Source organism: Corynebacterium callunae, assembly GCF_046592015.1.
Lineage (GTDB): Bacteria > Actinomycetota > Actinomycetes > Mycobacteriales > Mycobacteriaceae > Corynebacterium > Corynebacterium callunae_A.
Genome location: NZ_JAWVOB010000004.1, coordinates 173014 through 230684 on the forward strand (window position 1 = coordinate 173014; position 57671 = coordinate 230684).

General features: G+C 53.9%; 47 protein-coding genes and 2 pseudogenes (2 of these 49 only partly in view). 27 read left to right on the forward strand and 22 right to left on the reverse strand.

The window, feature by feature from the left end; all coding sequences use genetic code 11:
* Positions 1 to 293 carry the final stretch of an ABC transporter substrate-binding protein gene (locus SFC07_RS06475; RefSeq protein ID WP_411207408.1) on the forward strand. Its footprint begins 1333 nt before the window's first position, so only the last 293 of its 1626 coding nucleotides appear in the window; the start codon falls outside the window, past its left edge; the stop codon is at positions 291 to 293.
* Positions 290 to 1636: pseudogene (locus tag SFC07_RS06480) on the forward strand (LLM class flavin-dependent oxidoreductase). The gene SFC07_RS06475 and the pseudogene SFC07_RS06480 overlap by 4 nt, the downstream one beginning before the upstream one ends.
* Positions 1637 to 1898: 262 nt before the next feature.
* Here SFC07_RS06480 and SFC07_RS06485 read toward each other — a convergent pair.
* Entirely contained in the window at positions 1899 to 6299 is a 4401-nt protein-coding gene (locus SFC07_RS06485) for a metallophosphoesterase (RefSeq protein WP_411207409.1), read from the reverse strand.
* Between the two features lie 268 nt (positions 6300 to 6567).
* Positions 6568 to 7158: a TetR/AcrR family transcriptional regulator gene (locus SFC07_RS06490; RefSeq protein ID WP_411207410.1), complete on the reverse strand. Its 591-nt coding sequence runs from the start codon at positions 7156 to 7158 to the stop codon at positions 6568 to 6570.
* A gap of 109 nt (positions 7159 to 7267) precedes the next feature.
* On the opposite strand from SFC07_RS06490, the gene SFC07_RS06495 reads away from it, so the two are divergent.
* Positions 7268 to 8248, forward strand: coding sequence for an ABC transporter permease (locus SFC07_RS06495; protein ID WP_411207411.1), 981 nt, complete (start codon positions 7268 to 7270; stop codon positions 8246 to 8248).
* Between the two features lie 276 nt (positions 8249 to 8524).
* Here the strand turns inward: SFC07_RS06495 and SFC07_RS06500 are convergent, their stop codons facing one another.
* Positions 8525 to 9730 carry a globin domain-containing protein gene (locus SFC07_RS06500; RefSeq protein ID WP_411207412.1) on the reverse strand — a complete coding sequence of 402 codons (1206 nt, stop codon included), beginning with the start codon at positions 9728 to 9730 and terminating at the stop codon, positions 8525 to 8527.
* Between the two features lie 47 nt (positions 9731 to 9777).
* Positions 9778 to 10308, reverse strand: coding sequence for an RrF2 family transcriptional regulator (locus SFC07_RS06505; RefSeq protein WP_411207413.1), 531 nt, complete (start codon positions 10306 to 10308; stop codon positions 9778 to 9780).
* Between the two features lie 960 nt (positions 10309 to 11268).
* On the opposite strand from SFC07_RS06505, the gene SFC07_RS06510 reads away from it, so the two are divergent.
* Positions 11269 to 12795 carry a peptide MFS transporter gene (locus SFC07_RS06510; protein ID WP_411207414.1) on the forward strand — a complete coding sequence of 509 codons (1527 nt, stop codon included), beginning with the start codon at positions 11269 to 11271 and terminating at the stop codon, positions 12793 to 12795.
* Positions 12796 to 12855: 60 nt separating this feature from the next.
* Here the strand turns inward: SFC07_RS06510 and SFC07_RS06515 are convergent, their stop codons facing one another.
* On the reverse strand, positions 12856 to 13608 hold the full coding sequence (locus SFC07_RS06515; protein ID WP_411207415.1) for an SDR family oxidoreductase: 753 nt from the start codon (positions 13606 to 13608) through the stop codon (positions 12856 to 12858).
* 442 nt (positions 13609 to 14050) lie between these two features.
* Here SFC07_RS06515 and SFC07_RS06520 point away from each other — a divergent pair, with 442 nt between their 5' ends.
* Positions 14051 to 14221, forward strand: a complete 171-nt coding sequence (locus tag SFC07_RS06520) for a hypothetical protein (protein ID WP_411207416.1) — start codon at positions 14051 to 14053, stop codon at positions 14219 to 14221.
* Positions 14222 to 14325: 104 nt separating this feature from the next.
* Here the strand turns inward: SFC07_RS06520 and SFC07_RS06525 are convergent, their stop codons facing one another.
* Both SFC07_RS06525 and SFC07_RS06530 read right to left on the reverse strand, forming a co-directional pair.
* The gene (locus tag SFC07_RS06525) at positions 14326 to 15096 is read right to left on the reverse strand and encodes a DUF1684 domain-containing protein (RefSeq protein ID WP_411207417.1); all 771 of its coding nucleotides are present in this window, start codon (positions 15094 to 15096) and stop codon (positions 14326 to 14328) included.
* A gap of 143 nt (positions 15097 to 15239) precedes the next feature.
* Positions 15240 to 16214 carry a bile acid:sodium symporter family protein gene (locus SFC07_RS06530; RefSeq protein WP_411207418.1) on the reverse strand — a complete coding sequence of 325 codons (975 nt, stop codon included), beginning with the start codon at positions 16212 to 16214 and terminating at the stop codon, positions 15240 to 15242.
* Positions 16215 to 16686: 472 nt separating this feature from the next.
* Here SFC07_RS06530 and SFC07_RS06535 point away from each other — a divergent pair, with 472 nt between their 5' ends.
* A complete protein-coding gene (locus tag SFC07_RS06535; protein WP_411207419.1) occupies positions 16687 to 17772 on the forward strand; it encodes an NADH:flavin oxidoreductase/NADH oxidase in 1086 nt (361 codons plus the stop codon).
* Positions 17773 to 17821: 49 nt separating this feature from the next.
* On the opposite strand, the gene SFC07_RS06540 is transcribed toward SFC07_RS06535, so the two are convergent.
* Genes SFC07_RS06540 through SFC07_RS06550 form a run of 3 tightly spaced genes read right to left on the reverse strand, consistent with a single transcriptional unit; the run spans position 17822 to position 20695 of the window.
* A complete protein-coding gene (locus tag SFC07_RS06540) occupies positions 17822 to 18205 on the reverse strand; it encodes a Rieske (2Fe-2S) protein (RefSeq protein WP_411207420.1) in 384 nt (127 codons plus the stop codon).
* 37 nt (positions 18206 to 18242) lie between these two features.
* Positions 18243 to 19814, reverse strand: a complete 1572-nt coding sequence (locus SFC07_RS06545) for an ABC transporter permease (RefSeq protein ID WP_411207421.1) — start codon at positions 19812 to 19814, stop codon at positions 18243 to 18245.
* Positions 19815 to 19819: 5 nt separating this feature from the next.
* On the reverse strand, positions 19820 to 20695 hold the full coding sequence (locus SFC07_RS06550) for an ABC transporter ATP-binding protein (RefSeq protein ID WP_411207422.1): 876 nt from the start codon (positions 20693 to 20695) through the stop codon (positions 19820 to 19822).
* Positions 20696 to 20925: 230 nt separating this feature from the next.
* On the opposite strand from SFC07_RS06550, the gene SFC07_RS06555 reads away from it, so the two are divergent.
* Together SFC07_RS06555 and SFC07_RS06560 are read left to right on the forward strand one after the other, a co-directional pair.
* Positions 20926 to 21735, forward strand: coding sequence for a PTS sugar transporter subunit IIA (locus tag SFC07_RS06555; RefSeq protein ID WP_411207423.1), 810 nt, complete (start codon positions 20926 to 20928; stop codon positions 21733 to 21735).
* A gap of 30 nt (positions 21736 to 21765) precedes the next feature.
* Positions 21766 to 23316 (forward strand): PTS ascorbate transporter subunit IIC, encoded by a 1551-nt coding sequence (locus SFC07_RS06560; RefSeq protein ID WP_411207424.1) that lies wholly within the window; start codon positions 21766 to 21768, stop codon positions 23314 to 23316.
* A gap of 156 nt (positions 23317 to 23472) precedes the next feature.
* Here the strand turns inward: SFC07_RS06560 and trpA are convergent, their stop codons facing one another.
* Genes trpA through SFC07_RS06590 form a run of 6 tightly spaced genes read right to left on the reverse strand, consistent with a single transcriptional unit; the run spans position 23473 to position 30273 of the window.
* Complete coding sequence (gene trpA, locus SFC07_RS06565; RefSeq protein ID WP_411207425.1) at positions 23473 to 24315, reverse strand: tryptophan synthase subunit alpha; 843 nt, start codon at positions 24313 to 24315, stop codon at positions 23473 to 23475.
* A 2-nt stretch (positions 24316 to 24317) separates the two neighbouring features.
* Positions 24318 to 25589, reverse strand: a complete 1272-nt coding sequence (trpB, locus tag SFC07_RS06570) for a tryptophan synthase subunit beta (protein WP_411207426.1) — start codon at positions 25587 to 25589, stop codon at positions 24318 to 24320.
* A gap of 12 nt (positions 25590 to 25601) precedes the next feature.
* Positions 25602 to 27026 carry a bifunctional indole-3-glycerol-phosphate synthase TrpC/phosphoribosylanthranilate isomerase TrpF gene (trpCF, locus tag SFC07_RS06575; protein ID WP_411207427.1) on the reverse strand — a complete coding sequence of 475 codons (1425 nt, stop codon included), beginning with the start codon at positions 27024 to 27026 and terminating at the stop codon, positions 25602 to 25604.
* Positions 27027 to 27028: 2 nt separating this feature from the next.
* A complete protein-coding gene (trpD, locus tag SFC07_RS06580) occupies positions 27029 to 28069 on the reverse strand; it encodes an anthranilate phosphoribosyltransferase (protein WP_411207428.1) in 1041 nt (346 codons plus the stop codon).
* A 21-nt stretch (positions 28070 to 28090) separates the two neighbouring features.
* Complete coding sequence (locus SFC07_RS06585) at positions 28091 to 28720, reverse strand: anthranilate synthase component II (RefSeq protein ID WP_411207429.1); 630 nt, start codon at positions 28718 to 28720, stop codon at positions 28091 to 28093.
* Positions 28717 to 30273: an anthranilate synthase component 1 gene (locus SFC07_RS06590; RefSeq protein WP_411207430.1), complete on the reverse strand. Its 1557-nt coding sequence runs from the start codon at positions 30271 to 30273 to the stop codon at positions 28717 to 28719. Before SFC07_RS06590 ends, SFC07_RS06585 begins: the two co-directional genes overlap by 4 nt.
* 520 nt (positions 30274 to 30793) lie before the next feature.
* Here SFC07_RS06590 and SFC07_RS06595 point away from each other — a divergent pair.
* Genes SFC07_RS06595 through SFC07_RS06610 form a run of 4 tightly spaced genes read left to right on the forward strand, consistent with a single transcriptional unit; the run spans position 30794 to position 33909 of the window.
* The gene (locus SFC07_RS06595) at positions 30794 to 31603 is read left to right on the forward strand and encodes an ABC transporter ATP-binding protein (RefSeq protein ID WP_411207431.1); all 810 of its coding nucleotides are present in this window, start codon (positions 30794 to 30796) and stop codon (positions 31601 to 31603) included.
* Complete coding sequence (locus SFC07_RS06600) at positions 31600 to 32295, forward strand: ABC transporter permease (protein WP_411207432.1); 696 nt, start codon at positions 31600 to 31602, stop codon at positions 32293 to 32295. Before SFC07_RS06595 ends, SFC07_RS06600 begins: the two co-directional genes overlap by 4 nt.
* Positions 32292 to 32984, forward strand: coding sequence for an ABC transporter permease (locus tag SFC07_RS06605; protein ID WP_411207433.1), 693 nt, complete (start codon positions 32292 to 32294; stop codon positions 32982 to 32984). Before SFC07_RS06600 ends, SFC07_RS06605 begins: the two co-directional genes overlap by 4 nt.
* A gap of 4 nt (positions 32985 to 32988) precedes the next feature.
* On the forward strand, positions 32989 to 33909 hold the full coding sequence (locus SFC07_RS06610) for an ABC transporter substrate-binding protein (RefSeq protein WP_411207434.1): 921 nt from the start codon (positions 32989 to 32991) through the stop codon (positions 33907 to 33909).
* 152 nt (positions 33910 to 34061) lie between these two features.
* On the opposite strand, the gene SFC07_RS06615 is transcribed toward SFC07_RS06610, so the two are convergent.
* Positions 34062 to 34619 carry an SdpI family protein gene (locus SFC07_RS06615; protein ID WP_411207435.1) on the reverse strand — a complete coding sequence of 186 codons (558 nt, stop codon included), beginning with the start codon at positions 34617 to 34619 and terminating at the stop codon, positions 34062 to 34064.
* A gap of 260 nt (positions 34620 to 34879) precedes the next feature.
* On the opposite strand from SFC07_RS06615, the gene SFC07_RS06620 reads away from it, so the two are divergent.
* Both SFC07_RS06620 and SFC07_RS06625 read left to right on the forward strand, forming a co-directional pair.
* On the forward strand, positions 34880 to 36136 hold the full coding sequence (locus SFC07_RS06620; RefSeq protein ID WP_411207436.1) for a dicarboxylate/amino acid:cation symporter: 1257 nt from the start codon (positions 34880 to 34882) through the stop codon (positions 36134 to 36136).
* A 387-nt stretch (positions 36137 to 36523) separates the two neighbouring features.
* Positions 36524 to 37635, forward strand: a pseudogene (locus SFC07_RS06625) (NAD(P)-dependent alcohol dehydrogenase).
* An 86-nt stretch (positions 37636 to 37721) separates the two neighbouring features.
* Here SFC07_RS06625 and SFC07_RS06630 read toward each other — a convergent pair.
* Entirely contained in the window at positions 37722 to 39056 is a 1335-nt protein-coding gene (locus tag SFC07_RS06630; protein WP_411207437.1) for an FAD-dependent monooxygenase, read from the reverse strand.
* 181 nt (positions 39057 to 39237) lie between these two features.
* Entirely contained in the window at positions 39238 to 40584 is a 1347-nt protein-coding gene (locus SFC07_RS06635) for an MFS transporter (RefSeq protein ID WP_411207438.1), read from the reverse strand.
* A 64-nt stretch (positions 40585 to 40648) separates the two neighbouring features.
* Here SFC07_RS06635 and SFC07_RS06640 point away from each other — a divergent pair, with 64 nt between their 5' ends.
* The 6 genes from SFC07_RS06640 to leuS all read left to right on the forward strand — a co-directional run bounded on the left by SFC07_RS06640 (position 40649) and on the right by leuS (position 47920).
* Positions 40649 to 41422 carry an IclR family transcriptional regulator gene (locus SFC07_RS06640; protein WP_411207439.1) on the forward strand — a complete coding sequence of 258 codons (774 nt, stop codon included), beginning with the start codon at positions 40649 to 40651 and terminating at the stop codon, positions 41420 to 41422.
* A gap of 250 nt (positions 41423 to 41672) precedes the next feature.
* Positions 41673 to 42800 (forward strand): cupin domain-containing protein, encoded by a 1128-nt coding sequence (locus tag SFC07_RS06645; protein WP_411207440.1) that lies wholly within the window; start codon positions 41673 to 41675, stop codon positions 42798 to 42800.
* A gap of 6 nt (positions 42801 to 42806) precedes the next feature.
* Positions 42807 to 43646 (forward strand): fumarylacetoacetate hydrolase family protein, encoded by an 840-nt coding sequence (locus SFC07_RS06650; RefSeq protein ID WP_411207441.1) that lies wholly within the window; start codon positions 42807 to 42809, stop codon positions 43644 to 43646.
* A complete protein-coding gene (locus SFC07_RS06655; RefSeq protein WP_411207442.1) occupies positions 43647 to 44381 on the forward strand; it encodes a maleylpyruvate isomerase family mycothiol-dependent enzyme in 735 nt (244 codons plus the stop codon).
* Between the two features lie 301 nt (positions 44382 to 44682).
* The gene (locus SFC07_RS06660) at positions 44683 to 45000 is read left to right on the forward strand and encodes a HigA family addiction module antitoxin (protein ID WP_411207484.1); all 318 of its coding nucleotides are present in this window, start codon (positions 44683 to 44685) and stop codon (positions 44998 to 45000) included.
* Positions 45001 to 45061: 61 nt separating this feature from the next.
* Positions 45062 to 47920 carry a leucine--tRNA ligase gene (leuS, locus tag SFC07_RS06665; RefSeq protein ID WP_411207443.1) on the forward strand — a complete coding sequence of 953 codons (2859 nt, stop codon included), beginning with the start codon at positions 45062 to 45064 and terminating at the stop codon, positions 47918 to 47920.
* Between the two features lie 66 nt (positions 47921 to 47986).
* Here leuS and SFC07_RS06670 read toward each other — a convergent pair whose 3' ends face one another.
* Complete coding sequence (locus tag SFC07_RS06670) at positions 47987 to 48598, reverse strand: malonic semialdehyde reductase (RefSeq protein WP_411207444.1); 612 nt, start codon at positions 48596 to 48598, stop codon at positions 47987 to 47989.
* Between the two features lie 180 nt (positions 48599 to 48778).
* Here SFC07_RS06670 and SFC07_RS06675 point away from each other — a divergent pair, with 180 nt between their 5' ends.
* From SFC07_RS06675 to SFC07_RS06700, 6 genes are all read left to right on the forward strand, one after another.
* Complete coding sequence (locus SFC07_RS06675; protein WP_411207445.1) at positions 48779 to 49090, forward strand: hypothetical protein; 312 nt, start codon at positions 48779 to 48781, stop codon at positions 49088 to 49090.
* Between the two features lie 79 nt (positions 49091 to 49169).
* Positions 49170 to 50402, forward strand: coding sequence for an NAD(P)/FAD-dependent oxidoreductase (locus SFC07_RS06680; protein ID WP_411207446.1), 1233 nt, complete (start codon positions 49170 to 49172; stop codon positions 50400 to 50402).
* 181 nt (positions 50403 to 50583) lie between these two features.
* On the forward strand, positions 50584 to 51183 hold the full coding sequence (locus SFC07_RS06685; RefSeq protein ID WP_411207447.1) for a VanZ family protein: 600 nt from the start codon (positions 50584 to 50586) through the stop codon (positions 51181 to 51183).
* Positions 51184 to 51263: 80 nt separating this feature from the next.
* Positions 51264 to 51782 carry a VanZ family protein gene (locus SFC07_RS06690; protein WP_411207485.1) on the forward strand — a complete coding sequence of 173 codons (519 nt, stop codon included), beginning with the start codon at positions 51264 to 51266 and terminating at the stop codon, positions 51780 to 51782.
* Between the two features lie 10 nt (positions 51783 to 51792).
* A complete protein-coding gene (locus SFC07_RS06695; RefSeq protein WP_411207448.1) occupies positions 51793 to 52482 on the forward strand; it encodes a VanZ family protein in 690 nt (229 codons plus the stop codon).
* 56 nt (positions 52483 to 52538) lie between these two features.
* Complete coding sequence (locus SFC07_RS06700) at positions 52539 to 54032, forward strand: FGGY family carbohydrate kinase (protein WP_411207449.1); 1494 nt, start codon at positions 52539 to 52541, stop codon at positions 54030 to 54032.
* On the opposite strand, the gene SFC07_RS06705 is transcribed toward SFC07_RS06700, so the two are convergent.
* Both SFC07_RS06705 and SFC07_RS06710 read right to left on the reverse strand, forming a co-directional pair.
* Entirely contained in the window at positions 54025 to 55212 is a 1188-nt protein-coding gene (locus SFC07_RS06705) for an MFS transporter (protein WP_411207450.1), read from the reverse strand. The genes SFC07_RS06700 and SFC07_RS06705 overlap by 8 nt on opposite strands.
* Before the next feature lie 446 nt (positions 55213 to 55658).
* Positions 55659 to 56627 (reverse strand): ABC transporter substrate-binding protein, encoded by a 969-nt coding sequence (locus SFC07_RS06710; protein ID WP_411207451.1) that lies wholly within the window; start codon positions 56625 to 56627, stop codon positions 55659 to 55661.
* 118 nt (positions 56628 to 56745) lie between these two features.
* Between SFC07_RS06710 and SFC07_RS06715 the strand changes: the two genes are divergently transcribed.
* Positions 56746 to 57671: the 5' portion of a zinc-binding alcohol dehydrogenase family protein gene (locus SFC07_RS06715; RefSeq protein ID WP_411207452.1), read on the forward strand. The gene runs 76 nt beyond the window's last position; 926 of the gene's 1002 nt are visible here — the first part of the coding sequence; it begins with the start codon at positions 56746 to 56748; its stop codon lies beyond the right edge, outside the window.

Here is a 57671-nt window from a genome sequence, read left to right on the forward strand (position 1 = left end):
AGGTGGATGCAGACGTGCTTCGCTCCACGTTTGGTGACGTAGGATCTACCACCAATTTCCCAATCGCAGATCCCGAATTGCAAGCAGAACTCGGCGCACAGCAATCCATTGGTGATCCTGCAGCACGTAGCGCAGCATTGGAAAAGATTCAGCACGATATTGTTGCTCGCTATGAATTTGTTCCGGTTCATGAGCTGACCACCGTCATCGGCGTGGCTGATGACATTGAAGGTGTTAGCCTCGGTGCGGATTCCCGTTTGAGCCTGCTGGTTGATGCGAAGGAAACAAAATGAGCCAAAACTCCCGGCAGGTTCATTTAGCTACTATTTTCCCCGCCGTTAATCACACCACTATCTGGTCACTTCCAGATGCTAAGAGCCGAATTGATTTTTCCACCTTTGAACAAGTTGCGCGCACTGCTGAACGTGGTCTTTTTGATTTCTTCTTCCTTGGTGAGGGTTTGCGCCTAAGTGAGCTCAAGGGTGAAATCTTTGACCTTGATATAGTTGGCCGCCCCAATACTCTTTCGGCGTTGGCTGCCCTGGCTGGTGTGACCAAAAATCTTGGCTTGGCCGGTACCTTGAGCTCCACCTATAACGAGCCTTTTGAATTGGCCCGCGCACTTGGCACTTTGGACCATCTTTCCCAGGGTCGCGCAGCCTGGAATGTGGTGACCACTAATGATGCCTTTACCGGTGAGAATTTTAGGCGCGGTGGTTTCCTGGAGTACGTCGATCGTTACAACCGTGCGGTGGACTTTACTCAGGTGACCCGCGAGCTTTGGGATACGCAGCCACGAGAAGTGGTGGAGCACGCTTCCAAGTTCTTTGATATCAGCACCACCTTCCCCAATGGCAATCTTCCACAGGAGCATCCAGTCGTATTGCAGGCTGGTGATTCTGATGCTGGTCGCGAGTTTGCCGTTGGTTCTGCAGACGTGATTTTCGCACTGCATTCGGGATTTGAAAAGCGCAAGGATTTTTATAAAGATGTGAAGTCACGTCTTGGCCGTTATGGCCGTGGTGAAGATGATCTGAAGATCTTTACAGGTGCGACCGTGGTGCTTGGTTCTTCCGAGGCGGATGCTCAAGAGCGAGCATGGGAAATCCGCCGCAAACAGATTACTGGTCCACGAGCGATTGTTTTCTTGGAGCAGGTATGGGGCCGTGACCTTACTTCTTATGATCCAGATGGCCCACTTCCAGCAATTGAGCCCGAAGTGGGAGCAACCTCTATTTCTCAAGGGAAGAGGGGCGGGCCTAAGGATAATCAGAAAATTGCAAGACTATGGAGGCAACGTGCGGAGGCATAAAACCTCTCTATCCGAGAGCTGGTCATAGCTTTAAAGACCCACGTCGACTTTGTGGGCACTCCCGGGCAAGTGGCTGATCAAATTAATAACCACGTCCAGGAACGCGCGACTGATGGCCTTATTTTGGCAGTTCCTAGTGGCTTGGATGATTTTGTTGATCTTGTTGTCCCGGAGCTGCAAGACCGCGGCGTTTACCGTGACTCCTACCCTGGTACCACCCTGCGCGAAAACCTCGGCCTGCCAGCACACCGCTCTGCTGTCGAGTGGCAAGACTTCCGTAACGCTAATGCCACTTCTTCTCAGAGCGTAGGGCAGAACTCATGAGTTCCGACTAGTGGCGCATCGTCATACCCCAGCCGTCGTGATCATCTCTAGTTGGGTGCCGCGAACAACCAGTTTGTGGATGGGGTTCGCAAGCCACTGGACTTTTGCTCTGTGTGGATATGGGCGCAGATATTAAGGGGTTGTAGAGAGGGAATAATTTGCTGAGGAAGGAATCTATTTTGAAATGTTTCACGTGAAACATCGAAAAAACTCCCGTGGCTGAGGTCTAAAAACCTCAGTCACGGGAGTTTTGCTTTACTACTTAACGCTTAAGTGCATTCATTACGTAGTCCCAGATACCTGGAACAAAAGCGATTGCGGCACCTGCCAGGGCAGCTGCGCCAGCAAAGAATCCACCGAGTGTGGCCCAGAACCCGGAATTATTACCGGAAGAGCTGCCACTTGCGCCATCATTTCCAAGTGCTTCTTCACCTGCAATGAATGATTGCACGGCCGATACCTCGACACCGCCATAAGGGTCCTCGGTACGCACATACCAACTGTGGCGACCTTCTGCGACATCTTTCCAAACCACGGAAGCAATGTCTCCGGAAGGCACATCAGAGGCAGAACCAATCTCATTGATAGTTAGGAAATCTGCACTAAAGGAATCGCTCTTAAGAGTGCGGCCCTCTGGCTTAATACCCAATTGCTCATAGGAGACATCAAAGTCCTGGTACATATTTGGGTTGTCCACAGGTCCCATGAGAGAGGCTTCATCGGAGTTATAGTCCTGCAGTGATGGTGAGTAGGTGCGCACCATCATCTTCTGCCCCTCGTTATCAAAGTGCATGAGTCGGAGGTAGCCAAGGCCACCTTCAGGGAGTCCCTGGTAATCAAAAAGCATGGAGGTGACAGTACGCTCTGCTACCCCATCGCCATCATCATCAAAGGAATCGGTGCGCTGATAAGCATCGTGGTAGTGGCCGGACATGATCATGCGAACATTGGGGTTGGTGGCAGCAACCTCGTCCAAAATGCGCTGTGGAATTGGGCCCAGGCCGCCGGTCGTCAGCATGAACTCATGAAGGTTGATGATGGCAACGCGCTCTGGATACTTAGCCAGCACTTCATTCATCCACGCAATGGCGTCGTCGTCAGGGGCCCAGCCCATGGCAACGTTAATGAAGTCAACCCCTCCAGCGGAGAAGAGGTCATAATGGCCACGGTTATCCTGGTAGGACTCGCCGTACCAAGGATTATCGGCATAACGCTGTTCACCAAAGTATCGGCTGAACTCAGTGAAGTCATTTTCTAGGTGTCCAACATCGTGGTTGCCGGCCAAGACGGAATAAGGCATTCCGGCCTCATCTAGGCGACGGTACTGGGGATCAGCGGCTTCCCACTGAGCCGGCTGGTCGAAGTCATCTACAACATCGCCAGTGTGGAAGAGGAACTGAATGTTCTTGTTTTCCCGCTGCGCCAAGACGTAATCATGAATGTTCTTTTGGTGCTCGTGGAACTCTTCGTTGTAATACTGGGTATCAGATTCCCAGGCCAGGGTGAAGTCATATTCAGAGCGCGGAACATCGTCCGGATTTGCTTCCTCGACGGCAGAGTCGCGGGTGCTCAAGTCAGCACCAGCGAATCCTTCAGAGTGCTGCACCAACAAAGTAATGGTGCCATCAACTGCAAAATCCGCAGCGTTTACAGTGCCCTGCAAGGTGAAATCTTCCATGGTGTCACCGGTCCGATGACGATCCAATTCCACCCATGCGCCGTCCTTCAAGGCATACAAAATAATTTGCGCCTTGCTGTCAGCAGAACCCGCCCAATTCACGCGCAGCTGGGTATCATCAGCGAGCCCGTCGCTCGCATCAACCTCAAAAAGCTGATACGGCAGCGCATTGTCGGTGGCAACCTCGGCCCCCAGGCCATCGGTGCCCGCAAGCTTTTCGACGTCTTCCCGCGTCAGCTTCACGGCTTCGGAGCGGTCCGTCGTTGCAGCATCATTAACGGTTCCTGAGGACATCCGAACTCGTCCGCTATCTAGGGAAGGAGTATCGGCTTCCAAGAAGGTCATATCCACGGCATCGCCATTAGGGTCGGTAGCTCGGGCATTAAGAGTGACATCGCCAGCGTTAACTACCTGATTATTGGTAGGTCCAAAGTCGCCACTGATGGGGATTTCTTCTGGAGTGGTGAAATTGATAGTTTTTTCACTGCGGTTTCCCACCTCATCCTCGGCACGTACAACCAAGGTGTGGGGTCCCTTTTCGAGGGCGAGGGAGCCAGTAGTGAAAGGAAGTTCTACACGTTCGCCGTCGAGAAGCGTTTCAATACTCTTCAAACCAGCGCCAGCATCGGTGGCGGTGGCGTTAATGTCCACCGTGCCACGTAGTTCTTGACCCTCTGCAACTCCAGTGACATCAAGAATTGGGCCCGTATTGTCTACACGTACCGTGCGCTCTACAAACTGGCCGTCAGTTCGGGCCACCCGCACGCTGTGTTCGCCATCAGAAACCTTGGTGGTGTCCCAAGCATGAGAGACACCGGTAAAAGCATCAGCCGGAATCTGGAAGGTGGCATCAACATAGTCATGTTTACCCGTGCTGTCACCCATGCTGATCCACGATTCAGAATCATCGATTCCAGTTGGGGTGAGGGTACGACCATCAGGAAGAACCAAACGCAAGTTCCGGATCTGGAAGTCATCGTTGTTCTCATTGAGATCAATGGCAGGGGCGGCCTTGGTGCCGGCGTAAACGCTTACAGTGAGGGTGCCATCAGCATTGATGTGATACAGCGGGACGGCAGTGGAGATGGTCTCGGTGTTGGCGTAGGTGCCCTTATCAAAAATGAGGAGTTCTTCCCCACCGGCGAGGATGCCATTGCGGAAGAACACGTCGGTCTGGGTGACTTCCATCGCAAACGTTGGGGCCGCTGACAAGCTGGAGGTGGCAGCCACAGGGGCGGCGTCGATAAGCATCTCGACCTTTTCGCCGAAGTTATCTGAGGCGCCGATGATATCGGTGGTGCCATTAACCCACTGATTGTCCTCCAGATTGAGGAGCACGGGATCGGTGTTTGCGCCTTCGACGCCAACCTTTACAGGATCGGTGTTGGTGGTGTTAGTGCCATCAGAGACGCTCAGGCTGTATTCGAACCAGGATTTTCCGGTGATATCAGCTGCCGGAAGTTCCCATTTGTACTGCCCTTCAGACACGGTGAGGTTGATATCGCGTGCTGCTTGATCTGCGCTGGACTTCAGGTGCAAGGTGACAGTTCGTACCTGGGTGTCATCGGTGGCTGCAAAGGAAAAGACAAAAGGCTCCGCAGGGTTGACGCTCTTGAGGGTGTTGTCAGTGACTGTGGGAGCGCTGGTATCTGCCACGGCAGGCTGCAAAGGCTGAGGAATCTGGGTTTTATCGGTAGTGCCAGGAGTCGGCGCTCCGTTACCGAGAAGTTTTTGCTTGCTCAGATCGCTTGGGTCAACTGCATATTGCAAACCTTTATTGGCAGCTACATCTGAGGCGCCAGCCATGTTGTAATAGCCACGGTTGACGATCTCCCCGGTATTGGTTTGGATCTGCATGCCACGTGCGGAACCATTGGCCATGCCACCGGATTTAACCTCAACAATGTCCTTGTCTGCAACCAAATTGGTGCCGTATTCGGCATTAAAATCAGCGACGGTCAAAGCGTCATTTGGACCACTTTTGATCCAGAAGATTAAGGATTTACCAGGCTCAATAATTGTATTGCCGGGGGTGGCAGCCCATACCGCTGCATTGGTGTTGGTGAACTCATCCTGTGGGTAAAGATAGTTCAGGGTGTAGTCGGAGAAATCGATAGGTGCAGCGGTGGTGTTGCTGATCTCCACGTATTCAAAACCGTCTGCAGTTTCGATATTGGTGGAGTTCACCATGAGCTCTGTGAGTACCAAAGGAGCTGCGGTAGTTGGAGAGGTCTGGCCGTTAAAGACTGGGTCTGCAGGAGCTGAGGGGGTTTCTGGTTCCGCTACTCCCCCTGGTAGCAGCTGATCATTGCTAACGACGCCAGGAGTGGGAGCAACCTGAGTACGAACTGGTACAGCTGCCTGTTCATTAGCTCGTGGCAGGGCGAAATCAATGCCCTTTTGCACAGCTGCGCTTCCCGTTGGGTAATGCGACCAGCTAGATACCTCACCGTTATAGAGGACACGGATGCCACGATCGCCACCATTCGCCAGGCCAGCTTGACCGGTGGCGCGGAAGATTCGTGTATTGGAATCCATACCATAAAAATCACGGAAGTCTTGCTCGCTGAGTGCTGCAGTATTAACCGTGCTGGTGCTGTATTCGATCCAGACTACGATGGTCTCTCCGCCGGCGACGGTGACATCACTGCCGAGGGAAAGCGCCTTATCCTGAGCCGTATCGGTTGAATCAGAATAAGAATAAGCAAAGCTATATGCCCCTGCCCCGATAGTGACAGGTTGGGTGCTGGTGTTGTGCACCTCAAAGAATTCATAGTTGTCATAGCTGGTGGTATCCGGCAGAATTTCCGTCACCACAAGGTCTTGTGGAGCAGAAGTCAGTGCTGACAATTCTGAAAGTGCGGAGTTGAGTTGCTCTACTGTGGCGTCTTGGGCGTAGACGACGTGGGTGCTGGCAACTGCAAAAGCAGTAGTGGTGGCCGTGGCTGCAATTGCCAGACGAAGGCCATTTCTACGTAGGTTCAAGGTGTTTCCTTCAGCTATGTGGAGTTATTGTGCGTTGGTGTTGCATCAGGGTTGCGGGGCAGACAAGCCAAAAGCTCACCGCACCGATGGTGGTGTGGTGAGCATGAAAGGTTTATTTGCACAAATTGTTAAGGATGTGCTGTCTGACTGCTAAGGGTTAGATTAGGATCATCCCATTAACTTCACATGAACTGTGTGATAACTGAAAGTGCACATTGGGTTTCCTTAGATATCACTTGGTTGCTGGAGCTTAGTCATGCTTGGATGGCTACTGGGATGCCTGCTTGGTGGCCTGTGCGCGCACGCCGTCGAGGTAGGTGTCTACGGTCCACCTGTGAAGGCCTGGAACAAGTATCTCCGCTAGGGGTGATAGTGGTCTGCTGGCTGCTGCTAGCCCGAGATAAAACTGTGTGGGATCAAGATCTTGCGGTACCAGTGCTGCATCCTTGACGGGTTCAAGGAGCTTCTCGCATAACTCGACTAATCGATCACGGCGGGCACGGACGTGAACATTTTCAAGATCAACCGCACTGATGTCTACAAGGGTGAAGAGACCTTCCGCAAGTGAGGGTAAGCCTAATTTGGCGATGGAGTGGGCGGTAAGGGGCCACTCCTCTTTGGGGTTCTTGTTGAGCCCTGACAAATGGTTGTCGATGACTTTGGCAAGGTCGGATAAAGCATCATCCATGATGGCAAATATGAGGCTCGCACGATCTGGAAAATGGCGTGAAAGGGTGGCGATTCCCACCTCAGCTTCGCGGGCGATGGCGCGCATTGATATCCCTTGGTCGCCGCGGGAAATCATGGCTCGTGCTGTGCGCATGATGGCAAGCTTGTTCGCTTGGGCGTCTTGTCTCATGGTTGCCTCCTGATCTATATCCCACAATAGTTGACACCTGTTTATATGGAACACTATGCTCCATTTGTCACCGGGACAAGTTGTTCCACTTATTCTCGGAAGGCAACTTTTGGCAACCACCTCTTCCCCCACTGTGCCTGCTGTACACAAGCCCTCAATTGCGGTTCGTACCGCATTGCTCATTATTTTCTTGCCTGTTGTCATTGGGCTGATGCTTTTTGCCTTTATGGCACCCACACACGCATCCGGGCCTAAAGATGTGCCCATCGCAATTTCAGCGCCGCAGGCAGTCATTGACAATATTGAGTCCACTTTGGCTGAAAATTCAGACAATGCGCCAGAAATTATTGTTGCCAATGATGATGCTGCAGTGCGTGAACTTATTCATGACCGTGAGGCTGTAGGTGGTTTGACTGTCTCCGCCGAGGGTGCAACTGTCTACACTGCATCTGGAAATGGTGCGGCCTATGTCCAAATGATGAATACGCTCGGTGGCAATCTCACGGCCGCTGGCCAGCAAATTACCACTGTTGATCTAGCCCCCACAAGTGCCGAAGATCCGCAGGCTACAGGTATTGCTTTGTTGGGTCTGCCACTTGCTTTCGGAGGAATAGTTTCTGCGGTCACTGCTACCCTTTTGCTCAAAGGTCACAAGGGACTTACGGTTTCCGCCCTTGCAGGTATTGCTCTCGTGGCAGGACTGGTAGTCACATTCCTGCTGCACAATGTTTATGGCACCCTCACGGGTATTTTCTGGGCGGAATTCGCTGCCGTCTCATTGGGTATTTCTGCCACCTCATTTGTGGCCGCCGGGCTTGCTGTCATTTTGAGGGTCCCAGGAATTGGAATAACTGCACTCTTGACCATCTTCGTATCCAATCCCCTTTCAGGTCTGGCCACCGGGCCATGGTTGCTCCCTAGCGGCTGGTCCACCTTGGGTCAATTGATGTCAATTGGTGCAACGGGACACATAATTCGTTCAATCTCTTTCTTTGGTGGCGGTGGTATTGGTAACGCCTTTTTGGTCCCCATCTGCTGGGTGCTTGTCGGGGCTACTCTAATTCTTGCGGTACGTCGTCGCAAAGCTTAATTTGCCCATAAGTTTATTAAGCGCCCTTTCCGTCTGTAATTGAAAGGGCGCTTTGCCGTTCAGGGATTTAGCGTGGGGATTTGGATTAGTATCTCTAAGCTCCACCTACTTCTTTGAAGTAAGCCAATTCAGACAGAACTAATGCCAATGTTTCACGTGAAACATTGGCATTAGTTTTTTTTATTTATCGGCGAGACTAGGTTCCTCAGCCACGGAATAAGCGCCAGGAATCCGTCGAAAAGCGCCTTTGTGGGACGCTGTGCCTGGCTTGCGGGCCTAGCTCACCAGCCAGTCATTAGGGCTGAAGAGCTCAAAGTGAACGCCTGCAGGTGCGAGCTCTTCCCTATTGTTTTCCAGCTGTTCGCGGATGTCCTGGAGGAAGCTATTGCCACCGCAGAGGTACCACTGCGCGTTGGCGGGAATTTGGCCATCCTGGAAAAGCTGCGCAAGGTTGAGCAGCGCACTTTGGTCGCGGTAGGCGGTGATGTGAGTAGCCTTGCCATCCTCCTTGAGGGCAGCGATGAGGTGCTCGGTGTTCTCGCGTTGAGCGTATTCGGCCTCGGTGGCGTCGGCGTGGAGCACAACAACCTCGCGGGAAAGCTCGTGCTGGGTGGCAACCAGGTGGGACAGCATGCCGGTCATAGGCGTGGAACCGATGCCCTGGCTGACCAGCACGAGAGGTGCGGTGCTGTCTTCAAGGACCAGATCGCCGGCAGGGAGGGTGGCGTCGACAGTATCGCCGAGGGTGACATTGTCTAGCAAGAAGCTGGACACTTCGCCATCCTTTTGAACCGCGATGGAGAAGAAGTTCTCGCCGGTTTCAATGAGTGAGTACTGGCGGAGCTGACGGGCGCCGTCGGGAAGCTTGACGCCGATGGAGGTGTACTGGCCGGCAACTGCTTTTTCAAAACCCTGGGCTGCGAAAGTGTATTGAGTGACAAGTGGGCTGAGCGGAGTCTTCTCCTTGAGCTCCGCCTTCACAAAGACATCGCCCGCTGCTACCCCAGCGTAGCTGTAGAGCTCTTCTTCAAAACCGATGAGGACGTTCGCCATGAGCCAGTAGACCTCATCCCAGGCGCCGGCGATCTCTGGAGTAATTGCCTCCCCCAGCACCTCGACGATGGCGGCAAAAAGATTGTCATGCACAATCTGGTACTGATCGGCGGTGATGCCGAGCGAAACATGCTTGTGGCCAATTCGAGAAAGCATTTCGACGGAATCAGGAGCATTTTCATCAACAAGCATTGTCGCAAAGGTGGCAATCGATGCAGCGAGAGCCTTCTGCTGCTCGCCGGAGCGCTGGTTTCCGCGGTTGAAGGTATCGGAAATCAACTCTGGGTGATTGGCAAACATCGTCCGGTAGAACACGGGAGTGATCTTGTTGATGTTTGCACCGATCACGGGAAGGGTCTGGCGGATGATCTCCGCATTACCTTCAGAGAGCTTCGCGTGGGCGGTATCGGGTGCTTGTTTGGTGAACATGTGTTTCGCTTTCAGTCATGAGCACCACTCATGGGCTGTGAGTGATGCTAAGTGTTTCGCAGGGTCGGCAAGCCGAGTGAGGTGGAGGCGCCGTGGGCGCCTTCAGAATTGGGCCCTGGATTGGGTCCAGAGTTGGGGCCAGAGTTGGGCCTTGGGTTAGGCTGTCCTGCCACACGATTGACGCGAATCAGATCTCCGATGGTGTCGCCATCCAATTCCGCAAAGAACGCTTCCTTTGCGGCTGCTAGGCGGTGGCGAAGTTTGCAGTCATAGGCTGCTAAAGGGCAAGGCTTTGTTCCTTCGCAGTCCACTACTTCACCGGGGCCTTCCAACTCTCGGAGAATCTGCCCCACGCTCGCCCCACGGGCAGAGTCTGGCAGTAGCACTCCACCGCTTCTTCCACGAATGGAAGTCACCAATTCCATCTCTACCAACTTGGCGATAACTCGTGCCAGATGGTTGTTAGAGGAGTTGGTAGCCTCTGCTAATTCTGAAATTGTGAGGCGCTGCCCTGCTGGCAGATCTCCCAAAATCATCATGGATCGAAGTCCAAGATCAGCAAAGGTGGTCAAGTGCATGGTTCTATCCTAGGTTTTTGCGTTTAAAGATGTATATCAAATACACCTTTTATTTGGGTGAATTGGATCACAGTGAAAGTTGGCCCTGGGTGCTGGAGTAGCTGCCCTAAATTTCGGCTACTTCATAGAGGTTAGCGCCAAGGGCTGTTAGGTGTGGGCGCTTGCACGGCGCGGGCGCTTGCGGGCCGTGGGTGCTTGCGGGCCGTGGGTGCTTGCACGGCGCGGGCGCTTGCGGGCCGTGGGTGATTGCACGGCCTAAAAAGGTCAATCCCGCCTGCGCCGTCAAAGGTTCACTCTCCCTTATTCCGCGTTTGCCGTTGATCTCAAACGTCCCTACAGTCACGCTGGCACCTTTATGGACGCTTTAATCCCCTGCTGAAAACGTGGCTGGCCCTACACATATATATATGTCTTGTGACGATTCCTTTTATCTAGTGCGCGGCGCTCACATGGTTCCAAAAAAACCTTGTTTAACTTCGCCCCTAGGGGCTGAAAAGGCGGTTCTCAAAAGCTCGATGCCGCCGGTGTGTCATACCAGAACTGGCATTGCGACGCTAGGAAAATTTCATCTGAGACTTAAATCAAAATCAGTGTAATTTGTGCCCCACTCCATCAAAAGCCTTGGAAGTTAGGTGGCGTCAAACAGCGACCCTTGCCTCCGCTAAAAGTTATCAGCCGTGGAGCTAGTTCACTTAAGACACCAATAGATCTTTAAAACTGCCCAAAAATACCCCAAACCGGGGTTGTCAAGCATTGAAATTGCCGAAAATTCCCACACGGAACCAAAACGCATCCCCCAAAAACGGACCCTTAAATAATTTCTAGAGTCCGGCAGAAACCTGTGGGAAAGATTGAAGAATGTTTCACGTGAAACATTAACATTAATTTTCGCTGGAAAAGCACTGTTCAAGCTGGGTAAGGAATTGGAATTGTGCTTTAAGGTGCGGAATTATTATTTGGATGAATACCGACACAACCAACGACGGTGTGTCACCGGAACCTACCGGCCCTAATAGCGGGTCCGTAGCAACCGATACTCACCGCGAAAGACAGTTCTTCGGCCAGCCTTGGGGCTTGGCTAACCTCTTCGGCGTGGAAATGTGGGAGCGTTTCAGCTTCTACGGCATGCAGTCGATTCTGGCGTTCTATCTCTACTACTCCGTCACCGATGGTGGCTTGGGTATGGATCAGGCAGCAGCGCTTTCCATCGTTGGCGCCTACGGCGGATTTGTCTACATGACTTCCCTCGTGGCTTCCTTCTTGGCTGACCGCATCTTCGGCTCTGAGCGAACCCTCTTCTACTCAGCCATCGTCGTCATGATCGGCCACCTCGCGCTTGCCCTCATCCCGGGCTATGTGGGTCTCTCCATTGGCCTCGTCCTCATCGGTCTTGGTTCCGGTGGCGTCAAGACCGCGGCACAGGTGGTTCTGGGCCAGCTGTACTCCCACACTGACCCTCGTCGAGATGCAGGCTTCTCCATCTTCTACATGGGCGTCAACATCGGTGGCCTCTTCGGACCACTGATCACCAATGCAATCTGGGGCTGGGGTGGCTTCCATTGGGGCTTCGGCATCGCTGCGGTTGGTATGGCGCTTGGTCTGATCCAGTACGTTGCCATGCGCAAGAGCACCATCGGCGCAGCCGGCCACGATGTTCCAAACCCACTGCCAAAGAGCCAGTACGCTGCTTGGCTTATCGGAGCAATTGTCGTGGTGGCCATCGTGGTCGCTTTGGTGGCAACCGGCATCATCAAGCTGGAATGGCTCTCCAACATCACTGCTCTTATCGCTCTGATTGCAGCCATCGGCCTGCTTGCTCAGATGTATACTTCCCCACTCACCAGCGCTGCTGAGAAGTCTCGTCTGCTGGGCTTTATCCCCATGTTCATCGGTGGTGTGCTCTTCTTCGCAATCTTCCAGACTCAGTTCACCGTTCTGGCCGTCTACTCTGACACCCGCCTGGACCGTAACTTCTTCGGAATTGACCTGCCTCCAGGATTGATCAACTCCTTCAACCCAATCTTCATCATCATCTTCTCCGGCATCTTTGCCACCTTGTGGACCAAGCTTGGCGCTAAGCAGTGGTCCACCGCTGTGAAGTTCGGTGTGGCAAATATCGTCATCGGCGTTGCCCTCTTCTTCTTCCTTCCTTATGCAGGCGGCAGCGACAACTCCACCCCAATGATGCTGATCATCTGGGTCTACTTCCTCTTCACCATCGCCGAGCTGCTGCTCTCCCCAGTGGGTAACTCCCTTGCCACCAAGGTTGCACCAGAGGCTTTCCAGTCTCGTATGTTCGCCGTCTGGCTGATGGCAGTCTCCATGGGTACTTCCCTCTCCGGAACCCTGGGCGCCTACTACGACCCCACCGATGCAGGTGCTGAGAAGACCTTCTTCATCACCGTTGGTATCGTCACCATCATCATCGGCCTCGTGATCATCGCATCCAAGAACTGGGTGCTCAAGAAGTTCATCGACGTCCGCTAAATAGCCCAAAAAGCTAAAACGGCCTGCTCCTCTCTTGAGGGACAGGCCATTTTTTAATGTTTAACCAGCCACAATCTTGATCAACAACCGTGCCAGGCGGTCAGGCGCCAAGGATTTAGCCACATACAAGGCCTTATCAAGCGTCAATACGCCATGGTGCACCTTGCCGCGCGCCCAGCGGTTGCCCGGATTGACGGCACCCCACACGGCCTCCGCGACTTGCTCCGGCGTAATCCGCACCCCGAGCCGACGCGTCGAAGCCGCCTTCAGCTGCGCCAAAGTCGTCTTTGCCCACAGTGGCCACAAATCAACGATACGAATATCATCATGGTGCCACTCCAACTCCAAGGCCTCCGTCAACCCAGCCACATAAAACTTGCTGGCCGAATAAACCGCAATATTCGGCTGACCATACACCGCCGACGCGGACGCCATATTCACTAAGTGCGCGCCCGGCGTGCGCGCCAAATAAGCGTGTGCAGCGCGGGCACCAAGAGTCACTCCGGTGACGTTTACTGCAATAAGCTTTTCGACGTCGCCCTCCTTCGCCTTGGCAAGAGGTCCATCAATGATAATTCCCGCATTGTTATCAACCACATCAATGGTGCCACCGGCGACTGCTGCGAAATCAGCAAGAGCACTCTCCCACTCGTCGGCATTGGCTATGTCGAGATGTCCCTTGTGGAGGTTGGAGTGCTCATATTCGATGGGTGCAATGTCATGCGCGTCCACTCGCCAACCCTCTGCGAGGAATTTTAATGCCACTGCTTTTCCGATTTTCTGGGCTGCGCCAGAAATAAATATAGATTTCATTTCTCCGAGTGCAGGTGCTTCTGAGCTGGGACGATATAAAAACTAGAAGGCTGGCAGGATTTTCATATTCACGCTTTTTTAGCAGTGTCGATGTATTTAAAGAAATCACCAAAACTCACAGCTAGATGATGGTGCTGTGAGCTTCCTGCAAACCCCAGAATTTTTGTATATTGCCTGGTCATGCCTCTATCTGTGACGACTTAAGGAGCTTGCGCAATTTTTCTTCGAGGTGTTGACTCTTCATTACAGCAACGGAAACACCGCTGCTGGAGAATCAAAAGGTTCTCTCGCTTCAATGGAAAAGGATCCACACATGGATTACATCGTCAACATCTTCAACACCGTTCTTGACAGTGTCTCAGAGATCTTCTCTGCAGTAGTTCTTTCTTCCTAAGTAAGACCACCTCCCCAACCACCACATTTTTAGTACAGGAGTTTCCACATGTTTGATCAGATCCAGCATTTCACCGAAGTTGCTCAGCAGTTCCAGCCTTCCCAGTGGGTTCAGAACTTCAACCCACTGCCACAGGTCCAGGAATGGTTCCAGCAGGCAGCACCTGTTCGCCATGAGGCACCAGTAGCGCAGAACGCACTTAGCAACCTTTCCTCCTAAGGTAAGTGGGAGGCTTGTCGACACCTCCTCACTTTGATTTCCACCTTGCAGGTGGACTGTGGCTGCCAGCTGGGCAATGTTTCACGTGAAACATTGCCCTTTTTTCATGCCAACACCCACTTCTCGCCGGCCGTAACTTCTAAATCGAGGGTATTGGCTATCGAGGGCTCCGCACACAAATAGTGTTCACTAAAAGCAATAGGTGGTAAGAACGCTCTATTAAAGTCGATAATCGTATCGCCTTTATCATCGGGCAGGTCAACCTCTAGATATCTAAATCGAAAAACTCCCTGATTAGAAGATCTATCTCTAAAAGCAAGCCGTAACTTATCTCCGCGCCCACATGCCCGGAGTCGATACTCGCGACCTTGAACCTCAAAAACTACCCAACCAACAGTTGGGGTGGGAACAATAAGTCCATCTGCGGCAGTGAGATTAACGCTTTCAGGGTGTACCTGAAACTTTGCTTTAAGTCTCCATTCCGGAGCAGTGGAGAAAGTCTCAATTGACCTAAATCTTGGTTCAGCAGGTGGGAGCTGATCATAAACTTCTAAAGCTACTTCTCCCAGGCGCTCTATCACCGTGAGGTTTAGAGTATTGGTTTGAGCGATTTCTCCAGGAAGAATTTGTAGGGTTCCTGTAATAGTAAACGCAGGCGGCAAGTGTGCCCCCACCACTCCTCCACCGCGCCGATACCAGCGCCCAGGTAAATCCGGCAGACTGTGAGCATGGGAAAGCGTGGTGGAATTAATCCAATGGGTGCCGACAAGCTTTGATGGGCCAATCGGATTTGAAGCTTGGTGAATTCTCCTTTGATGCCACTCAAGCCATTCTTGCTCATTAAACTGTTCTAAACGCTCTTGAATTTTGATCACAATATCCTCCATTTAGCCGGCAAGTTTCCGCAAGAATAGACCAAGCTGTCTATTGCGGTATATAGATTTATTCAGGCAAATAAAAACGGTGTTCATTCCTTGACATTGAATGAACACCGAAAATGTTAGTGCTGTGGGACTGATTAGACTTGCGCTTTTTGAGCCTCGGTATCTCTGCCATATCGCGCGGCTAGCCAGGAACAGATCATGAGCTGCACTTGGTGGAAGATCATCAAAGGCAAAATGAGAAGGCCGATATTGGCGCCGCCAAAGATAACTGCTGCCATGGGAAGACCGGTAGCTAGTGACTTCTTGGTGCCACAGAACTGAACTGCAATTGAGTCAGCGCGGTTGAAGCCGATACGGGTGGCGATAAACATGGTGAACCACAACATCACCATTACCATTACCGTGGCAAAAACGATGAGGAAAAGGACCTCCCAGGGTTTAACCGTGGACCAAATTCCTCCCACCACGCCTGCAGAAAAAGCGGAATAAACAACCATGGCAATGGAGCCACGATCGACAATCTTGGTTGCCTTATTAGCTGCAAAATTCTTCACCCATCGGCGACAAAGCTGACCGAGGATGAATGGCAATAATAGTTGAATGGCGATATCGAGGAATACGGATGGATCGACATGCACTCCCCCGCCAGCGGACATGATCAGCATGACAAGGAGTGGTGTCATAAACACTCCAACCAAATTGGACAAGGAGGCTGCCACGATTGCGCCTGCTACGTTGCCCTTCGCGATGGAGGTAAAGGCCACTGAGGATTGAACGGTCGAAGGAACCAGGGTTAGGAAGAGGATTCCCTTGTAAATGTCATCGGAGATAAAGAAGGTGAGGGGTTCAAGGCCGATGCCAATGATCGGAAAAATGACAAAAGTGATGAGCAAAATGGTGATGTGCAAACGCCAGTGTTTGAGGCCATTCAGTGCCTCCTGCGTAGATAGACGGGCACCATAAAGGAAAAAGAGGACGGCAATGGCGATCTTTACGGCAATATCAAACCATTCTGCAGCGACGCCACGGACCGGGATAATGATTGCGATAATGACTGCCAGCACAATAAGGACAATGAGGGGGTCTAATCGTTTTAGGCGTGCAAGCATGCGTTTTAGTGTACGGCGATCGAGTGGCTTGGGAATAGACTCCCGCCGGTTTTTCCTGGCTTTGACCCCGTTTGGGACATATGTTGCAGTTGTTATTAGCGCCTAATGTAGGCTAGTGTTCAGGTAATACCTCAATTAGACGCTGGATGGCCACATTTTCCCTAGCGCAATAGAGATTCGAAATAGCAGATCGCAAACGTTTGCACACTATTTTGAACCATTCAATTGTCAAGAAAAGAAAAAATTGGACTTCCCTGTCACTGTCCTACTAAATCATTGAATTCATTAATAATTGGGTAAACCCACTAAATTCTTCTAAATAATTCTCTTTTATGCAGGTTTCTCCTTGCTATTTAATTTCGTCACAGTGGCGATATTCAATCGAGTGTGAGTGTATTTCAATTCGACTCACTCTGGGGGAAATTGTGCCTAATTCCTGCCCCCGGAGGAGTGTTGGACTATCGTCGTTTGCATGACTTCACTCATCTCCCCCATCACTCTTAGGTCTCTAGAGATTCCCAATCGCATCTGGCTCGCGCCTATGTGCCAATATCAGGTGGATAAGAATGACGGTGTTCCACACGAGTGGCACTTTGTTCACTATGGAGCGCGGGCGGTCGGTGGCTTCGGATTGATCATTGCTGAGTCAACCGGTGTTAGTCCGGAGGGACGAATTTCCCCCAACTGCACCGGACTCTGGAATGCGAAACAGGTTGAGGCATGGAAGAAAATTACAAACTTTGTTCACTCCCAAGGTGGAAAAATGGGTGTGCAACTTAACCATGCTGGCCGTAAAGCAAGCACCTATCCTTGGCTACCAGGCTTCCCTAGTGGCACTCAGTCTGAGGCAGAAGGTGGTTGGAAAACCTTTGCCCCCAGTGCTGTCGCTCAAGAAGGTCTCAACCTCCCCACTGAGTTGGATGGAGATGGTATTAAGAAAGTGGTCGCTGATTTTGCGGCAGCAGCACAACGAGCAGTGGAAGCCGGCTTCGATGTCATCGAGATCCATGGCGCACACGGATACCTACTCCACCAGTTCCTGAGCCCCATCTCGAATAAGCGCACCGACGAATATGGTGGCAGCTTTGAAAACCGCACTCGCCTCTTCCGTGAAGTTGCCGTGGCAATACGTCAGGTAATTCCGGAGGGTATGCCTTTGGTTGCGCGAATCTCAGCTACCGATTGGATTGATGATGAACCTTCCTGGGATGGCGATCAAACCGTTAGGCTCGTTGCGGACCTTAAAAAACTCGGTGTGGATGCTGTGGATATTTCCACGGGTGGCGTCGCTGCTGCACGCATTCCTGTTGGGCCAAGCTATCAAGTTGAGTTCGCTCGCCAGGTGAAGCAAGAGGTGGGAATTCCAACCTCCGCAGTCGGAATGATTACTGATGCGCAACAAGCTCAGGCTCACTTGGACAATGGGGATGCGGACATCATCACCATTGGTCGCGCAGCGCTGCGTGAACCATCGTGGCCTCTTAAAGCTGCTCATGAACTCGGGCTCAGTACTGAAGAGATTGCTTACCCTCGCTCCTACTGGCGCGGAGTCTGGTAAATAGAAAAGCCAATGTTTCACGTGAAACATTGGCTTTTTTGGTGGATGTCTATTCTGTAGTTGCGCTCAACTGGTCGCCATTTTGAGTCAGTGTGGCCGAAGTGAGTCCCGTTTCAGCTGGCCCGGAGACGACGGATCCATCGGAAATCTTAAACACGGAGTTGTGGTTGAGGCAGCGAACGGTGTCGCCTTCAACCTTGGTGATTCGACTTCCAGCGTGGGGGCAGGTTGCGGAATAGGCAACAAAGTTACCTTCGGTTGGTTGGGCGATGATGACGGTGTCTAGAGTGACGGCACTGCCAACCGGGACTTCAGTGGCAGCAACTTCATTGTTGGGACTGGTACCGCACGCTGCGAGGAATGCGCCTGCGAAAGTGGTGGCCGTACCCAGGATGAAAGTACGGCGACTACATGAAAGGGCTGATTCAGTCATAGTCCTAAGTATCCTCTCTTGTCGGGGTTTGCGCTGGCTATTTGTAAACTTCCCGTAGAGACGATCCCCACAGCCCTCCCCCAACCGCAAGGACTCCAATCGCGGCAAACATAAGTAGCGAGGCACTATCTGTCTGGCTAAAGGGAGAAAGATTAATCACCTCCTGAGGCAGTCCCAAAACTTGTCCGAAAATGGACACCACTGCAGCTATTGCGATGGGAGCCCACGCCAACTGGATTAGACGTGGTGCAACACCGGCGATAAGAACGGCGAGGCCGATAAAGAGCAGGGACTGCAAAAACAGATTGAGAGTCGATTCGAGGATGATCCTATTCCCCTCCTCCACAGTAGAAGTCTGGATTTGCAAGGCCACTAAGCCACCCGCGATGGCGAAGAAAGTACAGCAAGCGAGCGTCGAAAAGCTTATGACCACAGCGCCCTCCAGGGGCGCGTAACGGGCGGTGCCAGCGCTGCGGATCAGATCGACGATGCCGCGGTGTTCTTCGGCGATGTAGGCGACGATGGGTGCCACGCAGGCGATGGCGACCAGGATTGCGCAGAGTTGGAAGGCGTAGGTGATGAAGGCTTTTTGGAAGTCCGCCATGGGGATGAAGGATTGGAGGGCCTGGCGGGTGGCTTCGTCTTCTTGGAGGAGCGGGATGAGGGAATCGATAAGTGGGAGGAAGGTGAGCAGCATTGCGCCGACCACCACTGCCCAGGTGATGATTCCGGTGCGGTGCATGACCAAGTTGAGGCTGTGCAGACCTCCAATGCGGCGTTGATGCGCGTGGTGAGCTCGGCGTAGATGCAGGAGATGTGAGTTGAACTCGCGGCGAGAATTAAGCCAGAGTGCGATTGCAGCCCATGCCAGGCTAGCTATTGCGAAGACGAGGATGCTGCCCCAGTTGTCTGTGCCGAAGCAGTCAATAACGCTGCGCCAACCTAGAGGGGAAATCCAGTTGAGATAGTGTGCCCAAGCTTGGGAGGAGGTATCTGCAAAAACGCGCACCAAAAATGCTCCGGCGATGACCAAGAGTCCAAGGCGATTGAGGTTATGGGCGGTGCCCCACAGGCTCTGCACGATGCTTGCCAATGCCATGATGCCAAGCATGGTGAGAAAAATGCTGAGCCCATAAGTTATAGAACCAGCGATGGTGAGTTCCGTGGTGAGAGTAAGCCTCAAGATGATGAGAATAGCCGTGGATACAGCGCCATTAATGGCCGCCACTACCCCACCGGTGAGTAGTGCTGCCTTTAATACTGCGGAGCGTTGATGACCGGTGGACTGGATGAGCTCGCCGGTGCCTTTGGCTTCGGCGGTGCGGTGCAAAGAGCTCAGCAATAAGACACTCATTACTGCAGAGAGGATGGCGAGCCAGGCACCGGTTTTCCAATTGGTTAATTGGCCGATGTTTCCAGGTGCGTTCAGTACACCGTACATAGCTTGGGTGCCCAGGTTGTTTTGGAGCTCGGAAAGCAATTGGGTGCGGTCGCTCAGTTCTGGGTAATAGCTCACATAGGAGGAAGGAGTGATGGCTAGCATTGCCCATAGACACAGCAACCAGGCCAGGATAAAGAAGTGCTTTAAACGGAGGTTGAGGCGAATCATGGCTACTACTTTCCAAAATTCTTGAAGAAGATTTCTTCGAGCGAGGCTGGAGTGCTGACGATGTCCTGGCCTCCGTTGTCGATAATGACGCGCAGAATGGCTGGCACCTTTTTTGCCTCAGTGGTGATTAAAAGATGGCCTTTTCCAAATTCCACCTTGGGCTCTTGGAGCAGTTCCGGTGGGACAGACTCGATGGTGGCGCTGATATGGTGCGCGGAAATCTGGCGCAGATAAGTGACCTCATTGGAAGCCACGGCGCGACCTTCTTTAAGAACGGTCACGTAATCGCAGAGGGCCTCCACCTCGCTGAGAATGTGGCTACTCAAAAAGACAGTGGCACCATCATTGCGAGCTTGGCGGACTTCCCGCATAAAGATTTGTTCCATGAGCGGATCAAGGCCAGCGGTAGGCTCATCCAAAATGAGAAGTTCAGGGCGGTGTGCCATCGCGGCAATGATGCTGACTTTGCGACGATTACCGGTGGAGTATGCACGAAGTTTCTTTGTGGGATCCAGTTCAAAAGCCTCAATGAGTTCTGCTTCGCGGGCGGGATCATTTTTAATGCCACGCAGAGACTCCATGGCGCGGAGGACTTCCCCACCGCTGAGGTTGTCCCAGAGTGCAACATCGCCTGGAACATAACCCACCTGTCGCAGCACCCGCGGATTTTTGATGGGGTTTTGACCAAGTACTTCCACCTGTCCCGCGGTGGGAGTAAGAACGCCGATGAGGGTACGAATTGCTGTTGATTTTCCGGAACCATTGGGTCCTAAGAATCCGTGGATGCCGCCTTGGGCAACATCAAAGGAAAGTTGGTCCAGTGCCAAAAAGTGGCCGAACTTTTTTGAGAGTCCACGAACTTGAATTGCCGTTGTGCTCATACTTCTAATTCAACTCTTGTGGGAGTGGAAAGAATAGGGGTCGGGCGGTGACTATTAAGACTCTTGCGTGCGTTGGAAAAGTGGCAGGATGGATGGCTTCTTCTACTACGGAGGGGTGTTTCGAAGTCAGTGTTTCACGTGAAACATTGACTTCTTTTGAATGTGAATTTATTGGTGTTGATTTGTGTCTGAACCCACTTAAAACCAAAACTGTGAACTAGTCTCAGGGTATGTCGATATTCAAAGATTTGTTAGTAACGGAACGAATAGAACTTGACCGAGAAGTGGCAGATTGGCGTGCCGGAATCCGCGTGGCAGGTGCCTTGCTTGAGAAAACCCACAGTATTGATTCCAGCTACACCGACTCGATGATCGCAAGCGTGGAGGAAAACGGACCCTATATTGTTGTGGCACCGGGATTTGCTTTTGCCCACGCGCGCCCCAGTGCAGCAGTGCATGAGACGGCAATGTCATGGGTACGTCTCTCCTCCCCTGTCTCCTTTGGGCATGAGAAGAATGATCCAGTTGATTTGATTGTCGCTTTGGCGGCGAAAGATGCGAACTCTCATACTAAGGCGATGGCAACGCTGGCGAAGGCGTTAGGAAAGTATCGTCAAGCACTCAATGAAGCTACTACTCCTGAAGAAATTCAGGAGATCCTAGAAAAAGCGGCAGCAGGTACCCCAAAGCGAGCTTCAGCTGACCAAAATAAAAATACGGAAAATCGTAAGTCTGAATCGGTTCAGACCAACACCCGAGACAAGATTCTGACTGTTTGCGGAAATGGATTGGGTACTTCCCTCTTCCTCAAAAACACCCTTGAACAAGTTTTTGACGCTTGGGGTTGGGGGCCATATATGACTGTGGAAGCAACTGACACAATCTCTGCCAAGGGTAAAGCGAAAGAGGCTGACCTGATCATGACTTCAGGGGAGATTGCCCGCACGCTCGGAGACGTAGGAATCCCAGTTCAGGTGATCAATGATTTCACAAGTACAGATGAAATCGATGCAGCGCTGCGCGAACTGTACGACGTTTAAATAATCCCCAAAAATAAAGGACTGATAAATATGGATTGGTTAACCATTCCGCTCTTTCTTGTAAATGAAATTCTCGCAGTCCCCGCTTTTCTCATCGGTATTATCACTGCCGTAGGACTCGGAGCGATGGGACGTTCGACCGGTCAAGTAATCGGTGGTGCAATCAAAGCAACACTTGGTTTCCTCCTCATTGGCGCTGGTGCCTCGCTGGTTACGGCTTCCCTGGAGCCAATGGGAGCAATGATTATGGGTGCCACTGGAATGAAAGGTGTTGTGCCTACAAATGAAGCCATCGCCGGCATTGCCCAGCAGCAGTATGGTGCACAGGTTGCATGGCTGATGATTCTTGGCTTTGCCATCTCTTTGGTTCTGGCACGTTTCACCAACCTGCGTTATGTCTTCCTCACTGGTCACCATGTGCTTTTCATGGCAACGATGCTTACTATCATCTTGGCAACAGCAGGGTTTGCTTCCTGGATCGTCGTTGGCGTTGGTGCTCTTCTACTTGGCATCCTCATGGTTTCCCTACCAGCTTTTGCACACCCTTGGACCCGTCGAATTACTGGCGATGATTCTATTGCAATCGGACACTTCGGAACTGCGGGATATATTGCAGCCGGTACCGTCGGTCGACTAGTTGGTGGCACGGGTAAGAAAGCTAGCCCCTCCACGGAAGAGCTAAAGGTGCCGGAAGGTCTTCGCTTCCTCCGCGATTCCATGGTGTCCACCGCTTTGTCTATGGCTATCATGTACATCGTTCTCGCCATCTTGTTTATGGTTCGAGCCGGTACTGAGGAAGCCTTTACTGCTTTCCCTGATGGCGCTACCAATGTTGGCAACTACATCATGCAAGCCTTCACCCAGGGCCTCCAGTTTGGTGTGGCGGTCGCGGTAATTCTCTTTGGTGTCCGCACGATCCTGGGCGAATTGGTTCCTGCTTTCCAGGGCATTGCAGCCAAGGTTGTACCCGGTGCAATTCCTGCTTTGGACGCACCCATTGTTTTCCCTTATGCACAGAATGCAGTTCTAATTGGCTTTATTTCTTCCTTCGTCGGCGGTTTGGTTGGCCTTGCAGTTTTGGCTTCTTGGCTTAACCCAGCATTTGGCGTTGCGCTGATTCTTCCCGGTCTGGTCCCCCACTTCTTTACAGGTGGCGCAGCTGGCGTCTACGGTAACGCTACTGGCGGTCGCCGCGGAGCAATTTTTGGAGCTTTTGCCAATGGACTTCTCATCACCTTCCTTCCTGCTTTCTTGCTCGGAGTGCTTGGTTCCTTCGGCTCTGAAAACACCACATTTGGCGATGCAGACTTCGGTTGGTTCGGTATTGCTGTAGGTTCTGCTGCGAAGATTGAAGGCTTTGGTGGACTCATCCTGATCCTTATCATTGCAGCCATTCTGCTTGGTGGTGCCATGATCTTCCAGAAGCGTGCAGTTGATGGAAACTGGGATCCAGCCCCTCATCGCGAGCGTGCTGCTAAGGCAGAAGCTGCCCCGGTTTCCAATGCTGAGGGTCGTACTTACCCCAAGATTGCTCCTCCCGTGGGTGCCCCGGTGCCTCCAGCCCGCGCTCAAAAACCTTAACCTCGCCAACCAAGCCCAGCACCCTACCCCGCTGGGCGGCGTCGAAAAGCGCGAAAATAGCCACACACGCTCAGTGCAAATAAAAAAGGGCAATGTTTCACGTGAAACATTGCCCTTTTCTGCACCCGCAAACTCCACGGGGAGCAGCGAGAAAACCTAAGCCTTCTTGGTCGCTGCCTTCATTGCAGAGATGAACTCGGTGAGCTCGCGCTTAAGGCCGTCCATGTCCTTGATATGGGATGGATTAGGGTGGCCGCCCTCGCAGTGGGAAGCGATGATCTTGGTGATCGCAGAGCCGGTGATGGCTCCAGAAGCGCCAGCCGCAATCGCGTCGGCAACATGCTGTGGGGAGGAAATGCCGAAGCCCAAAAGGATCGGAGCACCATCGAATTTCTTGATGTTATCCACCACGGCGGAAAGTCCCGAGGTGGAAGATTCTCGCTCGGTACCGGTCACACCATCGCGGGAAATCGCGTAGATATAGCCCTTGGATGCAGCAGACACACCTTCGAGCACAGTCTCGCTAGCGTTGGCTGGAGCGATGTAGATGGGGTCAATTCCGGCAGCCGCAGCAGCAGCGGAGAATGGCGCACCCTCGCGGACGGGAACATCGGGCAGCAAGATGGAATCGGCACCAGCTGCTGCGAACTCCTCATAGAAGCGCTCGAGGCCGCGGGTGAAAGGCACATTGCCGTAGATGAGCATGCCGATTGGAACCTCTGGGTAGGCTGCGCGCACGCGCTTAATCTGTTCCAGGGCGCTGTCCACGGTGGCACCGCCGTCGAGGGCGCGGAGGTGGGACTCAGCCACGGTGGGGCCGTCGGCTACTGGATCGGAGAATGGCACACCGAGCTCCAGCGCGTCAGCGCCGGCCTCGATGATGGTGGAGATGATCTCAAAGCAGGCCTCAGGATCAGGATCGCCAAGCATGACGAAGGGAACAAAGGCGCCCTCCCCTGCTTCGTCCAGGCGGGTGAAAAGGTCGGTATAACGGCTCATAATTATGCCTCGCTGCTTTCTGCGTCGTCTCGAGAAAGTACTAGTTCTGGGTGCTCTTCCAAGGTGTGGCGCACGTGGTCCACGTCCTTATCGCCACGGCCGGAGAGGGAGACCAAAATGGTGATTTCCTTGCCTTCCTCTTCAGCGGTCTTGGCGCGCTTCAGAGCGTAGGCAAAAGCATGGGAGGATTCGAGAGCCGGAATGATGCCTTCATAACGAGCCAAGTACTGGAAAGCCTGCAATGCTTCGGCATCGGTGATACCCACATAGGTTGCGCGTCCAATGGAGTGCAAATATGCGTGCTGTGGGCCGACACCTGGGTAATCCAAACCAGCGGAGATGGAATAGGATTCCTCCACCTGGCCATCGGAATTACGCATCAGGTAGGAACGGGTGCCGTGCAAAATGCCGATCTGTCCATTGGTGATGGTCGCGCCGTGCTTGCCGGAATCTAGGCCCTCACCGGCAGGCTCAGCGCCAACCAGCTCCACGCCTTCCTCATCAATGAAGTCAGCAAACATACCAATGGCATTGGAACCGCCGCCCACACAAGCAACAACCACATCAGGCAACTTGCCGGTGCGCTCGAGCATCTGTGCCTTAGCTTCCTCGGAAATCACCTTGTGGAATTCACGCACAATCGTGGGGAATGGGTGTGGGCCAGCAGCAGTACCCAGCAGGTAGTGGGACTCATGGAAGGTTGCGGTCCAATCGCGCAGCGCCTCATTTACGGCGTCCTTCAGGGTGCCGGAACCGGACTCAACTGGAACCACCTTGGCGCCGTGCAGCTGCATGCGGTACACATTGGGCTGCTGGCGTGCAACGTCCTTAGCGCCCATGTAGATAACGCATTCCAGGCCCATCAGTGCACACGCAAGTGCGGTAGCCGTGCCGTGCTGGCCAGCGCCGGTCTCGGCGATAATGCGGGTTTTACCCATGCGCTTAGCCAACAGCACCTGGCCAATAACCTGGTTGGTCTTGTGTGCACCACCGTGTACCAGATCCTCACGCTTGAGGAAGATGCGCGCATAGCCCTTGCCAGCTCCGGCTAAAGGCAGGTTGGAGCACTCGGTCAGCGGGGTGGGACGGCCCAAGTAATCACGCAAATAGCCAGCCAACTCCGCGCGGAATTCAGGATCATTGGTGGCGTCAACAAAGGCCTTTTCCAATTGGTCCAGCGCAGGCAGGAGGGATTCAGCAACAAATTGTCCGCCGAATTCACCAAAGTAGGCAGGCAATAAGGTGCTGCCGCCGAGCTTCTTTTGTTCAGTCATTTTCTCTTACCTTTAGTAGTGGAAATTCGAAATAGTCTTAAAGATCTTAAGCAAAGCACCGGCATCCTTCGCGCCAGCCCACTGCCCTGCTCCAGCCGGGTATTCCACGCCAGAATTAATATCCAAACCGGCACAGCCCACAGCCAACGCAGCCTCGGCATTATCCGGGGAAATTCCGCCCGCTAACAACGCCTTCGCCTTCACCTCAGCAGGGATGGTGGACCAGTCAAAGACCTGACCACTGCCGCCATCATTAGCGTCCAAAACTAGCTTGTCGACGTCTCTCGCCACCGCCAGTGCCACCTCGGCGCCGAATTCAGTAGACATCGAAATAGCGCGCCAGACCTCAACGTCGGCGCCAACCTCGGCGCGAACGTTGGCGATGAGTTCCTTTTCGGCTGCCACGCTGCCCTGCAAGGGAGCGTGGATTTGTACGGCGAAGATGCCGTCGGAAAGCAATTCTTTATACCCGGAGGTGCGGCGGCTCACGGCCACGTAGCGCAGATTGGGCTCGGCGGCGATGATTTTTTGCGATGTTTCACGTGAAACATTGCGTGGAGAAGCCTCTTCAAAAATGAATCCACCATAAACAGCGCCAGCGGCACGAGCGGTCTGCGCTGCGGTTTCGAAGGTAAGTCCGCAGACCTTATTGGGGCCATAAACCAATTCGCGCGCAGCCAGATCCACGTTCTCCTGGCTGGTTAGCTGAGAGCCTACGAGGAAACCATTGGAGTGAGCGCCGAGCTGACGCACAGTTTCGGTATTGCGCACACCGGACTCAGAAACCAGCACCGCATCAGCAGGGATCAGCTTGGCCAAGCGGCCGGAACGATCCAGGTCGATGGAGAGGTCATGGAGGTTGCGGTGGTTAACGCCGAAGATCTTGGCGCCCAGCTTGATAGCGCGGGCAACTTCTTCCTCATCAATAACCTCGGTGAGTACATCCAGCCCGAAGCGCGCAGCCTCAGCGGAGAGCGCTGCGTACTCTTCATCGTCTAGGACAGAGAGCATGAGCAGAATGGCGTCGGCACCGAAATAGCGTGCGGCATGAATCTGAACGGGATCAATAATGAAGTCTTTGCACAGCACCGGCAAGTGGGTGGTGGCAGCGACGGTGGCCAGGTGGTTGTAATCGCCACCAAAGCGGTCCGGCTCGCATAGCACCGAGATGCCAGCGGCATAGCGGGAGTACACGCGTGCAATCTCGCCTGGCTGGTAGTGCTCGCGGATCATGCCTAAAGAAGGTGAGGCAGATTTGCACTCCATAATAAAGCGCGCCCCTCCCCTACCCTGGTTCAAAGAATCATAAAGGGAACGAGTGGACTTAGGCAGGCTGTTTACATCCACATGGGCAATACGCGCACGGATCTCCTCGAGGTGGCCGCGGCGGCCTTCCACAATTCCCTCAAGAACGGTAGGCAAATTACTATTGCTCATTCTTAGTTCTGCTCCTCTTCTGAGTAATCGATCTCCTCATGCTTTGCCAACCACTTCTCGGTGGTGCCATCGGCAAGCAAACCCAAGGCCTTTTCAGCGCCTTCCTTCAAGGTGGCAACATCGCCATTGAGGTAGAACATTGCACCGGCAGAAGCAGCCAAAGCATCGCGGTGTGCATCAGGGCCGGTGCCCGCAAAAGTAGCGCGCATAGCAGCAGCGTTTTCCGCGCCGACGCCGCCAACTAGATCAGCAAGATCATAACGGCCCAGGCCCAGATCTTCAGGCTCAATGCTGTAGTGAATGATCTCGCCGTCTTCCTTGAGCTCCCACATCAAGGTGGTGCCGTGCACAGCGATCTCATCGGTGCCAGCGCCGTGGACAACCAAGGCACGCTTACGGCCGAGTTCCTTGAAAACCTCAGCAATAAGCTGGCCGGACTCAGGACGAGCCACACCCATGATCTGTAGCTCTGGGCGGGCTGGGGAAAGCAAAGGTCCCAAGGTGTTGAAGATGGTTGGGAACTTCAGTGCCTGACGTACTGGCTGTACGTGTGCAATTGCTGGGTTATAAGCAGGAGCAAAAAGGAAGGTGAAGTTGGAGGCTTCGAACCACTTCACTGCGCGGTCCACATCCAGGCCCAAAGGAATATTAAGAGCCTCGAGGACGTCGGCGGAGCCGGACTTGGAGCTCACAGAACGGTTACCGCACTTGACCATCTTCACTCCGCCGGAGGCAGCGATCAGCGATGCGCCGGTGGTGACATTGATGGTGTTGGCGCCGTCTCCACCGGTACCGGCGGAATCCATAATGCCCTTGCCGGTGATGGGGAAAGGACGGCCAGCGGCAATAAAGGCCTTGGCAGCGCCAGCGATATCGGCGAAGGTCTCACCGCGGGTGCGGATGGTAGCCAACAAGGCGGCGATGTGGACGTCATCATATTCACCGACGGTCAGCGGGGTGAAAACCTCAATGGCCCCTTCCAAGGTGGGATTGTGATTGTCCAGGTAAGCGTTGAGGGTCTTCAAGGTTGCTGCAGAAGTCATAGTAAAAAGTATCTCCTTAAATTAGTTGTGCTGTAGTAGTGCTTCGACGCAGCGGCTCAAAATGATCGGGCCGGAGGGGCTGAGCACTGACTCAGGGTGGAACTGCAAGCCGATTGCCTTGCCATCGGTGGTGCTGGCAGCCATGATCACATCGCCGATCTTGGACTGGCAGGCACCGAGGGAAACAATTCCCTCCGGTGCCTCCACACAGCCCAAAGAGTGATAACGGGCGATGGGAACCTTGCGTCCAGGGATCTCAGGATGATCAGGTTCGACGTCGGTAGCCAAGCCCGCAAACACTGGGTGTGCTACGCCGGCGTCGGTGAGGATCATGTCATCGGTGGTGCCGTGGACTGGTCCACAGGGTTCCACGGTGCCGCCATGGTGCTCAATGAGCGCCTGGTATCCGAGGCAGATGCCGAGCAGTGGAATCTTGCCCAAGGTCTGCTCGATGAGCGCCATCATATTTCCAGCGGTGGCGGGATATCCCGGCCCCGGAGACAGGCAAATGAGATCGGGCTCGGCCGCCAATACCGTCTCGATGGGCACGGTATTGCGGAAGACGGTGCAGCGATAACCGGCCACCGCGAAGGCATCAACCAGGTTATAAACAAAGGAATCGTGATTGTCGATAAGAACTACGTGAGTCATCGGATGACCTCCAGGGTGGAACCAGCAGCAAGCGCGATGGCGTTGAGCACGGCATAGGCCTTGTGCAAAGTCTCATCGGCTTCGGATTGGGGGTTGGAATCGCGCACCACACCAGCGCCAGCCTGGACCGCAGCCACGCCATCCTGCACAAATGCCGAACGGATAACAATGCAATTATCCATGTCACCATTGCCGCGCAGGTAGCCCACTGCCCCACCGTAGGAACCACGACGACGCTTTTCGACGCCGCGCAGCAGCTCGGTGGCACGCAGCTTGGGAGCGCCGGTTAAGGTACCCATATTCATACACGCACGGTAGGCGTCCAGAGCATCAAGTTCGGGGTCCAGCTCTGCAGTCACTCGGGAGACCAGGTGCATAACGCGGGAATAGCGGTCTACCTGCAGGAGATCGGCAACCCGGCGCGTGGCTGGTACGGATACCCGAGCGAGGTCATTGCGGGCGAGGTCCACCAGCATGGTGTGCTCGGCAATTTCCTTGGCATCGGTGCGCATGTCCAGTTCATTGCGGATATCTAGTTCATCATTAATGGTGCCATCGGCATTAAGGCCGCGCGGGCGAGTACCAGCGATGGGATATAGCTGCAGCTGGCGATCCGCTGCCGTGAACTTTAGGTTGGATTCTGGGGAGGCACCAAAAAGTTCATAGGAACGGCCAGCGTTTAGTCCCCGGATATAGAACATATAAGGGGAAGGGTTGGTGGCGCGTAGCTGCAAATATGCAGCAAATGCGTCGGGGCAGGGAGCGCTAAAGGTACGGGCTGGCACTACTTGGTAGATATCGCCGTTGTAGATATTTTCCTTGAGATCGGTGATCTGCTTGCGGAATTCCGCATCGGGAATGTCGGCGTGCACCCGCAGGGTGTCGCCCTCGTGAAGGGTGACCTGATAGGCGTGCTCGCTCCCGGGGAGAGCGTCGTCGATAAGCGTGGCAAGCTGGTTAAGCTCGGCCTCAAGGGCGTCTGGATCGCTGGATACGCCGATGAGCTGCGCCGTTTGTTCTTCGTGATTGATGTCAAGCACGATTTCGGCGAGCAGGAATTGGTAATCGGGGAAGGTGTTGATGCTCTCCTCGACGGCGGGTAGCGCCTCGAAGGTTTCCAGATAATCAAAGGCAAAACCACCCATGAGCAGCGGCAATCCGGATTCCTGAACCTCGGATTCAAATTGCAGCTTGCGCAAAACCTCGATGGTGCTGGTGGCGGTGAGGCGTTCGCGCTCGTCGACGGCCTCAGAGACCGGGAAGGTGAAGGTGTTGTCGCCGTTGTGGTAAGCGCTGAGTTGCTGGCTCAGGCGTGCAATGACCCGCTCGCCGGAGATGGTTAAAGGCTCCGTGAGCACAGTTTGGCCGGTGCAGGTAATGCGCACCGAGCTTTTGAGAACGGCTAGGGATGAGAGACCGTTTTTGGTGGTGATATCTGCGCTTTCCAGGAGGGCTGAATCCGCTGCTGTGGTGCCACCGAGGTGGGCAAACAAGCTGGAGGCATCCTCGTGGTAGCGCACCGGGCGGGAAATAACCTGGGGGCTAGAGCTCATGAGAGCACCGCCTGCGCGTGGTGGGAGAACATTATTGGGGAAAGCCTTTCGCTGGGATATCAAATTACAACTCTAAAAACATCTAGCTTGAGCTTCATTCGAACCCGGGGCTTGCCGGTTGTGGCTTAAAAACCACAAAAGGCCCGCTTCTTCGCCGAACGAAGTACGAGCCGTGAAAAATCAACGTGAGGTGTCAGGCTCGCTTAAACAGCGCGCCACCACCACTGGGTGTCTTGGCAAGAGGTGCCATAAGGAAGACAGATTTTGTTCACAGAAGGCACTTTATCACGTGGTGGGAATTTTGTCTCACTTTTATGCGTAGGTATAGGTGTGGTGCCGTAGTGGCGCTGCGTGTGTGCTGCTTGGGGTCAGCTTGGGGTCAGCTTGGGTTGCTGCATTGAGATCCAGGTAGGGCGCTGTTGTTGCGCCGCTGTAGTTCCGAGGTGGCGCCGGGAAAATCCCGGTACCGTGTAAACCACCGGCATGTCTTTGTGCCAGACAAGGAGCCCGAGGTGTTCTTATGATCGAATTTGAAAATGTTTCCAAGTCCTATGCATCGGGCCGTAAGGCGGTGGATGGGGTTTCTTTTAAAGTTGAATCCCATACCATCACAGCCCTAGTGGGATCCTCCGGATCAGGTAAATCCACACTGCTCAGCATGGTTAACCGCATGATTGATCCTACCTCCGGCCGGGTGCTGGTGGATGATATTGATGTGGCCACTGTTGACCCAGTACACCTGCGCCGTTCTATCGGCTATGTGCTGCAAGCAGGTGGGCTCCTCCCCCACCGCTCGGTGCTCGACAATATTGCGACCGTGCCGGTGCTTAAAGGCGAATCCAAGTCCGTTGCCCGTGCCCGCGCGCTGGAGCTGCTGGAGGTAGTTGGCCTTGATGCATCCCTGGCACAGCGGTATCCCGCGCAGCTTTCGGGTGGCCAGCAGCAAAGGGTGGGCGTGGCCCGCGCCCTGGCCGCTGATCCCAATATTTTGCTCATGGATGAGCCTTTTGGTGCTGTGGACCCCATTGTCCGCATTCAGCTCCAACAGGAGCTCATCCGCCTGCAAAAAGAGCTGGGCAAGACCGTGCTCCTGGTCACCCACGACATCGATGAGGCTTTTACGCTTGCCGACGAGGTCGTGGTGCTGAGTCCAATGGGACAAATTGCGCAAAAGGGCACTCCTCAGAAATTGCTCTCTGCTCCGGCCAATGATTTTGTCTCCGAGTTTATCGGCCTTGGCTCTGGTTCCCGCACCTTGGAAGTGCATCAAGAAAACGGTGTGGACGTTGTTGTTGATGCCAGTGGCCGGCCCTTGGGGGTCATCAAATGACCTGGATATTCAATAACCTGGACTTAATCCTGGAGCTTGTGGGTGTGCACTTATTATTTGCCATCCCCGCGATTGTGCTGAGTCTTGTAATTTCCATTCCTTTGGGTTGGGCAGCCTACCGCTGGAAAATCGGTGGAGCAGCCCTCCTGACACTAATTGGTTTGCTTTACACAATCCCCTCTCTGCCTATGTTTATTTTGGTTCCAGCGTTGGTGGGAACCGATATTCGTTCTGGCTCCACCATGGTGATTGTGTTGACCCTTTATGGCATTGCACTGATGGTGCGCTCAGTGACCAATGGTTTTGATTCCGTACCGCCCGCAGCACTAAAAGCCGCGGAGGGAATTGGCTATAGTCCCCGCCAAAAATTTTGGGCGGTGCAGCTTCCACTGGCAGCGCCAGTGATTTTGGCTGGCCTAAGAGTTGTGGTGGTGAGCACCGTCAGTTTGGTCACTGTTGGAGCTGTAGTGGGAATCCAAAGCCTCGGCTATCTCTTTACCGATGGTTTCCAGCGCGGCATTATCGGCGAGGTACTTTGTGGCATTGTGCTGACAGTGGTGCTGGCGCTGCTGCTCGACGCTGCCTGCGTGCTAGCCGGAAAACTACTGCTGCCCTGGACTAATACTCCCGCAGGAGCGCCCACAGAGACCGCCGCAAAGGCGGCTACGACGGCAAAGGCGGATGTTCAATGAACCTCTTTGCCTTGAGTTTGCAATGGTTGAGCGACCCTGAAAATTGGAGTGGAGCAGGTTCCATTCCCATGCGTTTAGCAGAGCATATGGCAATTTCGCTGCTTGTGCTCTTCATCGCGCTGCTGGTGGCCTTTCCCCTAGGAATATGGATTGGACACCGTGGCCCTCGCGCCGGGCGCGCTAAAGAACGGGCTGGATCTGTAGTTACAGCCATCGCTGGTGCCGGCCGAGCAATCCCTACCCTAGGCCTACTTACTTTGCTGGGATTATGGCTAGGTATTGGCCTCATAGCTCCCATTATTGCGTTGGTGGTTTTGGTTATTCCGCCACTGTTGGCTGGATTTTATTCAGGAATTGCCAGCGTGGATCCAGCTGTGGTGAAAGCTTCCCGGGCAATCGGAATGACGGAATCTCAAATTATCCAACGGGTAGAACTACCACTAGCTCGTCCGGTAATTCTTGGTGGCATACGCTCGGCAATTGTGCAGGTGGTTGCCACTGCTACCTTGGCCGCATATACCGCCGATGCGGGTCTGGGTAGGTATATTTTCTCCGGTTTGAAATCTAGAGATTATGGAGAAATGATCGGTGGCGCCCTTTTAGTTATCACGCTAGCACTAGTAATCGAAGTAGTATTTTCTTTTGTCGGCTGGTTTCGACACCAATTTCATCAGCCTGGAAGGGCATAAGTTCATGAAAATTACACGTTCCCGACTCCTTGCCCCCGCGACAGTAGTCCTCTCCGCTGCCCTGCTTAGCGCCTGTGGCAGCAGTGACTCCCTGGAAGGCAGCCCCAGCGAGAGCGCTGCTGCAGGCGATAGCGCAATTGTTATCGGTTCCCAGGATTATTACTCAAATGAAATCATCGCTGAAATCTACGCCCAAGCCCTCGAAGCTGGTGGCTATGACGTTGAGCGTGACTTCCGCATTGGCCAGCGCGAGGTTTATGTCAGCGAAATTGAAAATGGCTCCATCGATCTTTTCCCTGAATACTCCGGTCCCTTGCTGCAGTACTGGGAGCCAAACACTGAAGCTCGCCTGAGCGAGGATGTTTATACCGCGCTCACCGAGGCTGCTCCTGAGAACCTTGAGATCCTGGAGCAAAGTGAAGCAACCGACCAGGATGCATATGTGGTTACCCGCGCCTTCGCCGATCAGTATGGACTGAAGACCATTGAAGATCTAGCAAAGGTAGACGTGCCACTGACCTTGGGTGGTAACTCCGAGGGCGAGAACCGCCCTAATGGCCCTAAGGGCTTGGCTTCTGCGTATGGCATTGAAGTAGGTTTCACCCCTATTGAAGACAGTGGCGGACCTTTGACCGTTAAGGCTTTGACGGACAATGAGATCCAGCTGGCGATCATTTACACCGCAGACCCCACTATTTCTGACAACGACCTTGTGGTGCTGGAAGATACCAAGGGTCTCTTCTTGGCTTCCCACGTGGTCCCAGTTGCAAGCGCTGATATGGATCCCGGCGCCCAGGACATTATCAACAAGATCAGCACCGAGATGAGCCCTGAGGAGCTCATCGCGCTGAACGCCCAAAGTGTTAATGACCAGGCAAATGCCGCCGATATCGCAGCCGGCTGGTTGGAAGAAAACCCCGTTTAAAAGCCTTAAAGCGCTTTTCGACGAAAAACTGGCGGTGCAGCATTTCTTGGGAGTAATCCCAAGGAATGTGCCATAGATTAATTCAAAAAAAGCAAAAAAGAATTCCCCCCACAATTTTTTCAGGTGGGGGGAATTCTGCTATTTGAAGCTAACTATTGCTTGTCGCTGTTATCAATCGCACGTCGCAATGCTGCGAAATCCACGCTGGGCTTGGGTGCAGCTTCCTCAGCGGTAGGCGCAATCGAATCGCCCTCTTGACCGGCTTCTGGATCTAGTGGCTTGGGGTGTGCATCGCGAGTAGCTTGAATTTCCTCGCGGTGGCGTTTGGCATCAACCATGGCCACAGTGTGAGCGCCCATGCCAGCACCCATGCCGAGGAAGACAAGTCCGGCAAGAATAGCCATGCCAACTACCAGCCACATCCAACCAGCCGCGGTGAAAGCAACCAATGCTGCGATAGCCCAGACAAGGCCGGAAAGAGCCCACAAGGGGCCAGCAACACGGTGCGCCATATCCCACAAGTCCTGGGATTTACGGACTTCTGGAACCCTAATTCCAAAAATCGGGTTGCCCGGTAACTTAGCTGTCCAGCCGAGTACGCCGACAACGAGGAGAACAACGGCGATAATGCCGCACAAGGTTCCTAAGATAATGCCAATCACCGTCATGCCAACAACTCTAATGCCCGAAACATTTCTGCTGATAATCATTGCGTAGCCCCGCGCCGGGGGTAGACACTTAGATAATTTCTATCGGTCGACACAGTTTGACCCTTTTTGAATAGGTCAGGCCCACAACGTGCAGTAATCTAACTCTCGAAGCAGTTGATTAGGTGATTTACCACAAATCCTCAATGCACATCAGAATTCTGGTGTTCGGGTGGGAGGTAAAAACCGGAATCACCTTGCAGACAACCTCATCTCTCGTGCCCCTTTGATAAAAGAGGCCCCGATAAAACGTAGGAACGACCATGGACATCAAGAGCTTAAGCTCGTCACTGCTGTTCCGGGTGGTCATCGCGATCATCCTCGGAATTATCTGCAGTCTCTTTTTCCCGGAGTGGCTTGCCCGGATCTTCACCACCTTCAACGGACTCTTTAGCAACTTCCTCGGATTCTTTATCCCCGTTCTGATCTTCGCTTTGATCGCTCCTGCAATTGCAGGTCTGGGACGTGGTGCAGGTAAGTGGCTGGGCATTGTCGCCGGCATCGCTTATGCCTCCACAATCCTTTCGGGTCTGATTGCTTATGGTGCTTCCCAGGCAATTTATCCTTGGTTGCTGGCTAACCACGCCGAGGTGGGAGCTGTTGACCTTGATGCGGATACCCTGCAGCCATATTTCAGCATTGAGATGGCTCCGCCATTTGAAGTGATGACTGCTCTACTCCTGGCTTTCTGCGTGGGTCTCGGCATGGCAGTGGTTAAGTCCGACAACCTTTATAAGGTCACTCATGAGCTAGAGCGCGTGGTTATGAAGGTAATCACCAGCTTTGTTATTCCACTGCTCCCAATCTTCATCTTCGGCATCTTCCTGGGCATGGGCATGAACGGTGGCCTGGTGGAGATCGTCTCCGCCTTCGGCAAGGTTCTGGTCCTCGCGATTGTCGGTACTTTCCTCTTCCTGGCTATTCAGTTCATCATTGCTGGCTCCATTGCCAAGAAGAACCCATGGAAGCTCTTTAAGAACATGCTTCCTGCGTACTTCACCGCGCTGGGTACTTCTTCCTCTGCTGCCACCATTCCAGTGACCTACCAGCAGACCTTGAAGAATGGCGTTGACATCAATGTTGCGGGCTTCGTAATTCCACTTTGTGCCACCATTCACCTGGCTGGCTCCATGATGAAAATTACGCTCTTCTCCTTCGCTGTTATCTTCCTCTACGACATGGATGTCTCCCCTGCCCTGGCAATTGGCTTCTTGCTCATGCTGGGTATCACCATGGTGGCTGCACCTGGTGTTCCAGGTGGCGCAATTATGGCAGCAACCGGTTTGCTCGCTTCCATGCTCGGCTTTGATGAGAACCAGGTGGCACTGATGATTGCCGCTTATATCGCAATCGATTCCTTCGGCACCGCTGCAAACGTTACTGGTGATGGTGCAATTGCCGTTATCGTCAACAAGTGGGCTAAGGGTCGTCTGCACGGCATCTCACTTGATGAGGTGGCAGCAGAAGATCGCGTTGAATTCGATATCACCCCAGGCGATGTAGAGGCTAAGCACTCCTAAAGTCTAAAAGTCTCAACTCGGGAATCCCCGATTCACCAATCACGGTGAATCGGGGATTTTTGCGCACAATTTTTAGTTGAAGCAGCAAGTTTTACACCATTTTGAAATGATACTTCGGTCACATTATTAGCTATTGGTATGACCACATCTTGGGGACCATGAGCTCTCTCAAAACCTCGGAATTTCCGCATTTGACCTGCAAATATTCTATGTAAGCTAAATTGTGAGTAGCCTGGCGATCAGATTTGCGTGGCTTGAGGAAAATAAACTTTCCAAAGCGTAAATCTAAAAATCGGCAACAAATTGAAAACTGAGTATGACTAGTTGACGTGTCATCTAATCCCCCTCTGGGGAGGCACGGAAACTCCCTTTAAAGGAAACAACAGCATGGAAATCACTGCAGCAGTTGCACGCGAGCATAATCACCCGCTCGTTATTGAAAATGACATCGAGCTAGATGAGCTACACGCAAACGAAGCTCGCGTGCGCCTTGTCGCAACCGGTATTTGCCACACCGACGCAGTCGTTCGTGACGGCATCTACCCCACCCCACTTCCGGCAGTACTGGGCCACGAGGGTGCAGGCATCGTTGAGGCAATTGGCGCAGAAGTAAAGAACGTCAAGGTTGGTGACCACGTCATTTTGGGTGCTGCTTACTGTGGTACTTGTACTCAGTGCCGTTCCGGTAACCCTGCTTACTGCTTGAACGTTTTTGATGAGGACTTCGGTGGCCACCGTCGTGATGGATCTACCGCACTGTCCAAGAACGGTGAGAAGATCTCCTCTCACTTCTTCGGTCAGTCTTCTTTTGCTACCTACTCCAACGTGGTGCAGGAAAGCCTCATCGTTGTTGACAAGGAAGCTCCACTAGAGCTCCTCGGACCTCTGGGCTGTGGCCTTAACACCGGCGCTGGCGCTGTGCTCAACGAGCTCAACCCAGATCCTGGCACATCCCTTGCAGTATTCGGCACCGGCGCTGTTGGTAGCGCAGCAATCATGGCTGCCAAGGTTGCAGGTTGTACCACCATCATCGCTTTGGACATCCACGATTCTCGCCTCGAGCTGGCCAAGGAACTCGGCGCAACTCACGTGATCAACTCCCGCAACGCTGATACCGTTGTAAGCAGATCATGGAAATCACCGGCGGCGAGGGCATTAACTTCGCAGTTGATACCACCGGTATTCCCCCACTGCTGAAGATTGCTGCTGAGGCTTTGGCCAAGCGCGGCACCCTTGCCACCGTGGCAGCTTCCAAGCCAGGCACCGAGGTTCCTTTCGAGATTGGTAACTCTCTGGTTAAGGGCTGGACCTTCAAGACCATCGTCCAGGGCAGCTCCGTTCCTCAGGTCTTCATCCCACGTTTGGTGAAGCTTTGGGAGCAGGGTCAGTTCCCATTCGACAAGCTGGTTAAGTTCTACGACTTCGAGGACATCAACCAGGGCTTCGAGGATTCCGCTAACGGATCCGTCATCAAGCCAATCGTTCGCCTTCCCCAGTAACCTCTAAAAGGGTTCGTCGAAAAGCGAAAAAACGTTGCCACCCAGGTACTTGTACCCGGGTGGCAACGTTTTATGCTTTTCGACGTTTACTTGCTCTGCTCAAGCAGGGCGTAACGCCACTCTTCCAAGCCCTTTGGAACATTGCCCTTGGAAGGATCTGCAACGTACTCGCGCTTGGATGCGTCGTAGCCCCATAGCCAGTCTGCGTAGCGGAACCAGCCGGTGCGGTCTGCCTGGCGGAAGAGCTCATTGCGGATCAAACGAGCAGTGCCCTCGAGGTGCCACAGCTCGCCCCAGAAACGGCCGACGGTCTGAATGCGCTTGGTGCGTGGCAGGCGCTCAGCCTCAACCTCGCTGAGCACAGCATCCCAATCCAGGTTGCCAGCCTTGGCGGCATCGGAAGCGAAGAGAGCAATTGCCTCTGCATCCTCCATGGCCATAACAGCGCCGGATGCCAGGTACTGCAGTGGTGGGTGGGCAGCGTCGCCAACCAGCAACATGCGACCGACCTTCCACTGGGGCAGTGGCTCGCGGTCGGACATCTGCCACCAGGTGTTGCGCCACATGGTGCCCAGGCGGCTCTGGATGAAATCATCGCAGTGGCCGTATGCCTGATCCAGTTCCTCTGGGTTGCCCCAGTCCTCAGGGATATTGCCGGCTTCGCGGCCCTCGAGGTAACGCTTGGACTCAAACACGGCAACCTGGTTGAGCAGCTCGCCGCCGCGCAGTGGGTACTGAATGAAGTGAACGTGAGGTCCGATGTAGCCAATAACAGACTTCAGGCCCTGCATCTCTGGCTCATCCGCAAGCTTGGAGGTGCCCCGGTAAGCCACGTAGGAGGAAGCTACTGGCTCATCCTCAACAACCTTCTTGCGCATGATGGAGTGGATTCCGTCATAAGCCAAGAAGATGTCAGCGGTGAGGGTTTCCTTGTCTTCGCCGGGGCTGACGGCGCTTTCAATATCAACCTCAATGCCATTTTCGATGGTGCGAGAATCGGTCACCAAGACGCCATTGTGGAGCTTTGCACCAGCTTCAATAGCGTTCTTTACCAAGATGCCCAGCAGATCGGAGCGGTGGATAACCAGGTAACGTCCGCCGTAGTGCTTTTGGAATTCCTCATCAAAGGTGAGGGTGAGGATGGTTTCACGAGTGATGGCATCGCGGAACTGCATATCCTCTGGGATGAAACCTGCTTCCAAAATCTGATCAAGCAAGCCCCAAGACTCCAGCATGCGCCAGCCGTGAGGTCCGATCTGCAGGCCGGCACCGACTTCCTTGAACTCAGGAGCACGCTCGTAGAGGGTGACATCTGCGCCGCGCTGCGCCAGAGCCAACGCTCCAGCAGCGCCACCAATTCCGCCACCGGAAATGATGATCTTTTGGCCTTCTAGTTCATTTGTCTTTGGGAGGTTTAACATGGAAAGACTTCCTAATTGTGCCGGTTGATTGGGTAAGCAAAGGTGAAGCTTGGGGCTTTAACGCTTTAGGGCTTTAACGCTTTAGGAAGGGGCTGGGGCCTTTGTGGGGTTCCAGCCCCCAGAGTTTGGGTGCTGCTTGGGTGCTGCTTGGGTGTTTGGTCCGAGGTTTTAGCCCTGGCGTTTAACCCTGGACTGCGACGTTGTTGTTGGTTCCGAAGTTGCGCTGGAGGCGCAGCAACACGGAGAGGGAAACTGCAGAGAGCAACGCTGCCGCACCGAACATGATGAAGTTGGAGTTCACGCCGAGGTTCCACGCCAGCAGGAGGCCTGCCAGCTGCGGAGCTACGACGGCGCCGATACGTCCCACGCCAAGTGCCCAACCCAAGGCGGTACCGCGCAGATTGCTTGGGTAGAAGTTGGCAACGGCTGCGATGATCAGGATCTGAGTGCCGTGGGTGCCAACACCTGCGAGGATGAGGATGAGGTACACCGCGAAAACTGGTGGGTAGGTCAGCAGCAGGAGCAGAGCGATGCCCGCGATGCCAGCGGCCACGATGCCGGAGCGGATAGGGCCAAATCGGTCGCCTGCCCACGCAGTGACAATGGAACCGATGATTGCGCCGAGGTTGAGCGCTAGGGTGAACATGAGAGCGTGGCCGAAGTTGTAGCCAGCGGTCTCCATGAGGCGAGGCAACCAGGTGCCCAGGCCGTACCAAGCAAGCAGGGTGACAAAGGTGGCCAGGGCGAACCAGATGGAGATCCAGCGGTAGCGAGATACCAAGAGATCCTTGAATCCTGCTGGTACAGAGGCACCTTCGCGAGCCTCATGATCGGCCTTGATTTCCTTGTCAGAAGGAATGACCTTCATGGCAATTGGCAGGCCCACGATCAGTGGTACCAGCGCAATGAGGAACATGAAGCGCCAGCCCCACTCCTCAGAGGTAGGGATGATAAAACGAGCCAAGATTGCAGCGATGGAACCACCCAGTGGCACACCGGACATCATCACGGTGGCCCAGGCAGACATGGTCTTACGTGGTACCAAGTCAGAGGTCATAGCGTTAACCGAGGGCACCAAGCCGCCGAGGCCGAGGCCGGCAACAAAGCGCAGGAGGCCAAAGACCCAGGGGTTAGGGGCAAAAGCACAAAGCAAGGTGAATACAGAGAGGATCAACACGGAGCCGATAACGGCTGCCTTGCGGCCAATACGGTCTGAGAGGCGACCGATAAACACTGCGCCGACGGCCATGCCGAAGAACGCGGCGGAACCGATGGTTCCAAGTGTTGTAGAGCTGAGGTTCCACTCTTTAGCCAGAGCGGATTGAACTGTTCCGTAGACGATGAGGTCGTAGCCGTCGAAGACGACAAAGAACCAACCAATGAGAACGGCAGCAAGGCGCCTGCCGCTAATGCCCAGAAATGTGAAACCCTTGTTTTCAATCTCTGAGTAGGATGAGCCGGCGCCTGGTGCCGAGCTTCCTTGCGGGTGCGCTCCTGCGCTTCCGCTTCCTGTTGCGTGTGAGGTCATAGGTTCATGTTCTGCGTGAGCTAAGTTACAATCAAAGACATTCCTTTATGTGGAAAGTAGGATTATGGATAGCGTCGTACCCACCCACGGGTTACCCCCGAAGGCATTTTTAAGCTCTGTAGACACCGCTTTGCAGCTTATTTTGCTGCTTCGAGACTCTGGCCGGCTCACTATTTCCAGTGCCGCCGAGGAGCTAGGAGTGGGCCTGTCGACAGTGCATCGATCCATGGCAATGCTGGTTTTTAGGGGTTTTGCCGTGCGTAGTGAATCCCGGGTTTATCTTCCCGGTCCAGCTCTTGCCACTTCTGCACTGCAGCCAGGGCTTGGCTCAGACCTGACAAATGTATGCCGGCACCATATGGAGGCAATGGCCAAAGAAACCGGAGAAACCTGCCACTTGGTTATTTTGCAGGGAACCTCGGTGCACTTTATTCACAGCGTGGAGGGAACTCTCCCGGTTCGTGTGGGTAATCGCCGAGGTCAGGTTATGCCTGCCACTCAAAATGCCGGTGGCCTAGTGCTACTTGCAGAAATGTCTTCACGGGAGCTGCGTTCGCTTTATTCCACCTTGGGTGATGAAGAATTTGAGAACCTGCGCAAGCGACTGCGTCGCACCCGCGATAGGGGCCATGGCACCAACTTCGGATTCTTTGAGCAAGACGTTAGTGCGGTGGCAGAACCGCTGGTTAACGAAGTGGGAGACGTGCTGGGGGCACTTTCTTTGGCAGTTCCCTCGGGGCGTTTTAGAGAGGCTTATCCTAAATGTATAGATGCGCTACAAAAGCATATGAGGGATCTGAACAGGGCATTAGCCACATATCGCATCCCTGAAAAATAGGGCTAAGGCTAACCTTCTCCCTTAAATCACCCCTATTTCACCCCCATAGAATGAACTTTCCGCATAGTGGAAATTCGTTGAGTCACGTTTCAAAGGTCAATATGTTCGAGCTCACAAGCAGTCGAGATCTTTAACTGTTGATCACATCGTTTTCTGGATATACATCCTCTAACCGCCTCCCCAGCGCACCAGCTGCAGCCAAAGAAAGTACGTCCAGAACTTCACAATGAGAATTGAAGAGGACTCCACAATGGGTGCCCCAAAGAATACTGATTACTCAACTGAACACGTCACTCCACAGGTTCCGCCAGCTACCCCCGAGGAGCAGGCCGAGCTTGACGCCATGTACCAGCGGATGGATGAAATCCACCTCAAGCCACTGTGGACCCAGATCGGTGGGCTTATGCCTAACCACCCTGAGCCACGTGCAGTTGCGCACAAGTGGGATTGGTCCGAACTGCTGAAGCTGGCACAGCGCTCCGGCGAACTCGTTCCAGTTGGACGTGGTGGCGAGCGTCGCGCCATCGGCCTGGCAAACCCAGGTCTTGATGGTAACACCTACATCTCCCCTACCCTGTGGGCTGCAATCCAGTACCTCGCACCAGGTGAGAACGCTCCAGAGCACCGCCACTCCCAGAACGCTTTCCGCTTTGTTATCGAGGGCGAGGGCGTTTGGACCGTTGTTAACGGCGACCCAGTACCAATGAAGCGCGGCGACTTCCTGCTGACCCCAGGCTGGAACTACCACGGCCACCACAACATCGCTACCGAGCCAATGGCTTGGTTGGATGGTCTGGACATTCCTTTCGCTTATCAGATGGACACCGGCTTCTTCGAGTACGGCACTGAGAAGCTCACCGATGAGTCCACCCCAGAGCTGTCTCGTTCCGAGCGTCTGTGGGCACACCCAGGTCTGCGCCCAGTCGCATTCCCAGGCAAGACCTCCTACTCCACCATCGGCCGTTACGCTTGGGAGCACACCGATGCTGCTCTTAACGATCAGCTGGCATTGGAAGCAGAAGGCCACCCAGGCACCGTGTCCCCTGGCCACGCTGCAATCCGCTTCACCAACCCAACCACCGGTGGCGATGTCATGACCACCATCCGCGCAGAGTTCCACCGCCTGCGCCCAGGTGCAGCAACCACCCCAATCCACGAGGTTGGCAACCGCTGCTTCCAGGTCTTTGAGGGATCTGCCACCATCAACGTTGGCGATAAGACCTTCGAAGTCAACCACGGCGATGTTGTCAATGTACCGTCGTGGCAGAAGTGGAGTGTCATCGCTGGCGAAGACGGCGTTGATCTATTCTGCTTCTCTGATGCTCCAATCTTTGAAGCTCTTAATCTTGCTCGTACTTTCACTCCGGAAGGAATCTAAAACAAGATGCGTCTTGCAACAATCCGTCACAATGGCTCCACCATCGCTGCCCGCGTAGAGTCCGAGAACACCGCTACCCCAATTGAGGGCTTTGCAAACGTCGGCGAACTGCTCCAGGAGAGCAACTGGCGCGAGCTGGCTGAGGCTGCATCCGCAGAGGCCATCACCTTCGAGAAGAAGGAACTCGACGCTGTTGTTCCTGCTCCAAAGAAGATCGTCTGCGTTGGCCTGAACTACGCAAACCACATCAAGGAAATGGGCCGTAACCTTCCAAACGACCCAACCCTATTCGTGAAGTTCCCAGATGCACTTATCGGACCTTTTGATGACGTAGTCGTACCAGAATGGGGCAACAAGGCTCTTGACTGGGAAGGTGAGATGACAGTTATCATCGGCAAGCGCGCACGCCGCGTCAAGGAAGCCGATGCCAAGGATTACATCGCTGGCTACGCAGTCATCAATGATTACACCCAGCGCGACTTCCAGTACCGCGCACCAGCTGCAACCCCACAGTGGCACCAGGGCAAGTCCTTGGAAAAGTCCGCAGGCTTCGGTCCTTGGATGACCACCCCTGATTCCTTCGAATTCGGTGGTGAGCTCGCTACCTACGTCGAGGGCGAGAAGATGCAGTCCACCCCAACCAATGACCTGGTATTCAGCCCAGAAAAGCTCATTGAGTACATCACTCACATCTACCCATTGGATGCAGGCGACGTTATTGTCACCGGTACCCCAGGTGGCGTTGGCCATGCTCGCGATCCAAAGCGCTACATTGGCGATGGCGAGACCGTCAAGGTTGAGATCGACGGCCTTGGCTACATCGAGAACAAGACGGTGTTCGAGTAAATGACATCTTTCCACGATCTCCCGCTTGCTGAGCGGCTGACTCTGGTTAGGTTGGGCACCTCCCACTATTCTCGTCAGCTGTCTCTCATCGACAACGCTGACTTTGATGAGCCCACCAACCTCGAAGGTTGGACCCGCTCACATGTCATCGCACACGTGGCTTATAACGCCATTGCCATTTGCAACCTGATTCACTGGGCCAACACCGGCGAAGAAACCCCCATGTACTCCTCCCCTGGAGCTCGCAATGAGGAAATCGCCTTTGGTTCCACCCTGATTCCGGATGCACTGCGCAACCTCCATGAGCACTCTGTGGCACGTCTTGACGTGGCATGGCGTGAATCCTCCGAGGAATCCTGGTCCCATGAGGTCCTCACCGCGCAGGGACGCACCGTTCCTGCCAGTGAAACCCTGTGGATGCGCTCCCGCGAGGTCTGGATCCACGCTGTTGACCTTGGTGTTGTGGCCGGCTTCGGCGACATCCCAGCGGTCATCCTGGAGGCCCTGGCTGCGGAAATCACCCAGAAATGGACTGGCCAGGGCGTGGGCGAAGGACTTGTGCTTGTCGACGAATCCTCCCGCACGCGTTACCCAGCAGCACCCGCTGCAGCGGGCCAGGCCGAAACGGTTATCACCGGCAGCCTTGCAGGCATCGTGCGCTACGCCGCCGGTCGCGGCAGCGTCGGTGTTACGGTTGAGTCCGGAGAGGTTCCAGCACCTCCACGCTGGCTCTAACTAAAGCTCCGCTTGACCCCTTCCAAATTTTTTGGAAGGGGTCATTTTTTATCTTCTTTAAGGATAATATTTCCTGGACAAACATTTCTATTCACACTACCTATAACGCAGTGCAACATAGGTTGCGTGGCTTTAAAGTTTATATAACGCTATGCGTCATCATGCAGTTTAAAGCACTAAAGACCCCCATGCGTTATAGCTAAAAGGGAGGGTTTAAGATAGTAATTTCTAACCACTAGAAGTAGGGGCTGATAACTCAGTGCGCGATGTAGAACCTAATAACAACACAGAACAACCGGTCATGCCGGGTGAAATCCTGTGGGAAGAGTTCATGGAACCCTTGGGCTTAAGCCAAAATGGACTTGCCCGCGCCATTGGGGTGCCACCACGTCGCATCAATGAGATTGTGCATGGCAAAAGGGCAATTACTGCCGATACCGCACTGCGTCTAGCTGCCTATTTGGGTCCGGATCCGCAGTTTTGGCTTAACCTTCAAACCCATTATGACCTCTCCATGGCGTATCTAAATACGCAGGAGCTATTGGAAGCGATTAAGCCCTATGATCGCCAACAAAATGTCTTGCGCAGCCTTAATCCGCTGCAGGAACGCTCGCATTAAAAGGCCGTGAGTTTTGCCCTCGAGGCGGTGATGTCCCATAGACCTACTACACTGTTTAAGCATGACTAATCCGAGCGAAGGCACCTCGACACCAGCGTTCCGTTATACCCCGGAAGTAGCTAATAAAATCGAGGGCGAGTGGCAGAATTTTTGGAAAGAACACGGCACTTTTAATGCCCCCAACCCAAAGGGTGATCTGGCACCTGCTGATGGTCACACACTTCCCGATGACAAGCTTTTTGTCCAGGATATGTTCCCCTACCCTTCAGGTGCAGGCCTGCACGTAGGCCACCCACTGGGTTATATCGCAACCGACGTTTTTGCTCGCTACAACCGCATGCTGGGCAAGAACGTGCTGCACACCCTGGGTTATGACGCCTTCGGCCTGCCAGCTGAGCAATACGCCATTCAAACCGGCACCCACCCACGCACCACCACCATGGCCAATATTGAAAATATGAAGCGCCAGCTCGGTGCCTTGGGTCTAGGCCACGATCCACGCCGCTCGGTAGCATCTACCGATCCTGAGTTTTATAAGTGGACCCAGTGGATCTTCCTGCAGATTTTCAACTCCTGGTTTGATAAGGAGCAGCAAAAAGCACGTCCTATCGCTGAGCTGATCCCTCTGCTGGAGTCCGGCAAGGTTGCCACGAAAGACGGCGCCGATTACAACCAGCTTGATCGCGTCGAAAAGCAAAAAGCGGTGGATGAGTTCCGCCTGGTTTATCGCTCCAACTCCACGGTGAACTGGTGCCCAGGTCTGGGCACCGTGCTGGCAAATGAGGAGGTCACCGCGGACGGTCGCTCGGAGCGCGGCAACTTCCCTGTGTTCCGCAAGAACCTGTCCCAGTGGATGATGCGTATTACCGCCTACTCTGATCGCCTCATTGATGATCTTGACCTGCTGGATTGGCCAGACAAGGTCAAGTCCATGCAGCGCAACTGGATTGGCCGTTCCCGCGGTGCTGAGGTGGATTTCACCGCTGAGGGCGAGACCATCACCGTCTTTACCACCCGCCCAGATACCCTTTTTGGTGCCACCTACATGGTGCTTGCCCCTGAGCATGAGCTGGTAGATACCCTCACCGCCCGCGCCGGCGCTTATGAGGGCGTGGATGCGCGCTGGACCAATGGTCAGGCCACCCCAGCTGAGGCTGTGGCTGCTTACCGCGCTGGCATTGCTGCTAAGTCTGACCTGGAGCGCCAGGAAAACAAGGAGAAGACCGGCGTCTTCCTGGGTGTTTATGCCACCAACCCAGTTAATGACGATCAAATTCCAGTATTTATCGCTGACTATGTGCTCACCGGCTACGGCACCGGCGCCATCATGGCTGTGCCTGCACACGATGAGCGTGACTATGAGTTCGCCACCGTGCTCGGCCTGCCAATTAAGGAAGTTGTGGCTGGTGGCGACATCACCGAGGCTGCCTTCACTGAGTCCGGCGCAGCCGTGAACTCCGCAAATGATCGCGGCTTGGACCTTAATGGCCTGGCCAAGGATGATGCCATTGCCAAGACCATCGAATGGTTGGAAGCCAAGGAACTTGGCCGCGGCACCATTCAATACAAGCTGCGCGACTGGCTCTTCGCCCGCCAGCGTTACTGGGGAGAGCCTTTCCCAGTGGTCTACGACGAAGATGGCCTGGCACACTCCCTGCCAGAATCCATGCTGCCAGTAGAACTGCCAGAGGTTGAGGATTACAAGCCAGTTTCCTTCGATCCCAATGATGCAGGCTCTGAACCCTCCCCTCCCCTAGCGAAGGCACGCGAATGGGTTGAGGTGGAATTGGATCTGGGCGATGGCCTGAAGAAGTACACCCGCGATACCAACGTCATGCCACAGTGGGCCGGATCTTCCTGGTACCAGCTGCGTTATATCGACCCCAGCAACGATGAGCAATTCTGCGATATCGAAAATGAGCGCTACTGGACAGGCCCTCGCCCAGACGTTCACGGACCAAATGATCCAGGTGGCGTTGACCTCTACGTCGGCGGCGTTGAGCACGCTGTGTTGCACCTGCTCTACTCCCGTTTCTGGCACAAGGTGCTCTTTGACCTGGGCTATGTCACCTCCAAAGAGCCTTATCGACGCCTCTACAACCAGGGCTACATCCAGGCCTATGCCTACACCGATTCCCGTGGCGTTTATGTGCCAGCGGAAGAGGTTGAGGAGAAGGATGGAAAATTCTTCTACCGTGGCGAAGAAGTAAATCAGGAATACGGCAAGATGGGCAAGTCCCTCAAGAACGCCGTTGCTCCAGACGATATCTGCGCTAACTACGGTGCCGATACCCTGCGCGTCTATGAAATGTTCATGGGACCTTTGGACACTTCCCGTCCATGGGCTACCAAGGATGTTGTCGGCGCACAGCGCTTCCTGCAGCGTCTGTGGCGTCTGATTGTGGATGAAAACACCGGCGAGGTGCTCACCCGCGATCTTGAGCTCACCGATGAGGACAATAAGCAGCTGCACCGCACCATCGCAGGTGTCACCGATGATTACACCAACCTGCGTGTCAACACTGTGGTCTCCAAGCTCATTGAGTACGTCAACTACCTCACCAAGACCTACCCACAGGCTGTTCCGGCTGCTGCCGTCGTGCCTTTGGTCATCATGGTTTCCCCAGTGGCGCCACACATCGCCGAGGAACTGTGGAAGCAGCTTGGTAACGATGACACCATCACCTACCAAGCCTTTCCCACCTTCGATGAGAAGTGGCTCAAGGACGATGAGATCGAACTCCCGGTTCAGGTTAACGGCAAGGTGCGCGGGCGCGTCACCGTTGCAGCCGACGCCACCCAGGAACAGGTCATTGAGATTGTGCTTAACGACGAAAAGATCCAGGAGCATATCGCTGGAAAGAATATCGTGAAGCAGATTGTGGTTCCCGGCCGCATGGTCAACCTTGTGGTGAAATAAGGTTTAAATAACAAAAGCCGCTAGCTGTTCTGATTGGAACAGTTAGCGGCTTTTGGGGATTTGAGACTAGATGGTCTCTACAACCTCATCAAAAGTAAGGCGTGGGCCACGGTCGTACCAAGCGTTTTCACCTGGCTTGCCAATGTTGATGGCAACAAGCACCTGGTGGCGGCCGTCTGGGAAGAACTCCTTGGAGATAGCTGCTGCGTCCATGCCGGTCATTGGGCCAGCCGCCAGACCTGCTGCACGAATGCCGAGGATGGCATAACCAATCTGCAGGCCGGTGTTGACAGTAGCTACGGATGCACGTGCAGCCTCGTCCCCGGTGAACATATCGCGTGCGCCTGGGAAGTGAGGGAAGAGCTTTGGCAACTCATCGTGGAAATCAACGTCAGCAGCCAAAAGTACGGTTGCTGGAGCTGCAGCCGTCTTAGCCTGGTTGCCCTCAGCCATGAGTGGAACCAAACGAGCCTTAGCTTCTTCGGAGCGTACAACGATAACGCGCAGTGGCTGGGAGTTCAGTGCGGTTGGAGCCCACTTGACCAGCTCAAAGATGGCCTCGATCTGCTCGTCGGTAACTGGCTCATCGGTGAAGGTGTTCGCAGTGCGTGCTTCACGGAAAAGGAGGTCCTGTGCTGCCTCGTCGAGGGCCAGCACGGATTCATTAACGGTAGTCATGCTCTTTTTAACTGCTCAAAAACCAGATTTGTTCCCGCATCAAGTAATTTGTGTGACACATCACCAAGGGTTGAAAGTGTGGTGTCGGAATAAGTTCGCTATGAATAAAGCCCTGACGACAGGTGACAAATTTGATACCCTCAGGGAGGAAAGTTTCCACCACAAATTTAAGGATTAGAAATGGCTAAATTCCGCACCGCCGCTGTTGCTCTTGCTACCGCTGGCGCACTCGCCCTTACCGCTACCCCTGCAATGGCTCAGTCCTCTGCTTCCTCTGACATTGGAACCGCTTCCAGCGCGACCGAGTACGAGCGCGATATCTGGGGCTCCTCCAAGGACCTCGATGAGGTTTCCGATTTTGGTGTTGCTTGGTACGGCTACACCCTAGCAATCACCGCAGCAGCAGCTGCTGGTGTTGTTTGGGCTAACGCTACCAACATTGAGAACGCAGCAGCTCAGTTTGGTATCCACCTGGACATCCCAGGCGTCTAAACAACAGCTTCTCCAAGCCCTGATATCACCTGATGTCAGGGCTTTCCCAATTTTTCAGGCACACACTTAGAAGGTTCTTATGAGTACTGCCCCAAAGGTGATTGTTGTTGGTGCTGGCATGGTGGGACTTTCCACGGCCTGGTACCTCCAAGAGCGTGGATTTGAGGTGAGGGTGCTTGATAAAACCGGGGTGGCTGCTGGATCATCCTGGGGTAATGCCGGATGGTTAGCGCCCGCCAAAACCATTCCGCTATCTGATTCCAGCCTCTGGACCTATGGCCCCAAAGCACTTTTTAATGCTGATTCACCGCTGCATATGCCGTTGCGGGTGGAGCCGAAACTCTGGGCCTTTTTAGCCCGTTTTATGGCCCAGGCCTTTGATAGTAAATGGGATTCCACCATGGCCGATCTCAGCACCATCGACAAAGTTGCCCTTGCAGCCTTTGATGAGATGGAACTTGGCGGTGTGGCAGGAACCAGCCATAAAGGTCCCTTTGTCATTGGCTTTGAAAATGAGGCCCAATCCCAAGGCTTCCAACGCGAGATCGCTGGTGTGGTGCGACATGGGCAAATTGCCGATATGACCCGCTTGGATAATCCCCAAGAGCTTGCACCGATGCTTAGCAGGGAAGTCTCCGTGGCATTTCGTTTGGAGGGCCAGCGGTTTATTGAACCCGGGCCTTATGTGGCCGCGGTGGCGGCGGACGTCGAAAAGCGGGGTGGCCAAATTCGCAGTGGCGTTGAGGTTGTCCATGTTGCTGCAGGCGCGCGGCCCGCGGTTATTTTGGCTGATGGTAGCCGTGAGGAAGCTGACAAGGTTGTTATCGCCACCGGTGCTTGGTTGCCGAAGTTGGCGCGGGAATATGGGGTAAAAACGCTGGTCCAGGCTGGGCGTGGATACTCCTTCTCGGTGGCCACCGATATTCCGGCGCAGCATCCGGTGTATTTGCCGCATCACCGCATGGCTTGCACTCCTTATCAGGGGCGTTTCCGCATTGCTGGCACTACGGAGTTTCGGGGTCCGGATGAGCCTTTGCAGCAGCGCCGTATTGACGCGATTGTGAATCAGGCAAGCCGGCTAATGCGCGGAATTGATTTTGGCGAACGACGCGATGAATGGGTTGGTTCGCGGCCAGTTACTCCCGATGGCAGGCCACTTGTGGGGCAGACTAAGGCCAAGGATATTTACGTAGCCGGTGGTCACGGCATGTGGGGCATGGTGTTGGGGCCGGCGAGTGGAAAATACTTAGCTGAGCTCATTGATACCGGCCACACCAACCCCATCATTAAACCTTTTAATCCGCTGCGCTAATCACTCCAGGAGTTGGTTGGGCCTGGTGGGCTTGGTGGGTTTGGTGGGCTTGGTGGGTTTGGTGGGCTTGGTTGGGCTTGGTGGGCTTGGTGGGCCTTTGGGGGAGCTGCATAGGCATCTGCAGGCTCTTTCCGGCAGACTGTCAGCAGACATACAGCCGAACCTTCTATGGTGGACTCCTATGTCAACCACCCAACTCCGAGAAAATCGCCAGATGACAATGCACCATGACACCCACCAGGATACGAGCATGCCGGAAAAGAGGAAGATCTCTCCGCTGCTCACCGGCCTGGCTTTTGGCGTTTATGCAGTGCTTTTGGTGATGCTCACCTTGCTCAAGGGCACTTTGTCTTTGGTTGGTTTGTGGAACACCGAGGCCCACCACTACCGCTCCCTAGATCTCCAACTCTTTAATGGCTTTGTGGATGCGCCAATTTGGTGGGGGCCATGGACCAACACCTTCGGAAATATTGCACTCTTTGTGCCCTTGGGCTTCTTTTTGTACCAATTCTTGCGCCAACACCGACGCAGCCACTTCACCATTGTGGAAGTCACCCTCTTTGCTGCGGTAACTAGCATGGTGATTGAAGTGCTGCAATGGGTCTTTGCCGCTGGCTATACCGATGTTGATGATCTGCTTTTTAATACCATTGGCGGACTTATCGGTGGGCTTATCGCAATGTGGGCGGGGGTTGGCGCGCTAAAGAAGTGGTCCTGGTTTATCCTCGGGGGAAGTGTGGGCGTAGCAGGTCTCATGCTTTACTCCAGTGGGGTGGTTTAGGCTTCGTGGTTAGGAGTTTTCGCAGTTTAAGTGTCGGCACTCCCATGATTGGGCTGGCACTTTTTATTTATGGCTGGGTGATGGCCCTGCTGACAATTTTTAAACCTTTTGTAGCCATCGGTTTAGTGTGGGGGTACGCGTCCCACAGAACCCGCGTGGTTTCGCTGATTCCTTTTAATGACGCCATGGTGGGGGAATCACTGCGCGCCATGCTCTTTGGTTATGGCGGAAATTTCATTTTCTTTGTGCCTTTTGGGCTGCTGGTTTATGCCTTATTGCAGGGACCTGTTCGCGCCGGGGGCGGTTTGGGTCGCGCCGGGCTGGGCGGAAGGGACCGCTTATTGCGCCGGAGTAGTTTCCCACTGCTGAAGACCACTCTTGTGGGTGCTGGGGTGAGCATCGCCATTGAGATCACGCAGTATATTTTCTGGCTTGGGTATACCGATATTGATGATGTCACTTTTAATACCCTCGGAGCTTTTGTCGGTGCCCTAATGGCTAAGGCGGCAGGTTCGCGCGCATATGGACTGTGGGTGGCGCTAGCGATTGCTGTGGCAGTGGTGTTTTTGGCGCTTGTAATTTTGGGACCGCGCATTTAATTTTGGTGCTATGAAGTTTCCGCGTGCACGGTTCTTGGCAGCAGCCCTTATTGCCTATAGCGCTGTGATGGTTTCTTTGACCATGCTGAAGTCTTTCTTTGTTATTGGCCTATTGTGGGTTCCCGTAGCCCATCGCAATCGCTCATTGTCTTTGGTGCCACTGAATGACTTCTTTGCTGCAGAGAGCTGGTTCGCCCCACTTTTTGGCTATGGCGGAAACTTTGCTTTCTTTGTCCCGTTTGGAGTGCTGCTTTTCGCTCTTTTGGAGGTGCAGGAGAGATCCTTGCAGGCAGAGTCGGGGCAGGATTCGTCGAAAAGCTTGGTGCGGGGCACACCACGTCGGCTGGTCCTGAAAACGGCGGGCTGGGGTGCGCTTTTTAGTCTGAGCATTGAATGCGCTCAGTATATTTTTAGGCTCGGCTACTCCGATATTGATGATGTTATCTTTAATGCGCTGGGCGCTGCGGTGGGAGCGCTCATTGCGCGGGTGGGCTTGAAGGTGTGGGACAGGCGCAGCTATTGGCTGTGGGTTATTCTGGCCTTGATATTAACGCTGGTCTTTGCAGTTTTGGTGGCTTTGGGTCCGCGGTTGGGAGATCCGGACAAGGTCGTTGAGCTCGGGGCTTCGTTTGGGGGCGATGTGGGCGCCGGTGCAAGCGCTACCCTTGGCGCAGGGCTGCCGGATTCTGTGACTGCCTAGGCCGTTCTATATCCTTAATTAAAACTGTCAATTAGTCAGACCATTAAGGAAGATTCATGGGATCTATTCCAACTATGTCCATCGCTTTTGAAGAATCTCGCGCGCCTTATGTGCTGGCGATGGACATTGGTTCCACTGCTTCCCGCGGTGGCCTTTATGATGCTTCCGGCTGCCCCATTAAGTCTTCTAAGCAGCGCGTTTCCCATGCGTTTAACGCCGGCGAAGGAGTTTCCACCATCGACCCTGATCAGGTGGTTGCTGAAATCCGCACGGTCATGGCTGGCATTATTGAGCAGGCTGAAGAACACTGCGTGAAGGATAAAATTACCGGCATTGCTCTGGATTCTTTTGCATCTTCGCTCATTTTGGTTGATGCCGAAGGCAACGCGCTGACCCCGTGTTATACCTACGCCGACGCACAATCGGCACCCTTTGTGGAGCAGCTGCGCACGGAAATCGCCGAGGATGAATATCACGCTCGCACCGGCGTGCGCCTGCACACCTCCTATCATCCCGCGCGCCTGTTGTGGCTGAAAAATGCGCACCCTGAGCTCTTTGCTAAGGCCGCGCATGTGATGACCATTGGCGAATATGTCTATTTCAAAATCGCCGGAATTTTGGGTATGTCCACCTCCATCGCAGCGTGGAGCGGCATTCTTAACGCCCACACTGGCGAGTTGGACCTGCCAATTTTGGAACATATCGGCGTTGATCCAGCGCTCTTCTCTGGCATTTTTGATCCCGACCAGCCCGCCACCAACGCCAAGCTCGAGGAAGCAGAGTGGGCATTTTTGGAGCAGCTGCCCTGGTTCCACGCCATTCCCGACGGCTGGCCCTCCAACATCGGCCCAGGTGCCGTGGACTCCAAAACCGTAGCAGTTGCGGCTGCCACATCCGGCGCCATGCGCGTGATTTTGCCCGGCGTACCTGCACAAATCCCCTCTGGCCTGTGGTGCTACCGCGTTTCCCGCAACCAGTGCATCGTCGGCGGCGCCCTCAACGATGTCGGCCGCGCCGTGAGCTGGCTGGAAACCACCATCATCCAGCCCGAAAACCTCGGCGAGATCCTCGCTGGCCCACCCATGGACGGCGTACCATCCGTACTGCCCTTCTTCAGTGGCGAACGCTCCATCGGCTGGGCCAGCTCCGCCCGCGCCAGCATCACCAACCTGCAATCCAGCAGCGGCCCCGCCGAAATCTGGCGCGGCGTTTTTGAATCCCTCGCCCTTTCCTACCAGCGCGTTTGGCGTCACATGGAGCTCGCCGGCGCCACCCCAGAGCGCGTCATTGCCTCCGGTCGCGTGGCCACCGACCACCCCGAGTTCCTCACTATGCTTTGCGACGCCCTGACCACCCCGGTACTCCCGCTTGAGATGAAGCGGGCCACCCTGCGGGGCACCGCTTTGATCGCTTTGGAGGTTCTCGACGCAGGCGGGGATCGAGCCTTGCCACCCTTTGGTGCAGAAATCCAACCTCGCTATAGCGAACACTATGTGCAGGCCCGCGAGGTTTTTGACGGCCTCTATGAAAAGCTAGTAGAGCTTACTTAAGTAAAGGGCGCGCCCATAATGCGAGCACCAGGGTGGACGCGAGGGAAAGCGCTGCCATAATCCACAAGGTTCCGGCTAGCCAATTGGCGTCCACTACCAGTGCACCAATGGCTGCGCCCGCTGCGATTCCCACCTGGTAGGTCACCACATAAAGCGAGGACGCTGCGTCAGGATTGCTCTGACCAGCATGCAAGAAAATAGTGGTGCCAAGGGTCGGGAGCGCTCCATACGCTGCGCCACAAATTGCTGCTCCCACAAAGATCAATACCGCTGCCGGTGTGCCCTCACTGGCAAAAGCGAGTTGACCCAATGCCGCCGCGAAAATAAACAAGGTGGTGGTGTGCACACTTCCGCGCAACATTCGACGATCCACTGTGCGCGTTGCTACCGTAACCCCGATTAATCCCATGGCGCCAAAAACAAAGAGACCTGTGGAAACCAGATCTGGGCCAGCATTTTCGGCGAGGATGAGTCCCAAATAGGTATAGGCAGCAAAGACGCCTGTTACCGCCAGGAGCAGGAAAAACACTAGTGAGATAAGCCCCCACGGCAGCTGCTTCTTTGACTTTGTGGCGTGTGAGCTGGCCAGTGGTGGCAAGGACGGCACCGTTGGAATCAGCACCACAACGGCCGCGATGGCGAGAACTCCCAAAATCCACGAGGCATTACGCCATCCAACAAGCTCACCGATCCACGTTGCCAGTGGAGAACCAACAACCAGCGCCATTGTGGATCCGATGGAGACAATTCCCACCGCCTTGCCCGTATGACCTGGGGACATTCGAGCTGCCATTGGTCCCACTAGCGCCCAAAAGATGCCATGTGTCAACGCTGCCGTAATTCTGCCAACAGCGAGCATGGCGTAATTGACGGTGAGCGCCTGAATAACAATTCCTGCCAGCAAAAAGCCCAGCGTAATCAGGAAAACCGTACGCTTATTAAACCGCGACACCCACATCATCACCGGGATCGTAATAACTGCGACCACGCCAGCATATGCCGTCATCAGCAAACCAATGCGGGATTCCGTCACCCCAAGATCCTGCGCCATCGGTCGAATTAGTCCTACGGCGAACATTTCAAAGGTGACATAAACAAAAGCCGCAAAACTCATTGCAGTCAGCGGGATAATAGGAAACTTAGCTTCGGCAACTGAACTGGAGGTTTGTGTGGTGCTCATGGCATGTGGCCTTCCTGGTCCTGGGAAGAGGTCCGCTTTTTCTTCCGGCATGCTGCTTAATGTGCACCGGTTTTGATGAAACAGTATCGCGCCGGGGCGTTTTCTACCATTAAAGAGAACACCATAAGGGCGAAAGTCCAAGAATTTCCAACTTTCGCGCCATCTAAGGACAGGGGCGGGCAAAAGTGTGCCAGAACCTACAAGTTTGGGAGCGGGGGCTCCGAGTTTGTAGGTTCTGGCACAATATAGGGTCGATTTCTGTGCGAGGTTCTACAAAAATCCCCTCCACCCGACCGACTTTGTAGGTTCTCGCACAAAAGGTGAATATATTAACTTTGACCCCGAAAAATCAGGGGTGCTGTGTGGCTTTCTGAGGCTTCAACTTACCCCAATGCAGCCTAGAAGTCATTGGCAAATTTTCGAGGCCTTAAATCGGTGCGCAGATTCTAGAAGGTTTGCAATAGTTCCTCGATCACATCAAGGGCATGAAGTGCAGTGAGCGGACCGCCCTCGTGTGTTTGTTTATCTGAACGCACCACATGCTGATTCATCACTGCGGGCAATTGCTGATAAAGTTGATTTTCTTGGAGCTCTTGCCAAGTTTGGGGATCATTAACCAACATGACTAGGCCTGCAGCATCACTAAAACCAGAAAGTAGCTGCTCTGGGCTGTATTCTGTGCTTTCACCATTGATGGCATCCGCAAAAGCTTGGGATGGGGTTGCGCCTAGATCTTGAAGTACCGAGGACAGCAATCTATTGGGGCGAGTCTCAAAGGTGTCGCCGTTGAAGCTCAATGGGGCAAAAGTGTAATTTGCCAGCGTATCTGCGTATTCGCTAGAGATAGCTTGGACGCGGGAATCGTATTCTGCAATTAGTTCCTCGGCTCGAGCTTCTGTTCCGGTCGCTTGAGCAACAAGGTGAAGATCCTCCTGCCAGGTGCTGGTGTCTTGTTCGCCGATTGGAAGAACTGGTGCGATGGCTTCTAGCTGCTCTTCGATGGGTTCAATATCGCTGCGTCGAGAAATGATGAGATCGGGGTCTGCTGCGGCAATGGCTTCGAGGCTGATGTTATCGGCGGAAAATATCTCTTCTGCCCCAATGGCTTTGGCCTGCTCTAACTGCTCTTTTAGGGGAGAATCCAGCTCGAGCGATCCCGCTTCTTCATAAGGGTATCCAACAACCGGAAGATCCAAAGCTAAGGCAATATCTAGATCGCGGCGGCCTTCGAGGATAACAACGGAGTTGATCTCAGTGGGTACAGCTACCGGACCAAGGGCAGTTTGTACGGTGGTTCCAGCAGTCTCAGCCGTGGTGGAGGAATCGGAGGAGTCGGAAGATGCATCATTGGTGGTGCCACAGGCGCTGAGTAATAAGGCGGAACCAAGAATAGGAATAAGCAATCTCTTAAGCATGTTAAGTTAGCCTACACTAACCAAAATGTCTGTCGTCTTATTTCGTGCGTATATATTCTTTTGCCAAGGTGACATAAATTATCAGCAGGAACACCACTCTCGGGCTAACATCAGGGGCATGAGCGCCCCCACTTCAAAAATGCGTGCCGTAGCAATGTTTGATTCCCTCCCCTCCACGGAAGCTGAATTCCTTAAAGACGTGGAAGTGGAGCGGCCCACCCCAGGGCTGCGCGATCTGCTGGTGGAAATTGCTGCGGTGTCCATTAATCCAGTCGATTCTAAAACCCGGATGCGCGCTGGAAAGCAGGAGACGCCAAAGATTTTGGGATTTGATGCTGCCGGAACCGTTGTGGAAGTTGGCGCAGAGGTCACGCTATTCGCCCCTGGGGACAAGGTCTTTTATGCGGGTTCCAATCAGCGCCAAGGCAGTAATGCAGAGTTTCAGCTGGTGGATGAAAGAATCGTGGGGCATGCTCCACAAGGGTTGGCGGAAACTGAAGCAGCAGCCCTGCCTTTGGTGGCTCTCACAGCTTGGGAAGCACTCTTTGAACGCCTGCCCATCACGGAAGAATCCACAGGCACTTTGTTGGTTCTCGGCGGCGCAGGAGGAGTGACCTCGCTGATTATTCAGCTGGCCCGCAATCTCACCAATCTCAAGGTAGTGGCAACGGCCTCGCGTCCTGAATCCCAAGAATGGGTCAAGAAACTGGGCGCACATGAGGTGATTGATCATTCTCAAAACCTCAGTGAGCAAATTAAAGATGTGGATTTTGTGTTCAGCTCCTGGACCACTGGCCGGGAACTAGAGCTTGCGCAGCTAATGAAGCCACAATCACACCTCGTGCTTATCGACGATCCCGAGCAGCCAAATCTCGGGGCCTTTAAACAAAAGTCCATTGCCCTGCACTGGGAGTTCATGTTCACCCGCGCCATGTTCCAAACCCCCGATATGGCAGAACAAGGCAAGATCCTCAATAAGATCGCTGAATTGGTTGCTGCTGGAAAGCTTATAAGCCCTAAAAATCAGGTGCTTGAGGGACTAAA

Coding starts and splice junctions, on each gene's coding strand:
- SFC07_RS06520 (WP_411207416.1), top strand. CDS start 14,051: ATGTTTGATCAGATCCAGCATTTCACCGAAGTTGCTCAGCAGTTCCAG.
- SFC07_RS06555 (WP_411207423.1), top strand. CDS start 20,926: ATGTCGATATTCAAAGATTTGTTAGTAACGGAACGAATAGAACTTGAC.
- SFC07_RS06590 (WP_411207430.1), bottom strand. CDS start 30,273: ATGAGCTCTAGCCCCCAGGTTATTTCCCGCCCGGTGCGCTACCACGAG.
- SFC07_RS06620 (WP_411207436.1), top strand. CDS start 34,880: ATGGACATCAAGAGCTTAAGCTCGTCACTGCTGTTCCGGGTGGTCATC.
- SFC07_RS06490 (WP_411207410.1), bottom strand. CDS start 7,158: ATGAGACAAGACGCCCAAGCGAACAAGCTTGCCATCATGCGCACAGCA.
- SFC07_RS06690 (WP_411207485.1), top strand. CDS start 51,264: ATGGCCCTGCTGACAATTTTTAAACCTTTTGTAGCCATCGGTTTAGTG.
- SFC07_RS06500 (WP_411207412.1), bottom strand. CDS start 9,730: ATGTTCACCAAACAAGCACCCGATACCGCCCACGCGAAGCTCTCTGAA.
- SFC07_RS06710 (WP_411207451.1), bottom strand. CDS start 56,627: ATGCTTAAGAGATTGCTTATTCCTATTCTTGGTTCCGCCTTATTACTC.
- SFC07_RS06630 (WP_411207437.1), bottom strand. CDS start 39,056: ATGTTAAACCTCCCAAAGACAAATGAACTAGAAGGCCAAAAGATCATC.
- SFC07_RS06660 (WP_411207484.1), top strand. CDS start 44,683: ATGCCGGGTGAAATCCTGTGGGAAGAGTTCATGGAACCCTTGGGCTTA.
- SFC07_RS06615 (WP_411207435.1), bottom strand. CDS start 34,619: ATGATTATCAGCAGAAATGTTTCGGGCATTAGAGTTGTTGGCATGACG.
- SFC07_RS06505 (WP_411207413.1), bottom strand. CDS start 10,308: ATGCACTTGACCACCTTTGCTGATCTTGGACTTCGATCCATGATGATT.
- trpB (WP_411207426.1), bottom strand. CDS start 25,589: ATGACTGAACAAAAGAAGCTCGGCGGCAGCACCTTATTGCCTGCCTAC.
- SFC07_RS06560 (WP_411207424.1), top strand. CDS start 21,766: ATGGATTGGTTAACCATTCCGCTCTTTCTTGTAAATGAAATTCTCGCA.
- leuS (WP_411207443.1), top strand. CDS start 45,062: ATGACTAATCCGAGCGAAGGCACCTCGACACCAGCGTTCCGTTATACC.
- SFC07_RS06535 (WP_411207419.1), top strand. CDS start 16,687: ATGACTTCACTCATCTCCCCCATCACTCTTAGGTCTCTAGAGATTCCC.
- SFC07_RS06610 (WP_411207434.1), top strand. CDS start 32,989: ATGAAAATTACACGTTCCCGACTCCTTGCCCCCGCGACAGTAGTCCTC.
- SFC07_RS06515 (WP_411207415.1), bottom strand. CDS start 13,608: ATGAAATCTATATTTATTTCTGGCGCAGCCCAGAAAATCGGAAAAGCA.
- SFC07_RS06670 (WP_411207444.1), bottom strand. CDS start 48,598: ATGACTACCGTTAATGAATCCGTGCTGGCCCTCGACGAGGCAGCACAG.
- SFC07_RS06540 (WP_411207420.1), bottom strand. CDS start 18,205: ATGACTGAATCAGCCCTTTCATGTAGTCGCCGTACTTTCATCCTGGGT.
- SFC07_RS06680 (WP_411207446.1), top strand. CDS start 49,170: ATGAGTACTGCCCCAAAGGTGATTGTTGTTGGTGCTGGCATGGTGGGA.
- SFC07_RS06585 (WP_411207429.1), bottom strand. CDS start 28,720: ATGACTCACGTAGTTCTTATCGACAATCACGATTCCTTTGTTTATAAC.
- SFC07_RS06545 (WP_411207421.1), bottom strand. CDS start 19,814: ATGATTCGCCTCAACCTCCGTTTAAAGCACTTCTTTATCCTGGCCTGG.
- SFC07_RS06650 (WP_411207441.1), top strand. CDS start 42,807: ATGCGTCTTGCAACAATCCGTCACAATGGCTCCACCATCGCTGCCCGC.
- SFC07_RS06510 (WP_411207414.1), top strand. CDS start 11,269: ATGAATACCGACACAACCAACGACGGTGTGTCACCGGAACCTACCGGC.
- SFC07_RS06530 (WP_411207418.1), bottom strand. CDS start 16,214: ATGCTTGCACGCCTAAAACGATTAGACCCCCTCATTGTCCTTATTGTG.
- SFC07_RS06675 (WP_411207445.1), top strand. CDS start 48,779: ATGGCTAAATTCCGCACCGCCGCTGTTGCTCTTGCTACCGCTGGCGCA.
- trpA (WP_411207425.1), bottom strand. CDS start 24,315: ATGAGCCGTTATACCGACCTTTTCACCCGCCTGGACGAAGCAGGGGAG.
- SFC07_RS06655 (WP_411207442.1), top strand. CDS start 43,647: ATGACATCTTTCCACGATCTCCCGCTTGCTGAGCGGCTGACTCTGGTT.
- SFC07_RS06700 (WP_411207449.1), top strand. CDS start 52,539: ATGGGATCTATTCCAACTATGTCCATCGCTTTTGAAGAATCTCGCGCG.
- SFC07_RS06640 (WP_411207439.1), top strand. CDS start 40,649: ATGGATAGCGTCGTACCCACCCACGGGTTACCCCCGAAGGCATTTTTA.
- SFC07_RS06595 (WP_411207431.1), top strand. CDS start 30,794: ATGATCGAATTTGAAAATGTTTCCAAGTCCTATGCATCGGGCCGTAAG.
- trpCF (WP_411207427.1), bottom strand. CDS start 27,026: ATGAGCAATAGTAATTTGCCTACCGTTCTTGAGGGAATTGTGGAAGGC.
- trpD (WP_411207428.1), bottom strand. CDS start 28,069: ATGACTTCTGCAGCAACCTTGAAGACCCTCAACGCTTACCTGGACAAT.
- SFC07_RS06635 (WP_411207438.1), bottom strand. CDS start 40,584: ATGACCTCACACGCAACAGGAAGCGGAAGCGCAGGAGCGCACCCGCAA.
- SFC07_RS06605 (WP_411207433.1), top strand. CDS start 32,292: ATGAACCTCTTTGCCTTGAGTTTGCAATGGTTGAGCGACCCTGAAAAT.
- SFC07_RS06600 (WP_411207432.1), top strand. CDS start 31,600: ATGACCTGGATATTCAATAACCTGGACTTAATCCTGGAGCTTGTGGGT.
- SFC07_RS06685 (WP_411207447.1), top strand. CDS start 50,584: ATGTCAACCACCCAACTCCGAGAAAATCGCCAGATGACAATGCACCAT.
- SFC07_RS06550 (WP_411207422.1), bottom strand. CDS start 20,695: ATGAGCACAACGGCAATTCAAGTTCGTGGACTCTCAAAAAAGTTCGGC.
- SFC07_RS06645 (WP_411207440.1), top strand. CDS start 41,673: ATGGGTGCCCCAAAGAATACTGATTACTCAACTGAACACGTCACTCCA.
- SFC07_RS06705 (WP_411207450.1), bottom strand. CDS start 55,212: ATGAGCACCACACAAACCTCCAGTTCAGTTGCCGAAGCTAAGTTTCCT.
- SFC07_RS06695 (WP_411207448.1), top strand. CDS start 51,793: ATGAAGTTTCCGCGTGCACGGTTCTTGGCAGCAGCCCTTATTGCCTAT.